General features: G+C 36.7%; 51 protein-coding genes, 1 pseudogene and 1 riboswitch (2 of these 53 running past the window's edge). Of the genes and pseudogenes, 16 read left to right on the top strand and 36 right to left on the bottom strand.

The genetic code is table 11. The features are described from left to right. The 3 genes from QUF91_RS16950 to QUF91_RS16960 all read right to left on the bottom strand — a co-directional run. On the bottom strand, positions 1-926 hold the 5' portion of the coding sequence (locus QUF91_RS16950) for a beta-carotene 15,15'-monooxygenase (protein WP_289418679.1). Its footprint begins 112 nt before the window's first position; 926 of the gene's 1,038 nt are visible here — the first part of the coding sequence; it begins with the start codon at positions 924-926; its stop codon lies beyond the left edge, outside the window. Position 927: 1 nt separating this feature from the next. Further along, positions 928-1,422, bottom strand: a complete 495-nt coding sequence (locus QUF91_RS16955; protein WP_285398264.1) for a MarR family winged helix-turn-helix transcriptional regulator — start codon at positions 1,420-1,422, stop codon at positions 928-930. Positions 1,423-1,691: 269 nt separating this feature from the next. Further along, entirely contained in the window at positions 1,692-2,579 is an 888-nt protein-coding gene (locus tag QUF91_RS16960; protein WP_285398263.1) for an AraC family transcriptional regulator, read from the bottom strand. Positions 2,580-2,688: 109 nt separating this feature from the next. On the opposite strand from QUF91_RS16960, the gene QUF91_RS16965 reads away from it, so the two are divergent. Together QUF91_RS16965 and QUF91_RS16970 are read left to right on the top strand one after the other, a co-directional pair. Next, a complete protein-coding gene (locus QUF91_RS16965) occupies positions 2,689-3,606 on the top strand; it encodes a DMT family transporter (protein ID WP_285398262.1) in 918 nt (305 codons plus the stop codon). Between the two features lie 169 nt (positions 3,607-3,775). After that, the gene (locus QUF91_RS16970; protein ID WP_285398261.1) at positions 3,776-4,822 is read left to right on the top strand and encodes a Cj0069 family protein; all 1,047 of its coding nucleotides are present in this window, start codon (positions 3,776-3,778) and stop codon (positions 4,820-4,822) included. 35 nt (positions 4,823-4,857) lie between these two features. Here QUF91_RS16970 and QUF91_RS16975 read toward each other — a convergent pair whose 3' ends face one another. The 3 genes from QUF91_RS16975 to QUF91_RS16985 form a co-directional block, all read right to left on the bottom strand. Beyond that, positions 4,858-5,490, bottom strand: a complete 633-nt coding sequence (locus QUF91_RS16975) for a LysE family transporter (protein WP_285398260.1) — start codon at positions 5,488-5,490, stop codon at positions 4,858-4,860. 597 nt (positions 5,491-6,087) lie between these two features. Next, positions 6,088-6,351 (bottom strand): LysM peptidoglycan-binding domain-containing protein, encoded by a 264-nt coding sequence (locus QUF91_RS16980; RefSeq protein WP_285398259.1) that lies wholly within the window; start codon positions 6,349-6,351, stop codon positions 6,088-6,090. Positions 6,352-6,711: 360 nt separating this feature from the next. Continuing rightward, positions 6,712-7,323 (bottom strand): polysaccharide deacetylase family protein, encoded by a 612-nt coding sequence (locus QUF91_RS16985; protein WP_289418683.1) that lies wholly within the window; start codon positions 7,321-7,323, stop codon positions 6,712-6,714. 225 nt (positions 7,324-7,548) lie between these two features. On the opposite strand from QUF91_RS16985, the gene QUF91_RS16990 reads away from it, so the two are divergent. From QUF91_RS16990 to QUF91_RS17005, 4 genes are all read left to right on the top strand, one after another. Then, positions 7,549-8,535 (top strand): polysaccharide deacetylase family protein, encoded by a 987-nt coding sequence (locus tag QUF91_RS16990; RefSeq protein WP_289418685.1) that lies wholly within the window; start codon positions 7,549-7,551, stop codon positions 8,533-8,535. 233 nt (positions 8,536-8,768) lie between these two features. Continuing rightward, positions 8,769-10,730 carry a DUF3880 domain-containing protein gene (locus QUF91_RS16995; protein WP_289418687.1) on the top strand — a complete coding sequence of 654 codons (1,962 nt, stop codon included), beginning with the start codon at positions 8,769-8,771 and terminating at the stop codon, positions 10,728-10,730. A 28-nt stretch (positions 10,731-10,758) separates the two neighbouring features. Beyond that, entirely contained in the window at positions 10,759-11,946 is a 1,188-nt protein-coding gene (locus QUF91_RS17000; RefSeq protein WP_285398255.1) for a DUF3880 domain-containing protein, read from the top strand. A gap of 42 nt (positions 11,947-11,988) precedes the next feature. Next, entirely contained in the window at positions 11,989-13,179 is a 1,191-nt protein-coding gene (locus QUF91_RS17005; protein ID WP_285398254.1) for a DUF3880 domain-containing protein, read from the top strand. Positions 13,180-13,369: 190 nt separating this feature from the next. On the opposite strand, the pseudogene QUF91_RS17010 reads toward QUF91_RS17005, so the two are convergent. Both QUF91_RS17010 and QUF91_RS17015 read right to left on the bottom strand, forming a co-directional pair. Then, positions 13,370-13,564 (bottom strand): annotated as a pseudogene (locus QUF91_RS17010) (transposase); the annotation flags it as partial. A gap of 421 nt (positions 13,565-13,985) precedes the next feature. Beyond that, on the bottom strand, positions 13,986-14,723 hold the full coding sequence (locus tag QUF91_RS17015; RefSeq protein WP_285398253.1) for a tetratricopeptide repeat protein: 738 nt from the start codon (positions 14,721-14,723) through the stop codon (positions 13,986-13,988). 1,390 nt (positions 14,724-16,113) lie between these two features. On the opposite strand from QUF91_RS17015, the gene QUF91_RS17020 reads away from it, so the two are divergent. The 4 genes from QUF91_RS17020 (at position 16,114) to QUF91_RS17035 (ending at position 20,917) form a co-directional block, all read left to right on the top strand. Next, positions 16,114-17,343 carry a saccharopine dehydrogenase family protein gene (locus QUF91_RS17020; RefSeq protein ID WP_285398107.1) on the top strand — a complete coding sequence of 410 codons (1,230 nt, stop codon included), beginning with the start codon at positions 16,114-16,116 and terminating at the stop codon, positions 17,341-17,343. Further along, the gene (gene nspC / locus QUF91_RS17025; protein ID WP_285398106.1) at positions 17,340-18,479 is read left to right on the top strand and encodes a carboxynorspermidine decarboxylase; all 1,140 of its coding nucleotides are present in this window, start codon (positions 17,340-17,342) and stop codon (positions 18,477-18,479) included. Before QUF91_RS17020 ends, nspC begins: the two co-directional genes overlap by 4 nt. 388 nt (positions 18,480-18,867) lie before the next feature. Next, a complete protein-coding gene (locus QUF91_RS17030) occupies positions 18,868-19,935 on the top strand; it encodes an IS30 family transposase (protein ID WP_289420036.1) in 1,068 nt (355 codons plus the stop codon). A gap of 286 nt (positions 19,936-20,221) precedes the next feature. After that, the gene (locus QUF91_RS17035; protein WP_289418689.1) at positions 20,222-20,917 is read left to right on the top strand and encodes a potassium channel family protein; all 696 of its coding nucleotides are present in this window, start codon (positions 20,222-20,224) and stop codon (positions 20,915-20,917) included. Positions 20,918-21,341: 424 nt separating this feature from the next. Here QUF91_RS17035 and QUF91_RS17040 read toward each other — a convergent pair whose 3' ends face one another. Then, on the bottom strand, positions 21,342-23,006 hold the full coding sequence (locus QUF91_RS17040) for a beta propeller repeat protein (protein ID WP_285397103.1): 1,665 nt from the start codon (positions 23,004-23,006) through the stop codon (positions 21,342-21,344). A gap of 292 nt (positions 23,007-23,298) precedes the next feature. On the opposite strand from QUF91_RS17040, the gene QUF91_RS17045 reads away from it, so the two are divergent. Beyond that, positions 23,299-23,601 carry a hypothetical protein gene (locus QUF91_RS17045; RefSeq protein WP_289418691.1) on the top strand — a complete coding sequence of 101 codons (303 nt, stop codon included), beginning with the start codon at positions 23,299-23,301 and terminating at the stop codon, positions 23,599-23,601. Between the two features lie 108 nt (positions 23,602-23,709). Here the strand turns inward: QUF91_RS17045 and QUF91_RS17050 are convergent, their stop codons facing one another. The 6 genes from QUF91_RS17050 to mce form a co-directional block, all read right to left on the bottom strand. Further along, the gene (locus QUF91_RS17050) at positions 23,710-24,597 is read right to left on the bottom strand and encodes an amidase (protein WP_285397105.1); all 888 of its coding nucleotides are present in this window, start codon (positions 24,595-24,597) and stop codon (positions 23,710-23,712) included. Between the two features lie 43 nt (positions 24,598-24,640). Continuing rightward, positions 24,641-24,733: riboswitch (cyclic di-GMP riboswitch) on the bottom strand. Positions 24,734-24,869: 136 nt separating this feature from the next. Next, entirely contained in the window at positions 24,870-25,358 is a 489-nt protein-coding gene (locus QUF91_RS17055; protein ID WP_285397106.1) for a chemotaxis protein CheW, read from the bottom strand. A 25-nt stretch (positions 25,359-25,383) separates the two neighbouring features. Continuing rightward, positions 25,384-26,499 (bottom strand): M20/M25/M40 family metallo-hydrolase, encoded by a 1,116-nt coding sequence (locus QUF91_RS17060; protein ID WP_285397107.1) that lies wholly within the window; start codon positions 26,497-26,499, stop codon positions 25,384-25,386. A gap of 277 nt (positions 26,500-26,776) precedes the next feature. Beyond that, entirely contained in the window at positions 26,777-27,736 is a 960-nt protein-coding gene (locus tag QUF91_RS17065; RefSeq protein WP_289418692.1) for a hypothetical protein, read from the bottom strand. Positions 27,737-27,874: 138 nt separating this feature from the next. Continuing rightward, positions 27,875-29,422 carry an acyl-CoA carboxylase subunit beta gene (locus QUF91_RS17070; protein WP_285397109.1) on the bottom strand — a complete coding sequence of 516 codons (1,548 nt, stop codon included), beginning with the start codon at positions 29,420-29,422 and terminating at the stop codon, positions 27,875-27,877. A 5-nt stretch (positions 29,423-29,427) separates the two neighbouring features. Then, a complete protein-coding gene (mce, locus tag QUF91_RS17075) occupies positions 29,428-29,841 on the bottom strand; it encodes a methylmalonyl-CoA epimerase (protein WP_285397110.1) in 414 nt (137 codons plus the stop codon). Positions 29,842-29,966: 125 nt separating this feature from the next. Here mce and prli42 point away from each other — a divergent pair, with 125 nt between their 5' ends. Then, the gene (gene prli42, locus QUF91_RS17080; protein ID WP_285397111.1) at positions 29,967-30,062 is read left to right on the top strand and encodes a stressosome-associated protein Prli42; all 96 of its coding nucleotides are present in this window, start codon (positions 29,967-29,969) and stop codon (positions 30,060-30,062) included. Between the two features lie 20 nt (positions 30,063-30,082). Here prli42 and QUF91_RS17085 read toward each other — a convergent pair whose 3' ends face one another. The 10 genes from QUF91_RS17085 to QUF91_RS17130 form a co-directional block, all read right to left on the bottom strand. Beyond that, a complete protein-coding gene (locus QUF91_RS17085) occupies positions 30,083-31,060 on the bottom strand; it encodes an aromatic acid exporter family protein (RefSeq protein WP_289418693.1) in 978 nt (325 codons plus the stop codon). Between the two features lie 230 nt (positions 31,061-31,290). Continuing rightward, positions 31,291-31,731, bottom strand: a complete 441-nt coding sequence (locus tag QUF91_RS17090) for a BrxA/BrxB family bacilliredoxin (RefSeq protein ID WP_285397113.1) — start codon at positions 31,729-31,731, stop codon at positions 31,291-31,293. A gap of 125 nt (positions 31,732-31,856) precedes the next feature. Continuing rightward, positions 31,857-32,948, bottom strand: a complete 1,092-nt coding sequence (meaB, locus tag QUF91_RS17095) for a methylmalonyl Co-A mutase-associated GTPase MeaB (protein WP_289418696.1) — start codon at positions 32,946-32,948, stop codon at positions 31,857-31,859. Beyond that, positions 32,948-35,101 (bottom strand): methylmalonyl-CoA mutase, encoded by a 2,154-nt coding sequence (gene scpA, locus QUF91_RS17100; RefSeq protein WP_289418697.1) that lies wholly within the window; start codon positions 35,099-35,101, stop codon positions 32,948-32,950. The genes meaB and scpA overlap by 1 nt, the downstream gene beginning before the upstream one ends. After that, entirely contained in the window at positions 35,098-36,789 is a 1,692-nt protein-coding gene (locus QUF91_RS17105; RefSeq protein ID WP_353957853.1) for a methylmalonyl-CoA mutase family protein, read from the bottom strand. The genes scpA and QUF91_RS17105 overlap by 4 nt, the downstream gene beginning before the upstream one ends. 132 nt (positions 36,790-36,921) lie before the next feature. Then, positions 36,922-38,268 (bottom strand): dihydrolipoamide acetyltransferase family protein, encoded by a 1,347-nt coding sequence (locus tag QUF91_RS17110; RefSeq protein ID WP_289418701.1) that lies wholly within the window; start codon positions 38,266-38,268, stop codon positions 36,922-36,924. 350 nt (positions 38,269-38,618) lie between these two features. Continuing rightward, positions 38,619-39,602, bottom strand: coding sequence for an alpha-ketoacid dehydrogenase subunit beta (locus QUF91_RS17115; RefSeq protein ID WP_285397119.1), 984 nt, complete (start codon positions 39,600-39,602; stop codon positions 38,619-38,621). Continuing rightward, positions 39,602-40,618, bottom strand: a complete 1,017-nt coding sequence (locus tag QUF91_RS17120; RefSeq protein WP_285397120.1) for a thiamine pyrophosphate-dependent dehydrogenase E1 component subunit alpha — start codon at positions 40,616-40,618, stop codon at positions 39,602-39,604. The genes QUF91_RS17115 and QUF91_RS17120 overlap by 1 nt, the downstream gene beginning before the upstream one ends. A gap of 197 nt (positions 40,619-40,815) precedes the next feature. Next, positions 40,816-42,243 (bottom strand): dihydrolipoyl dehydrogenase, encoded by a 1,428-nt coding sequence (lpdA, locus tag QUF91_RS17125; RefSeq protein ID WP_285397121.1) that lies wholly within the window; start codon positions 42,241-42,243, stop codon positions 40,816-40,818. Positions 42,244-42,412: 169 nt separating this feature from the next. Continuing rightward, positions 42,413-43,507: a Leu/Phe/Val dehydrogenase gene (locus QUF91_RS17130; RefSeq protein WP_285397122.1), complete on the bottom strand. Its 1,095-nt coding sequence runs from the start codon at positions 43,505-43,507 to the stop codon at positions 42,413-42,415. A gap of 423 nt (positions 43,508-43,930) precedes the next feature. Here QUF91_RS17130 and QUF91_RS17135 point away from each other — a divergent pair, with 423 nt between their 5' ends. Continuing rightward, complete coding sequence (locus QUF91_RS17135) at positions 43,931-44,167, top strand: DUF2627 domain-containing protein (RefSeq protein ID WP_285397123.1); 237 nt, start codon at positions 43,931-43,933, stop codon at positions 44,165-44,167. Between the two features lie 340 nt (positions 44,168-44,507). Here QUF91_RS17135 and QUF91_RS17140 read toward each other — a convergent pair whose 3' ends face one another. The 5 genes from QUF91_RS17140 to QUF91_RS17160 form a co-directional block, all read right to left on the bottom strand. Continuing rightward, positions 44,508-45,233, bottom strand: coding sequence for a glycerophosphodiester phosphodiesterase (locus QUF91_RS17140; protein ID WP_289418704.1), 726 nt, complete (start codon positions 45,231-45,233; stop codon positions 44,508-44,510). After that, positions 45,226-46,797, bottom strand: a complete 1,572-nt coding sequence (locus QUF91_RS17145; RefSeq protein ID WP_289418707.1) for a flagellar assembly protein A — start codon at positions 46,795-46,797, stop codon at positions 45,226-45,228. Before QUF91_RS17145 ends, QUF91_RS17140 begins: the two co-directional genes overlap by 8 nt. Before the next feature lie 1,171 nt (positions 46,798-47,968). Continuing rightward, positions 47,969-48,346, bottom strand: a complete 378-nt coding sequence (locus QUF91_RS17150) for a PH domain-containing protein (protein WP_285399516.1) — start codon at positions 48,344-48,346, stop codon at positions 47,969-47,971. A 481-nt stretch (positions 48,347-48,827) separates the two neighbouring features. Then, positions 48,828-49,682: an SH3 domain-containing protein gene (locus QUF91_RS17155; protein ID WP_289418709.1), complete on the bottom strand. Its 855-nt coding sequence runs from the start codon at positions 49,680-49,682 to the stop codon at positions 48,828-48,830. A 39-nt stretch (positions 49,683-49,721) separates the two neighbouring features. After that, entirely contained in the window at positions 49,722-50,342 is a 621-nt protein-coding gene (locus QUF91_RS17160) for a transglycosylase SLT domain-containing protein (protein ID WP_289418711.1), read from the bottom strand. A gap of 471 nt (positions 50,343-50,813) precedes the next feature. Here QUF91_RS17160 and QUF91_RS17165 point away from each other — a divergent pair, with 471 nt between their 5' ends. After that, positions 50,814-51,011, top strand: coding sequence for a hypothetical protein (locus QUF91_RS17165; protein WP_285399518.1), 198 nt, complete (start codon positions 50,814-50,816; stop codon positions 51,009-51,011). A 223-nt stretch (positions 51,012-51,234) separates the two neighbouring features. Here the strand turns inward: QUF91_RS17165 and QUF91_RS17170 are convergent, their stop codons facing one another. Further along, complete coding sequence (locus QUF91_RS17170; protein ID WP_285399519.1) at positions 51,235-51,447, bottom strand: hypothetical protein; 213 nt, start codon at positions 51,445-51,447, stop codon at positions 51,235-51,237. Positions 51,448-51,635: 188 nt separating this feature from the next. On the opposite strand from QUF91_RS17170, the gene QUF91_RS17175 reads away from it, so the two are divergent. Both QUF91_RS17175 and QUF91_RS17180 read left to right on the top strand, forming a co-directional pair. Further along, positions 51,636-51,911 carry a YesK family protein gene (locus QUF91_RS17175; protein ID WP_289418714.1) on the top strand — a complete coding sequence of 92 codons (276 nt, stop codon included), beginning with the start codon at positions 51,636-51,638 and terminating at the stop codon, positions 51,909-51,911. A 331-nt stretch (positions 51,912-52,242) separates the two neighbouring features. After that, positions 52,243-52,824, top strand: a complete 582-nt coding sequence (locus QUF91_RS17180) for a GNAT family N-acetyltransferase (protein WP_285399521.1) — start codon at positions 52,243-52,245, stop codon at positions 52,822-52,824. A 1,016-nt stretch (positions 52,825-53,840) separates the two neighbouring features. Here QUF91_RS17180 and QUF91_RS17185 read toward each other — a convergent pair. The 5 genes from QUF91_RS17185 to QUF91_RS17205 form a co-directional block, all read right to left on the bottom strand. Then, positions 53,841-54,722, bottom strand: coding sequence for a hypothetical protein (locus tag QUF91_RS17185; protein ID WP_289418716.1), 882 nt, complete (start codon positions 54,720-54,722; stop codon positions 53,841-53,843). A 137-nt stretch (positions 54,723-54,859) separates the two neighbouring features. Then, positions 54,860-55,468 carry a hypothetical protein gene (locus QUF91_RS17190; RefSeq protein WP_289418717.1) on the bottom strand — a complete coding sequence of 203 codons (609 nt, stop codon included), beginning with the start codon at positions 55,466-55,468 and terminating at the stop codon, positions 54,860-54,862. 12 nt (positions 55,469-55,480) lie between these two features. Beyond that, positions 55,481-55,813, bottom strand: a complete 333-nt coding sequence (locus tag QUF91_RS17195; RefSeq protein ID WP_289418719.1) for a hypothetical protein — start codon at positions 55,811-55,813, stop codon at positions 55,481-55,483. Positions 55,814-56,047: 234 nt separating this feature from the next. Continuing rightward, complete coding sequence (locus tag QUF91_RS17200) at positions 56,048-56,455, bottom strand: phage holin family protein (protein ID WP_289418722.1); 408 nt, start codon at positions 56,453-56,455, stop codon at positions 56,048-56,050. Between the two features lie 177 nt (positions 56,456-56,632). Beyond that, on the bottom strand, positions 56,633-57,671 hold the 3' portion of the coding sequence (locus QUF91_RS17205) for a phage portal protein (protein ID WP_289418724.1). The gene runs 305 nt beyond the window's last position; the window shows 1,039 of its 1,344 coding nt (coding positions 306-1,344); the start codon falls outside the window, past its right edge; it ends in the stop codon at positions 56,633-56,635.

Here is a 57,671-nt window from a genome sequence, read left to right on the forward strand (position 1 = left end):
TCCACAGGTTCTTTCATCTTTAAAATAAACTGTGGATAGGCCTCGCCAAAATCACGTGCTACAAAATCAATTGTATCCTTCGATAATTTCCCTTCCAATTGGTCCTTATCCTCAATAAGCTCTTCAATTTGTTCAAAGCGAATTTCTGCACGTTTCATCAAACCTAACGACAAATACAGCTTATCAGATGTTACATAGACGGGATTTAAACGAATTGCCTGCATATCTGCAATAAAAAATATAACAGAGTATACATTAAAAATAAGCAATAGAATTGAAAGAACCATCGATTTCTCATGTAGCCACCAATGAATCCCAATTGTTTCAATGGCTATTCCATGGATGATCATAATTTGAAAAGCAATATAGCTCGAATTTTTATGTAAGGTTAATCCCGGACGCTCTTTTCTCTTCCAGCTTGCAAAACCGTAGTAAAGAACTAAAAAGTCTGTGCAAAGCATTTGAACAATAAGATGCTTTGGGGCATGTTTATCAACTGCTTGTGGAAATGTGAACATGTCTGGTAAAGTATTTGATCGTACATCCGCTAGAATTCTCGGCATGTAGCGAACAAGAGTTGAAACTAGTAATATTTCTAATAAAATAATCGAACCTTCAATGGCAAATCCAACCCACGTTACCGCAACAAAAGGTTGCAAATATTCTATCGGAATAATAAAACGCGCTGCAATACAACCAGTCGCTGCTAATAGTACCGCTTGTTTTACAGAAAACTTTCCTTTATACAACATGAATAGAACAGGCATAACGAGAAGAAAATCAATTAAAGAGCCTATAACAACTCCATTTGTTTCAAATGGTAAAATTGATAAACCAGGCCCAGTGTTATAAAGCATGTAATTGCTGGCAAGTACCACTAACAAAAAAGCTAGCCATAAATTTTGCTTTTTCTTTAAAGCAATCATATTAAATCTCTCCCTTTTTCAAATGTTGATCGTTTAACTCATCGATAATACCTTCCTTAATTACAATCTGATTTAGTTTCTGAATAATTTTCTTTAATTCCACGACCTCACTTAAATCGAGCTTAGAATAATATTTAGAGATAATAAATCGTTTTATTTCTTCCTCTCGTTCAAAATACTTAGTGCCTAAAGTATCTAGACTTACAAATATTTCACGTCGGTTTTCAGGATTAATACGCCGAGTGACATATTGCTGTTCTTCAAGTTTACTAACCAATTGACCGACAGCACTTGAAGTAATATTCAAATAACTTGCAATCTGTCCTATCGTCACTTGGCTATTTTTTTCAATAAAATCTAATAAAATTATTTGCTTAGGCGATAAATCATCAGTCACTAAATTCTGGTGTAACTTAATGAAATGACTATCCATCGAATAAATGGCATCATTTATCTCCTGCACAAGGTTATATAGAAATTCCTCATCCTTTTTCATTAACAACCCAATCCTTTAAGTGAAATTAATAGTAAAGTTTGCTTTACTATTAATTTCACTTTACTACATTTGGTTATTGCTGTAAATAACGTAAGCATTAAAGACTCTATCCTTTCCCCAATAATTTTCAATATTTTTTCACAAATTGGGATTTGATTCTCTTTTCGCGGGTATTCACTTGCTTCGCGCGGATATTTGCTTCTCCTCCGCGGGCATTCTCTTACTTCGCGCGGATATTGATCTCTCTTCCACGGATATTCTATGCACTACTATCTTTTTTCAATAAACTTTTGTCTATAGACACGCGGCGAGTATCCCGTGTATTCCTTAAACTTCTCGATGTAATAGCTAACTGTACTAAAACCTGTTGTTGCAGCAATTGTCGTGATTGATTGCTCGCTATCACGTAATAGTTCCATGCTTTTGCGAAGGCGGTAATGTAATAAGTATGTGAATGGGGTCATACCGACCATTTTTTTAAAGAAGCGACTGCATTCTTCCCGACTTAAAAAAACATGTGTAGCTAAATTTTCTAACGATACCTTCTCTTGATAATGAGTATGTAAATAATTAAGCATATCTTTCGCTCGCTCATGTTGGACAATAATTGCTGGGTCCAGTATTTCTTCCGTTAACATCGATTGTGACAAAATCGTTTCCCAAATTACTAATAGCTCTCTCCATACTTTTAGCTCATAAAAGATGGCCTTCTCTTGTAGCAATTTTGCTATAACTTCTACTTTTTGTGCCAATTGTCCTGAAAGCTTTACATAAGGCAATCTATTGTTTGCTATGTATGGCAGTACATATTTAGTAGCAAAAATACTCCCCTCATGTCCACCTAAGAGTAATGGATTCACATTCACACAGAGGGTTTTTGCTTGAGCTATATGGTAAGGCTTTGCTTCATGTAACCCTGATGCATTGACAAATAGTCCCTCCCCCTCCTCAACTACAAAGACATCTGCTCCTATACGGTATTCCACACGCCCACTTTTCACATAGACAAATTGAATTTCCTTATGCCAATGTAACGGTATAAAATCTAAACTTTCTAATCGCAGGACAGTCTCGTATAGTGCAACTGGGAATTCCCTCGTCCCATGTAACGTCAGTTCTTGTAAATCCTTCGCAATTTTAATATGTGTTAACGCCACACTTCATCCACCTCAATATATTGATATTTTCAAACATTTAAATCGATATTACTTGTACTTAACTTTCCTTATAATCATCCTATATTGATAGTTTAGGAGATGTTTTCAGATGAATCAATCAGTACAAAAAAATCGTACTCGCGGTTTTATTCTAGTCATTCTAGGGGCAAGTTTTTGGGGGATTGGCGGAACCGTCGCGCAAAAGCTTTTTCAACAGGAAAATATTGAGGTTGGATGGCTCGTTTCTAGTCGACTTCTTTTAGCAGGCCTATTACTAATTGCTGCCTATAAATTTACACATCGTAAGGAATCTATTTTTGTGATGTGGCGTACGAGGCAAAATGCTTTTAGACAAATTTTATTTAGTTTACTCGGAATGCTTGCGGTTCAATATACTTATATGATGTCAATTTCTCTAGGCAATTCCGCAGTGGCTACATTATTACAATATTTAGCACCACTCTTCATAATGGCCTATTATTTCATAACAAAGCACAGTCAATTGACAAGGCAAGATGGCATAGCTGTAACTCTGACACTTGTTGGTACTTTTTTATTACTAACAAACGGCTCGTTATCCACACTTTCTGTTCCATCGATGGCCGTGTTTTGGGGGATTTTATCTGGTCTTTCAGCTGCTTTTTATACATTATATGCCGTATCACTATTACAACAGTTTCACTCATTACTTGTTGTAGGTTGGTCAATGCTTATTGGCGGAATTGTGATGAGCTTTTTCCATCAACCTTGGCAAATTGACATGACAAATTGGGCATTTTCAACAATCACTTATTTTCTTTTTATCGTTATTTTCGGGACAATGCTCGCATTTTGGTTTTATATTGCAAGTTTGAAGTATTTATCGCCAAAAGAAACAAGTTTACTCGGCAGCCTAGAACCCCTTACAGCTGTTATAACAAGTGTGTTTTGGCTTAAAATTGACTTTGGTGGTTTTCAGTTTATTGGAACCTTGCTTATTTTATGTATGATTTTATATCTCACTGTTTTTCAGAAAAAACACTCTTAGAAAGATTTTGTTAAATTTGGATTATTCCAAAAACAATAGTCATTAATTCCTATAACAGCTCATAAAAACTATAAATCTATACATAAAATTTACTTATTTTATATATCTTTTTTCCTTGTCTGTCCAGTATACTGAAATTATCATCAATCATTTTAAAGGGGTATTTTTTATGGATAAAAAAGTTATTTTTTTCGAGGTTCGTGGCGGCACAGATAAGGGTCCTGATGGCTATCGACAAGATACAATGCCAATGGTGAATGCGCTAAAACAACGTGGACAAGATGCAGAAGTCATTTTCTTTGATGTTACAAAAAAAGAGGAAATTTATCATTACGTCAAAGAGCATGGTATTGCCTATGTATCACGTATAAATCCAGGAAACTTACAGCATGAGGAAGAATATTTTGAGATGTTACGCGAGCTATGTAATGCGGGTATCATCGGTATGCCTCATCCAGATGCGATGATTGGCTATGGCTCTAAAGATGTATTATCAAAGCTGTCTTCTACGAATTTAGTACCCGATGATACATTTGCTTATTATACGATTGAAGCATTTAAAGCCCAATTCCCTACCTCTCTCGCTATTAACGAACGTGTTCTAAAGCAAAATCGTGGTTCAACAGGCGAAGGTATATGGCGAGTTAAATTGGTTGAACCTCTTGCTGAAGGCATCACAGAAGTGCCCCTTGATGCGGAGATTAAATGTACAGAGGCAAAAGATAATCACGTGGAATATTGGAAACTTGGGGATTTCATGACGTTCTGTGAACAGTACATTACAGGTCCAAATGGCATGCTAATTGATATGCGCTTCCTTCCTCGTATTACTGAAGGTGAAATCCGCTTATTTATGTTACGTGATAAACCAGTTCACGTAGTTCATAAAAAACCAGCAGATTCCGAGGACGCATTTAGTGCAACATTATTTTCAGGCGCTCAATACCGTTATGATACACCGGAAGACTGGGAAGAACTTGTTCAAAACTTTTTAACCCAACTACCTCTCGTAACTAGTTTACTAGGCAATTATGACTTACCACTTATATGGACAGCTGATTTCATGTTAGATACGAACGAAACTGGCGAAGATTGCTATATTTTAGGAGAAATGAATTGTTCATGTGTAGGCTTCACTTCTGAACTCTCTTTAGCACATCAAGTAGCAGAAGAAATTTTGGCTTGTCTCAATGAAAATATCGATATTTCAGCATAAAATGAAAAAGTGCGATCTTTTTGGGATCGCACTTTTTATATATAGACTTTGATGGCCTGTATAAATTCATAAATAAAATACCCTGCAAAGCCAATTAATAATACGCCCGCTACTATTGTAAACGACTTTATCACCTTACGACTCATCGCTTTGCGGGTAACTGAAACAATGGTCATCAAGCCTAGATCATGTAACAATATGCCACTCAGAACCCCTGCCGCAATTACTAAGAAGCTATCTGACTCTCCCTGCCCATATGATTTGGCTAGTACGACACCGAAAACATTTACCCAAAAAACTAGATTTCCAGGCGAAATTGCTACTAGTAAACCATTACGATAAGAAGTAAAAAACGATTTTGTCCCTTTCTCTCCTGCCAGCGTAATATCATGATCAGCATTTTTTATAGAATCCAGACCTAAAAGAAATAAGAAACCAGCCCCTATAAGCCACATAGGAATTTGAATAATAGGCATTGCTAAAATGGATGCTAGTCCCATATACAAAGCAAAAACCAATACAACATCAATTGTCATGCCACCAAGCCCTACAGCCCAACCATGCATAAAGCCATTTTTTAGTCCTTGCTTTGTCATTTCAACTGTAATGGCTCCAACAGGCATAGCAATCGCAAGTCCTACCAATACATACGCTACATATAAACTCAAACCAACACTTCTTTTCTGTAATCAGATAAGTTTCATACGTCCGTTTATAGTTGTATTATAGCATAAAAATACAAAAATAGAACATTATACTAATATTTATTCATTTCCATGCAATTACTTTATTATTCTATGATGTTATCGGGAAACCTATACCTATTGCTATTTAAGTTTTTTTGAGGCCTATCTGAGCATTTTCGTCTACTAAAAGATTTCACGTGAACATTATTCTTTTTCACTTACAGCCTTTACATAAAGATTTTTAGAGTGAGAGTGCTGTTGATGTCACAAAAGAATATGGAACTGGGTGAAGTTCGGTTTATAAGGTATTGAAGGAAAATAGTTAATCTATATTACCTATTCTATGAGGAACCGTACCAAAAATAGGTGCGGTTTTTGTGTAAAATCCTATTTCCCTTCTTCAAATGTTTATATATCTAAAATAGCAGTGGACTAAAATTAATCATAGTAAATAAATTTTGCAGGCGTGTTGATTGGGAAAAAATAGGTTCATTATTGAGCGGTAAAAGGATTTTTTTGTTACTATTTTTCAGATATATTTCCATTTTAACCAATTGGCGGTTTGTGGCAATAATTGCATTATCCAATCGCCCTGCTTTCAGCTAACATGATACCAAATAATACAGGAAAAGGAATTTCATATTTTATTGAACAATTTCTGATAGGTGTTACCCAATTTAAAATCCGTTCATCTTCTATTATATCTGGAGAGAGAATTATATCATCTATTTCAGGAATTTCTTCCTCTTTTAGTACTTGATCAATAAAAATGGTATCAGAAAAAAGTTGGTTAAGCTCTTTCAGCTGACTGAATTTGACTCCAAATCTTTCTGATATGCCCATAAAGTATCTCCTTTTTTCACAACGTAATGTTTATATTTTCGATTAGATCATTCTGCTTTGTTCCTCAGCTCTCAGGCAAAAAATAATAATCTCACTTTAAAACTGTAAATGTCAAAATAACAATGTACATTTTTGCTAGTCTAAGCATGTACACTTTCGCTGATTAACTACTTTTCTATACAAGTGCGTGAATAATTACAACTTGACACGGAGCCTCTACTCGCACGATTCGATAGCCTAGAACCCAGCTATCCGAACAAGGCTATCATGCTCGCCTCTCCCTGTAAAGTTGTAATATACAAAGGAAATCAAAAATGTACTTGGTTAAACTAGCATTTTTGTACATATTTATTTCAACGTTTATAAAAACAATAACATTTCATTAATCGTTACAATTTTATAATTCATATCCAAAGCTTTTTCAATCATATATGGAAGGGCCTTAAGGGACGATTCGGTTGGGTGCATCAAAATGATGGAGCCATTCTTAATATTAGGGACAATTTTATCAATAATCTCATTTTGGTTTTCAATTTTCCAATCCATTGTATCCAGTGACCATAAGACAGTAACCATCTCAAGACGTGTGGCTATTTCAAGAACTCTCGTATCGAAATATCCATATGGTGGAGTAAAGTATTTAGGCTTAACCCCTAATAGCTCATTGATTATTTCATTGGTTTTAGTAATCTCCATATGAATTTCATCTACTGATAGTGTTTTCATATCCTTGTGAGAATAAGAGTGATTCCCAATCTCATGATTTGAATCTTTAATCATCAGTGCCAATTCAAGATTCTGTTCAATCCACCTTCCTTCGAGAAAAAAAGTAAGGCAAATATCCCTTTTCTTTAGTAATTCTAATAATTTTATTAGATATTCATTTCCCCAAGCTACATTTACGATAAAAGTAATGTTTGGAATGATTTCGTTCCCATGATAGATAGGCATCAAGGATTTTTTATTATTCATATCGTTTTCTCCTTGCTATTGTGATTCTTTAATGTATGTAAAAACAAATAAAAAGATTGTTTATATATCCTACTATTACTCAAACAAAGTTCTAATAATGAAACCCATTTACATTGCGCTGGGCCATCATCTTATACAGCTTTCTAATTAATACATACGATATTTTTGAGGCACTTTGTTATATCAATTTTAAAAATCAGACTAACAGTTGGTGAAAAAAGAAGAATGAACGTACAGAAAATCGATATTTATGTTGACGGCCATCCGATCCAAAGCAATTACTGTGAAAGTAAAGGATATATGATGGTTCCAGCCTTATTCTTTAAGCATACGTATGCCTTAGTAGACTATGATGGAGAAAAACGATCAATAAAACTGGAAAAAAATGATATCAAAATAACCTTCTTTAAAGATCAATTTGTGGTCTTAATAGAAAAAGGAAATCAACTAAAAAATGAAACTTTGAAGATTTCGCCTATTGAGATTAATGAAGAAATCTTCATACCGTTTCAATTTGTTACTCAAATACTTAAAATGTCCATTTTGGGGTGTTCAACGGGAGGATCAATCAATTTAAGGACCAATAATTCTGTAAAAAGTAATGAAACAGTTTTTTATAAAGGTCAGAAAAATAAAAAAATGGCCGCTCTAACCTTTGATGATGGACCAGATGATATTTATACACCTCAAATATTAGATATCCTTGAAGAAAAAAAAGTCAAAGCAACCTTCTTTGTGGTTGGTCAACAAGTTAGGTGGCAACCTGAAATCTTTAAAAGAATTCTTCGAGAAGGTCATGAAATCGGTAATCATAGTTGGAGCCATCCTAACTTTATAGAGCTAACAACATCGGAGCTGGAAAATGAAATTAAATCCACCGAAACAGAAATTCGTTCACATACAGGAAAATCTACAACACTTTTTCGTCCCCCATATGGTTTTATTACGAATTCGGACATTCAAATCATTAATGAATTAGGTTATAAGATCATCATGTGGTCAGTAGATACGCTTGATTGGTCTGGTTTAACAAATGAGGAGATTATGTCGATTGTAAATAGGGATTTAACAGAGGGGGCCATTATATTACAGCATTCCTTTAAAAATATAACAGGCAGGCTCGATGGAACCGTTAAGGCTTTGCCTGAAATTATTGATAAGTTAATAAGAGAAGGTTATGAAATTGTCACGATACCAATGTTACTAGACTAATATTTTAACAGGTGTGTTGATTAACCATTTTTATACATTCGAATTAATTCGAATAGGCTGGTTTCTCTACGGGCTACTCGCTTTCCTGTGGGAGTCGAGTAGCCCTACGCTACAATCAGTTAAAATGGAAATATATCAACAAAATGGTAACAAAAAAATCCTTTTATCGCTTTTTCCTAATCAACACGCCTTATATTTTAATTATCTTTTTCCAACTAAAGAGGAGTGTACTTATGCGCATTTTATTCTTAGAAAGCCATCCAATGTGGATTCATGGATTACCAAATGGATTTATGGATGCGGGGCATGAAGTGAAAATTTCCGGTCCATTGGACGGTCTGGATATTCCTAATCTTATTTCAGAATTTCGACCAGATTTAATCATTACAATGGGATGGGGTCCTGAAAACTCAACGATAGGAAAGCAAAAAAAAATATATGAAAGCACGATAAATGTTAATATTCCTCATGTTTATTGGGCAACAGAAGATCCAACATCCACGGAAATATTTACTGTTCCTTATATTAGCAGAGCCCATCCGGATTTTGTGTTCACGATTTGCCGGGACAGGGTCGATTATTACAGAAGTTTAGGAATCCCTTCGGAGCATTTAGATTTTGGATATCACCCTAAAGTTCATTCTCCGGTAGAGTTTGATCCCCAATATTATTCACCAGTTAGTATTGTTGCGAATGGATATCCAAGAAAACTTTCTTATTTTCCAAATCATTTTCGTCACCAATCAATGAAAAATTTAATTAAACCGTTGATTGAAAATAATATTCAAATAAATTTTTACGGGAATCATTGGGATAATATGGGACCTCTTTTGGGGGTAGAAATCCCAAAAGAATGGATTCGTGGCTATATTGATTACACAATTGCAAATAAAATTTATAGTTCTTCTGATATCATCATTGGCTTGCAAAATCTGCCTACACAACTGACACAGCGAACATATGAAGTACTGGGATCAGGAGGATTTTTGTTAACAAACAGCACCCCTGAAGTCTTGCGGCTCTTTAAATCTGGAAGAGAATTAATAACATCATCATCACCTGAAGAAACAATTGAATTAGTAAATTATTTCCTTCAACACACTAAAGAAAGGGAGAAAATCCAGAAGTATGGCATTGAAACGGTAAACAAACACTCTTATAAAGCAAGAGCCCAATATATGCTAGAAGTTTTAGAGAAAAGTGGAATCTTTAACAAAAGGAAAAGTACCTACAGTTTAAGAATTGAAAGAAAAGTCTACCAACAGGGTAATTTTGAAATCTATAACATTAAAAATGGGGATACTTTTTATCAAATTTCAAAAGAGTTTGGGGTAACAATTGATCAGTTAAAGCATTTAAATGACTTAACCTCAGATATAATCGAAACCGGTCTCCCTTTGAAAATAAGATTAGCTGAAAATAAAGTGAATAAATACGATTATTATACAATTTGTCATGGAGAATCGTTGGGAAAGATCTCAAAGGAGTTTGGTATTTCAGTCGAAGAACTAATAAAAGAAAATGAATTAACATCAGATTTTATCTATGCTGGCCAACTCTTAAAGATTGATAAAAAGTATATCAAATCAAAAAAGTTACCCTCTGTTCTCCTTTCTAAAGGTTTAAAGGATGACAAAATGATTTCCTTAACATTTGATGCTGGCGATAGTGCAGAAAATACTGAAGCTATTTTAGATGTTTTAAAAAAACATAATATACAAACAACCATGTTTTTAACCGGGGCCTGGGTAGAAAAATTTCCTCATTTTGCGAAAAGAATTGTTTCAGATGGACACGAAATTGCAAATCATTCATATAGTCATCCAGATCTAACGAAGTATTCCAAAAATGAAATCCTATCAGAATTAACACGCACATCTTCGTGTATTGAAAAAGTTCTTGGGATAAAGGGTAGCCCTTTATTCCGCCCACCATTTGGTTATTGGAATAAAATCCTCCTAGAAGCTGCAGGTCAAATCGATATTCCTTTTACAATTTATTGGAGCATAGATACTCTGGATTGGCAAGAACCAACTGCAGATACGATTTTTAGTCGGATTTTTTCAAAGCTTACAGGTAATGACATTGTACTTGCACATTTAAATGGAAAACCTACAGCAGCTGCAATGGATCTCGTCATACCAGAACTAAAAAAACAAGGATATCAGTTAGTAAAAGTAAGTGAAATGCTATGAAACTAAGTTTTTACAGGAAGTGGATATTATGCGTGTATTGTTTCTAGAAAGTGATCCGATGTGGATTTACGGACTTCCAAACGGTTTTTGTGATGCTGGGCATACCGTCATGGTTTCGGGTCCTCTGACTAAAGACAGCATCATGGATATGATATCAAACTTTCAGCCGGACTTAATTTTCACGATGGGACATACAGCAGAACATACAGAAGAAAAACAAAAGATGATTCGAGAGTGTGTCCCATCCACAAATATTCCTCATGTCTATTGGTCTACAGAAGATCCAGGTTATACATTCATCTTTTCCCTGCCTCTAATTCAGACCATTGAACCCGACTTTGTGTTTACCATTTGTCCCTCCAGAGTAGATTTCTATCGAGAGAAAAACATTCCTTCGGCACACTTGGATTTTGGATATCATTCAAGTGTTCATTCCCCTGTGGAAGTTAATGAAAAACATAAGGCTCAGATTGCAATTGTTGCGAACGGTTATCCAATGCTATATAAAAAAAGCCCTGATCACTACCGGTTTAAAGCGCTTCGGTCACTTCTCAGTCCATTTCTGGATGAAAATATAAGAATTGATTTCTGGGGTCGCTACTGGGATCAAATGGAGCATATCCTTGGAAAGAAGATTCCCAATGACTGGATTCACGGGTTTCTTCCATATACCGAGGCAAATAAAGTGTACAGTTCAGCAGAAATTATTTTAGGTATACAAAATCATGATACGCAATTAACACAGCGCACGTATGAAGTGCTGGGGTCAGGTGGTTTTTTACTTACAAATGATACATCTGAAATTAGGAGATTATTTTCCACAGGTAAAGATCTTATCGTAAGTCATTCCTCTAAAGAAACGATTGAACTTGTAAAATACTATTTAAGTCATCCTGAAGAACGTAATAAAGTAAAGAAAGCAGGTATGGAAACCATAAAAAAATACTCTTATGAGCAGCGAGCTAATTATATTATTGAAACACTCATCGATGCTGGTATTCTTTCAAAAAGTGCGAAAAGCTCTGGAGAAGGAAAATTGGTTCATTATGTGGATACATTAAGAGAAAACTACGAAATTTATATTATTGAGCCAAATGATACTTTATCGAGTATATCAAGAAAGTTTGGAGTAAGCATTGAAGAAATTAAGCATTTAAATTGCCTTAAATCAGATACAATTGAGGTTAATCATTTTTTAAAAATAAAAAAGAAATAATTAAATTGTAAACTCTTTTTAGATAATAATAGAGGTGAAACAATGCGTATTCTCTTTTTAGAAAGCGGAGAAATTTGGACTAATAGTTTAGCAAGAGGGTTTCAGGCGGAAGGGCATGATATTCTTATTTCAGGGTCTATAAATAATGAAAATCTATCCAAGATGATTGAAGATTTTAATCCTGATTTTGCTATTACTATCGGTTGGGGAAAGGAGCATACAAAAGATAAGCAAGAGATAATTCGAAAACAGATGGTATCACACAAAATTCCGTTGGTTTATTGGGCTGTCGAAGACCCAGCTTATACAGATGTTTGGTCGATTCCTTTAGTAAATACTATTAAACCTGACTTTATTTTCACATTATGCCCCGATAATGTAGAAACCTATAAACAATTAGGAATACCTTCTGACCATTTAGATTTCGGTTATGAAGAAACGATACACCATCCAACTAATATTCATCCTGAATATGAATCAGATATTGCTATAGTTGCAAATGCATATCCAGATATTTTAGACAAATATCCAGAACATTACCGCCACAGATCTTTGGATATTTTAATTAAACCACTTCTTATGAAGAATATTCGTATTGATTTTTGGGGGAACAATTGGGACAAAATGGCTGATTATTTTGGCTTTGATATACCCAATGAATGGATTCATGGTTTTCTAAATTATAATGATGCAAATAAAGTGTACAGCTCCGCAAAAATTTTATTAGGTTTACAAAATTATCCTGATTTACTGACGCAGCGGACCTATGAAATTTTAGGATCCGGCGGCTTTCTAATGACAGTAGATACACCTGGAGTAAGAAAAAATTTTATACCAGGTAAAGATTTGGTTGTCTCTTTATCGCCAGAAGAAACCGTACAGAAAATTATATACTTCCTTAATCATTCCAAAAAAAGATCACAAATTCAAATACAAGGACGAAAAACTGTTCAAGGCCACTCATATAAAGCCAGAGCAAAACAAATGATAAAAACATTAATTAACAATAACATTCTAAAAACTAGTTTTTATCCAACCAAAGAAAAAGGTGAAATTTTATATTATAGGCCACTGGATGATTACGAAACCTATAAGGTTAATAAGGGAGATACTTTGTATAGAATATCCAGTGAATTTAATGTTTCAATTAAGGATTTAAAAACTTTAAATGGGTTAACATCTGATTTGATTTTTGAGGATCAGATACTAAAAATAAGAAAAAGGATTGTTTAAATCGCATTTAGAAGTCATACGATGAAGCGTATCATAAGAAACTTTAAAATTTATACAAATCGGAAGAAAACATGAATAAAAAAGCTGGGACAAAACTAGCTGTTATCCAGAAAAAAAGAGAAAGTCGTTTCGAGTTCTCTTTTTTCTTGGATTCATTGAGTTATTTCATTTTCTCTATCCTATTTCTCTGTTAATGGGCCGTGTATTTCCGAAGATTTACTGCCATTAATGCAAAGCCCATTTCGTTTTCTACCTTCGATTTTCCATGGACAGAAAATCGAGTAAAACGTAAATCAGCCTTCAAGAATCCAAAAACTGGTTCTACATCAATTTTCCGCTGAAGATAGATGGCACCTGTTTTTTCTTCTGAAAGCGCCCTCGATACATTCCGGATCCAACGAATGCACCAGAATTTGTTTCTGGTGTCCAGGAGATCTTCAATGGACGTACCTTTTGCTGAATTGCTTTACTGTAAGGCATTTCTGGGCTTTGAATAATCGAATAACAAACTAAGTCTGGTCCAGCTACTTAGTCCAGTAATGTAGTAGTATCACGTATGGTTCTAGTCTGCGCAAATTCAAATGCCAGCCTATTTAATGCCTCACTAATATAAGGTCCCATTGGCACGCGACCACGCATAGGCTTTAGGCTGACGATACCGCTGCATAATACTCTATTTCTATTGATATTCAATAATCATTTCCCCACCCATTACAGTAAATCCGTCTAACAGGCTTGAATTTTACCTTTGCATCAGAAAATTGATCTTTTAAGCATGCAATTTTTAAGACAGCTTCCCATTCCTCTTATAACATTTGTTTTCTCCATTGTGATAGCATGTCATTGGATTTCGCTATGTCCATTTTTAATGCAACCTGTTTAGCAGCGCAACGTTTTTTAGCCTTTTCCCAAGCTTCTTCTAAAGCAGGTAAATAGCTTAAATTTTTTGTCGCTGAGACAAGCTGTAAGAAAATGTTTCCTTGTATATAGTACCAGCGAGGGTTCATGCTATCTAACTGTGTAGCTTCTTCAATAAGGCGCAGTGCCAAATACGGACTGCCTTCACTACGGTTCAAATACTGCGCGAAGGCTCCCCAGTAAAGAGCTTTATTTGGCTGTAGTTTTACCGCTTCTGCATATTGCACAAGTGCTTTGTCATGCTCCTTTGCAAGAACAAAATATTCAGCCATTGTATAGTAAGCATTCGCTTGTGCCTCGACCGACCCTGCTAATAATTCATCTACTACTTTACCGAATTGCTTATCATCCTGACTTCCTATATATGCAGCAAGTACATCACGTTCCGGATAAGAGCCATCTGCCCGTTCAACACTTTGCTTCACCTTTTCAGCAGAAGGAACAGGCATATTTGCATAGCCGTTCGCTTCCAACAATTCGACGTGTTGTTGAATTGTTGCGTATGAATCATGATCTGTAAACGTACTATCAGCTAAAAGTGTTTTGGCTAATTGATAGCTTTCTTTCACTTGACCACTTAAAAATAATTCATTTATCTGTTGAACTTCATCAAATTGTTTGACCACTATTAAAATCCTCACCTTCACCAAAAGAAAAGTCTTATAGGTAGTTTACCATCTTTAGAGAGAAAAGGAGCGATTATCATGCTAAAACAAACTAAATAGCAATAATTTTTTTATAATTCTTTTAATTTAAAGTTGAATCATAGACAACGAAGTCTGTTTATTGTATTTAAATCATCCTCTATTAGGGTTCATCACCATAACGTGGGATTGATTTCCGTTTCGAATGGATGCTTTCATGGGGCCGGGATCAGTAGATGTTTTTTGTGCAAAAACGGAACGTAAGCAGCATTGTTTAGTACTGTTGGAATTACTTTTATTTAAATTCATGCGTGTTGATTAGAAAAAAATAGGTTTATTATTGATCGATGAAAGGGTTTTTCTTGTTGCTATTTAGTGTCGAGATCCAAAACAGAATCGCTAAAGCTACTTTCGTTCGTTTTATAGGAATACTTTGAAGTTTTATCGAAACAAAATCGCTCTTTATCGAAACTATTTGAGCTTATATCGAAACAAAATCTCATTTTATCGAAACTATTTGGGCTTTTATCGAAAAACAAGCTCTTTCTATCAAAGAAATCAACCACATGTAATGATGAAGAGCTTGTAGCGAGGGCTACTCGACGCTCGCTCGCAGGAAGCCTTGCTCTGTGCGAAAGCGACAGCGACAAAGCGAGTAGCCCGTAGCGGAAATCAGATCCTTCTAATTTAATTAGGGTGGATAAAAATGGTTAATCAACACACCTGATTTAAATTACGATAATAAAATGTTAAAAAACATTGGATAAAATTCAGAATTATGAGATAATTGATATGTATTTTCATTTTTGAGTACATGTAAACTATATAGGGGGGCTGGTGCTTGCTATGAATAGACGTTTTCATTTTGTATCGCTTATTACTGGAAACTTGTTAACACTAGGAGCTATTTTTATTTATGCTATGCAAAGTCAAGTGGACGTGGCCCTCAGTACTTATGCCCTTGTGATGGGATTTTTAAGTACATTGCTTATTATCTTTTTTTATTTATGGCGGGATGAAAATTTCAAATCATTTTTCTAAAATAAGTAGCTCGGTAAAAAGATATAATTTCGAAGCTTATTACTAATATTGAGATGACTTATCGTTTTTTTAACAAGCAGCAGCATGCCAGTTGAACAAAACAATTTTTTGGTAATGCTGCTCATTTTTCCCCTTTCTACAGCAGTAGTAAAGGGATTTCTTTTTCACAAAAAGCTTCTTTTTTCGTTGTATTCCCCTCTGAATACAACTGATTGTTGTAGAAAAATAAATTTTTTTGTAGAAAATTTAAAAACAATGATTGAGTAGTAAATCAATTTTCTGTATAATCAGCTTGTTTGACAATACTATTTATGAACCTGGGGGTAGACAATTGGGTAAAGCATTGATTATCGGAGCTGGCGGAGTAGCCAGTGTTGTGGTACACAAGTGTGTTCAAAATTCGGACGTATTTGAGGAGATTTGTATCGCAAGTAGAACTGTTTCAAAATGTGACGCTCTAAAAGAAAAACTAGATGGCGGAAAAACAAAGATTCAAACTGCACAGGTAGACGCAGATAATACGGAAGAGGTTATTGAGCTTATTAAAGCCTTTGGACCTGATGTTGTTATTAACGTAGCACTACCTTATCAAGACTTAACGATTATGGATGCTTGCTTAGCGACAGGTGTACACTATGTGGATACTGCAAACTACGAGCCACCTGAAACGGCAAAATTTGAATATAAATGGCAATGGGCTTATAAAGAGAAGTTCGAAAAAGCTGGCTTAACTGCTCTACTTGGTAGCGGTTTTGATCCAGGCGTAACTGGTGTTTTCACAGCTCATGCTCAAAAACATGAATTTGATGAAATCCACTACATTGATATTGTGGATGCAAATGCTGGTGATCACGGTTATCATTTCGCAACAAACTTCAACCCTGAAATTAACATTCGTGAAATTACTGCGAATGGTCGTTACTGGAAAGAAGGCAAGTGGATCGAAACTGCACCACTTGAGAAAAAAGAAGTGTATAACTTACCAGAAATTGGACCAAAAGATATTTACCTGTTATACCATGAAGAGTTAGAATCTCTTGCTAAAAACATCAAAGGCTTAAAGCAAATCCGTTTCTGGATGACATTCTCAGAAAAATACTTAACACACTTAAAAGTATTAGAAAATGTTGGTATGACTTCTATCGAGCCTATCGAGTTTGAAGGACAAATGATTCAACCAATCCACTTCCTTAAAGCTGTACTACCTGATCCAGCATCACTTGGACCACGTACAAAAGGGAAAACAAATATCGGTTGTATCGTTCGCGGTCTAAAAGATGGCAAGGAAAAAACTTATTATGTGTACAACGTATGTGACCACGAAGAATGTTATAACGAAGTTGGTTCACAGGCGATTTCTTATACAACTGGTGTGCCTGCAATGATTGGTGCAATGCTAGTGATGAACGGTGAATGGCGTAAACCAGGCGTTTGGAACGTCGAAGATTTCAATCCAGATCCATTCATGGATGCACTAAATAAATGGGGTCTACCATGGCAAGAAAGCCATAATCCAGAATTACTTGACCTTGATTTAGATGCAAAGGAATTAAGCCAATGAAACCAATTGATTTTTCAAAAGTTCCATCCCCTTCTTACGTAGTGGATGAGCGATTATTAACAAAAAATCTAGAGCTTTTAAAATCGATTCAAGATCGTACAGGCTGCCGTATTTTACTTGCTTTAAAAGGGTTTTCTATGCATTCAACATTCCCTTTAGTAGGTGAATATTTAACAGGCATTACATCAAGTTCACTTCACGAAGCACGTCTTGGCTATGAAAAAATGGGCAAAGAAGTCCATGTCTATGCACCTGCTTACGTGGAGCACGAAATGGACGAGCTTCTTGGCTATGTTGATCACATTGTGTTTAATTCATTTAACCAATGGGCTCAATATAAGGATAAAGTAAAATCTGCTGGTAAAACAATTGAATGTGGTATTCGTATCAATCCTGAGTACTCTGAAATTGAAACAGCCCTTTACGACCCTTGCTACACGAATTCTCGTCTAGGTACAACATTAGCCAACTTCGACAAGTCACAGCTTGACGGTATTGATGGCTTACACTTCCACGCAATGTGTGAGCAAAACTCAGATACGTTAGAGCGTATTATACAAGTTGTTGAAGAAAAATTTGGTGATGTTTTACATCAAATGAAATGGTTAAACTTTGGCGGTGGACACCATATTACTCGTGAGGATTATGATGTAGAAAAACTTGTAAATATCATTAATTACATTCAAGACAAGTATGACCTTCTTGTATATTTAGAGCCAGGTGAAGCTGTTGCACTAAATACCGGTTATTTAGTAGCAACTGTTCTTGATATTCAGAAAAACGGTATGGAACTAGCAATTTTAGATACATCGGCAACTTGTCATATGCCGGACGTTCTAGAAATGCCATACCGCCCTATGATTATCGGTTCTGGTAAAGCAAATGAGCTAGCATACACATATCGTCTAGGCGGACTAACATGTCTTGCTGGTGACGTAATTGGTGATTATTCATTTGAACAACCTTTACAATCTGGCGATCGTCTTGTATTTACGGATATGGCACATTACTCAATGGTGAAAAATCATATGTTTAATGGGGTAAACCTTCCATCAATCGTTTCTTATAACGATGAAGAAGGCATTAAAGTCATTCGTGAATTTAAATTTGAAGACTATAGCGGTCGACTTTCTTAATAAAAAAGCAATACGCTCCTACTTCTGTTTTACTAAAAGTTAAGATATAGGATAAAACTATTTTAAATAGTGAATTCATAAATAATGTCACACATTATTTATGTAGAAATTTAAAGGATAGAAGAGCTTGAATTAATTCGCTCTATCTATCCTTTTTTCTACCACCAATGACTACAGCAAAAAATTAAAGGCGACCGTAATAGTATGATTCTAAGTCTTAAAGATGGAAATTGGCAGGGATATAAATTTAGAAGTATAATATGAATATATATGACTGGCGAATTGTAAAATCAGATTAGACACTGTATAAAAAAATGCATCAAATCGGAAAAATCGTGTATTATTGGAGTTCCTACACAACAATATACAAAGGAGATTTTTCGATTTGATGCAAAAAAAGCTTAACATAAAAGGAACTCAAAAGAAACCCAGACTTACTGAAATTCAACGTGGAAAGTTAGAAGCTTACCTTGATGAAGGGAATTTATCAAAAGCTGAGATTGCCCGTAGATTGGGTGTTTGTCGTGCTACTATATATAACGAAATCAAGCGTGGAACTACTACACAAGTGAGGATAGTAAATAGTAAACGAATCTATACCACGAAGTACTTCGCTACAACGGGTCAAGCAATCACTGAACGAAATGTGGCTCGTTCTCGTAACCCTTTGAAGGTGAAGCGAGTATCGGCTTTTCTAGAATACGCAGATCAATTAATGAAGGAAAAGGAGTGGTCTCCAGACGCTGTTGTTGGTCGTACATTGCTTGATGGTAAGTTTCGTCGTGAAGAAATGGTTTGCGCAAAAACTCTTTATGCGTATATAGATCTTAGGTTGTTGAAAACTAGAAATTCTGACTTAGTTTCCAAGACATCGCGTAAAACAAAGACAGTACGTAGGGCTAGAAAAAATATAAAATGTTTAGGCGAAAGTATTGAAAAACGCCCACAGCACATTGAAACACGAGAGGAATTTGGTCATTTTGAAATCGATTCAGTGATCGGTAGAAAAGACAAAGAAGATGATGTTTTATTAACACTGATCGAACGGAAAACGCGTCGAGAATTTATTTTCAAAATGGACGGTAAGGATGCGGATTCCGTGAACTATGCGATTGAAACCATTCTAAAGAATTTTGGGGAGTTAGCACCTAAACTATTCAAATCCATTACAGCAGATAACGGGAGTGAGTTTTCAGAGCTTGCGGAAAAATGCCAAGAGTTGATGGGGATTTACTTCACACACCCCTACTCATCATGGGAGCGAGGAACAAATGAAAACCACAATAGAATGATTCGTAGATGGTTACCAAAAGGAACGTCCATAGAGAACTACAGTAGATCTTACATCCAATCTGTAGAAGATAAAATGAACCACTTGCCACGACGAATACATGGATTCAAAACACCGCATGAGATGTTTGAGGAAGAATTAAAGAGATTAAGAGAATCAGCGTAAGAAGACGTGAATCAACCAACTCTTACCCTAGGGTTAATGGGAGTTTATTGTCTATCGGTCTTTCCGCCAATTTAACAGGAACCTGGCTCCACTTCAAGGGGCAAGCCCTTTCCGTTACGCCAGAACCCTGTTTTAACCAATTGGCAGACCGACAGACAATAAACATGAAGGTGAAAAGGAACAGAAAATATACGGACATGAGATGTTAAAAAAAGTGTCTAACTTGATATTGCAATTTACGGAATATATATGACTATTAAACTATTTGATATAGGCGGTCGATTTAGTGAAAAAGCTTGTAATTACATATGAAATTTTTATGATTGTTTTAATCCTTATCTCAGTAACCCTTGCTCTCATGGTTGATAAACGATTTGTGATGTTTCAACAAACTATTTGGCTCATATTCGTAGTGGATTACATTGTTCGTTTTGCACGAGCAGAACACAAGTGGGACTATGTAAAGAAACATCCCTTAGAGTTAGTAGCTATAATTCCTTTCGATTCCCTTTTAAGAGCAGCTAGACTCGTCCGTATATTTAAAGTTCTTCAATTGCTTGGTATCAGTTCTCGTTATTTAAAACCTTTTTATGCGGTGTTAAAAACGAATGGATTAGACAAAGCTTTCAAGTTTGGTGTCGCAATGTTATTTGTCATACCAATACCGATTGCTATAGTTGAACCAGCGATTGAAACTTACACTGAAGCGTTGTGGTGGGGTTTGATTACAATAACTACAGTTGGATATGGAGATATTGCGCCTGTTACCGGATTAGGTCGTTTAATGGCTGCAGTATTACTAATGGTAGGGATTGGGATTATCGGTATATTCACATCTGCACTTACTAATTATTTTAGTAATAAACCTAAAGAATCTCGAGATAAGCAAGTCTTGAAAATAATTCAGTCGATTGATGAGATTGAAGACATAACAAAAGAAGATATTGAGTTTATCCAGTCATTTTTGAAAAGGAAATTATGAATATACGCTAAAGGGTTCCCCATCGGAAGCGCCCGATTAAACAACAAAGGATTGCTATAGAAGCAATCCTTTGTTGTTTAATCACTATTTTTTCACATATTATTAATGGATGATAGAGTCCATTAACTTGTAATCGCCTTGTTGTAATTGTTTAATACAATTCTCCATCATCACCTTGTACCTTTGCATCTAATTCTGATGCTATTTCTTTCATTTTTTCAATAATTTTATCCCTAGCATGCGAAACGGTAATCTGATTTTCTACCACATAATATACTTTTCAAGTGCTTAGTTTAAGCATTTTGCAAAAGCCGGTACCTTTCGTTTAAGTAGAAAAAGGCTCTACTCCTTATTGAAGTAAAGCACCTGTTAGTTTAAAGTTCCACAATATATCTTTCTCATGGATATACACTTCAAATTTTTATCATCTCTGAGGAATCGTCATTTCTTCCCACGAATAATTTGGTATAGTTGCAATCCATAACGTATCTCCCATGATATCCACATCCGAAACGATGAAATCAACCGTATCAAACACCTTTTCAGGTCTTCTTTCATCTTTTGTGTTGATGGAATAAATAGCTTCACCTCTATGTGTATATCCGAATAGTTTCTCTCCTTTTTTAATAAGTTTAACTACCTCTTCATCAACTTTAATTTTTCTCCATGGTCCCTCTTGAAGATCTCGGATCCAAATTCCACTTTGTGTGGTAATAAATAGCCTATTATTAATCACTTTCATATCTAGAGGTTCATCATTACTATTCGGCATAGTTATTTCGTTCCACTCATCATTTGTCTTTCGAAGAATTTTCCTTTCTTCTGTGAGTCCTATTAAGTCACCATTATCCGATATTTGAACCACATAAAATGGTTTAGGAACAATTGCTTTTTCCCAACTCTCCCCTTGATTGGTCGTATAGTAAACCTTTCCATTTGATAGCACAGCAATATGGTTGTTGATTGAATAATCGACGTTCTCAATTGTGTGGTCTAATGAAAGAATTTTGGTTCCTTTACTTTTTGATGTATTACCTACCCATAATTCTTTTTCCGTAGCTACATATAATTGATCATTCATATCAAACCACGCGTGTGTTACATAATTATTAGCATGGAGTTCTGTCCATGTTTCTCCATTGTTACGGCTCCATTCAATAAAAGGTTGCTTGGTTGTACTAAATTGTGTTGGCTTTTTGTCTCCCCATACCACTAAATTGTTATTTCCTGCGACAACCCCTGTAATCGCCATCCCTTTTTTTGTTATATTATCGATGCCGATACGTTTGGATATTAATCCTCCACCGTATGGTAATTTATGAATGGCACTAACCACATCTCCATTTTGGGCATTGAATGAAATTCGAGTAAAACGGTTATCTCGATCATTTCCAATCACTGTTAGAATAGGCATACCATCAATACTATCAAGTGTAAAATGATATCCTGTTGCCCAATCTTTTCCTGGTTTTAGTCCGTATTTATCTTTTGCTATTTGAAGAACATCAGAGCTATCCAACTTAATCTCATCGTAGGGTATTGTTGGATCCTGAGTTTGCTTACTCGGTCTAAACACGGTAATTTTCTTTTCTGAGATACCAATTAGTACAAAATCATCTGTACCCGGAACCACAAAAATCATAAACCAATTTAAGCGTTTACCTGTTCCTCCCCTCGAGCCTCCCATCGTTTCATCCACACTGTTTATACTTGTAAGTGTTGCTTTTACATTCCATTCTTTCGCTCTCTGGAATCCAATGTCAATCGCTTCTTTTAACGTAATTTCACCATCTGAAACGATTCCTTCACGAGCAATCAATTTTCCAAGAACCTCTTCTTTCTTACCAACCGTCATTGGAAAAGGTACTGCTGTGAATCCATTCCGTTCTGAATATACATTAGGATAATCTCCGACCACGGAAGTTTTGGGATTTAATGTTTTTAAGGCTTCTAACACTACTTTTTTATCATTTAACAGTGTTTCTTGAAGCCCATTTAACTCTGAGCATTCTTTAGGTTGTGCATAAGCTTCAAAAGAACTCAAAGCCACTAATGATATGACTAAAATCAGTACATACAGTTCTTTCAAGATAAATTCACCTCTTTTCTAATTAATTTTCCCAATTAGAAAAAAATTATCAATCCATCTTAAAGTAACCTACACCGTTTGTTTAAGTACATTTCTTCATTTTAACATAAATATCCAATAAAAAATCACTTCTTAGAAAACAACTCTAGAGGTGATTTTTATCAAACTTTATTGCAAATTATCAATCTTGATTATAAACGATCCATTTTTTGATCATCAACAAAAGTTGTGGAAGACATTTTTTAAATATATGCCCTGTATATTGTTGATCTTCGTTCCGGCTGGCGACTCCTTGGGGATCACAGATGAGACCCTGGAGCAAGCAACGCGAGTGAAGCGGTTCATCGGACACCCCCAGAAAGCTTTGCTCTGCGCGAAAGCGAAGCGGCAGCGACAAATGTTTTATCTGTGCGAAAGCGAAGCGGCAGCGACAAAAGCGCCCAGTTTGGAACGGAAATCAACCACACGTTATGGTGATGAGTCATTTTTTTTTAAAAGCTACAAATATTTTCATTTCATTATAATGATTATTGAGGTGGTCGATAGTATCATTAAAAAGTCTAATAAACAAAAAAGCACACCACTATATAAGTGATGTACCTATTATTTAATATAATGTATGACATTAAAGATAACCTAATAATATTACTGATTTATAATACATTCACTCGTCTTTAATTATACAGAGTAGAGAGAGGATTTTTTACCGCTGCATATTCATCCAACTATCAACATGGTGAATAGCCAAACCACTATAGCTTGTTTTATTGGCATAATGCTGATGAACACGTGCTAGTTGTTTATTCATATAGGCTTCTCCATTATCATAAAAGGTAATATTTTTCCCTTCATCAGAGGCACCTGTTTCTACGCCAATAACAACTGATTTGTTTACTTTTTGTGCATACTCTATTTCATTTTCCACTATTTTGATAATGTCTTTAGCTGTATCTCGATAGGCCATAATCGAGACACTATCAACTTGATCGATAACCCATTCAGCTAAAATACCATTGCCATACTGGTTGCTATAGGCAATCTCATCAAACCAAAATGGCATATCGACTTCCAAAGGTATTTGTAATTGCTCAGTCCCCTCTTTCGCTTTAGTAAGAAGCGTTTGATAGGACTCAATTGTATTTTCTTGATTCAAGCTCCAACCACTATTTAAGTAGGGCTCTACATCAAGATGGACTCCAGAAAATTGTTCTGTTGCCCCTACATTCCCATTATATGTATATAACCAATCAAACATTTGATCCTGCATTTTATAGCCATCCTCTGAAACCCAGCTTGCAGCACCATCTAACGCATATACTTTAATACCTTGTGCTGTTGCTTTTTCAATAAAGCTTTTATAATAGTCAATTGCTATATCAGTATTAATCTGCAAATATACTTTATTTACATCTTTGCTTTCTAAAAATGAGAGTACGCCTGATTCATCTTCAACAATTTTTATCGTATCCCATAACCAAGTAGCCTTATCTTGCATGGCCATTGCCTCTACCTTTCCTGCTGTTAATCCGAGCGTACTTACAATTGTTACTATAAAAGCAATGATTGCTTTTGATAGTGAACGACTTACCATATATTACATCTCCATTCTATGTGCCGAGGCTCATAGAACAGAACCTGGCAACCTGACAATCATGCACTATAAAATATAGTGTTTAGACTCATGGCTTTGCGTCCTTCCCTTTCGGTGAAGTTTGCCTTTTACAGTAGTTTTCTTACTTTACATAGTATGACGTTAAAACGAATATGTCTGTAGGTAAAATGCATAATTCTCTAGACAATTATCGAAAAAAAACAATAACAACACAGGTTATTTTTACTATAGCAGCAAAAAACGTAGAGTACTCAAGCCTCTACGTTTTCTTTTTCATTTTCAAGCATTTTGTGCAAATAATTAATAATTTCACGAATACCCTCTAATGAATTCACAAGTATTTTCGGATCTACATATGTGATCATACGATTTTCAAGATTTGCCACAGCTGTAAAGTAGCGTGTTTTTGAATAATTGACAAGCCCCATCTGCTTTAATACGGACTCATCAAAATCAAGAATTTCACGAGCTTCGGTGACAAGTAATCCGTAATTCACAACATCCGTATTCAATACAATAATCCTTGCTGTTGCAGCATTTGAAGAACGATTATAAAGAATACGCTCAAAATCAAGTACAGGTATAAGCTCGCCACGAATTCTTGTGAAGCCCATAAGATAATTAGGTAAATGAGGAATCGGTGTTACGTGCTCTAACTTTTCAATCGAAATCGCTTGTTCAACAGGCACTGCATATTCCTCTGTACCACAAGCAAAAACTACTGCCTTCACACTTTCCATGCGATCACATCCTCCGATTCTGTTATTATTTTTTTGCAGACTCTTTGACGATTTCGACAAGTAAATCTGCTAATTTTTCCAATTCTTCTACAGGAATTTTTTCATTTGTTGTATGAATATCCTCATACCCAACAGAAAGATTAACTGTAGGAATGCCAAAGCCAGCAATAACATTCGCATCAGAACCTCCGCCAGAAATACCAAGCTTTGGTGTGCGTTCAATGTTGTTTACAGCTGCCATTGCCACTTGAACAACTTTATCTTTTTCTGTTACACGGAATCCAGGGTACATTAGCTTCACTTCTACTTCAGCTCTTGCCCCTAATGAAGCAGAAACTTGTTCAAACGTCTCTTGCATATGCTTAGTTTGCGCATCTAGTTTTGTTTTGTCGATAGAACGTGCTTCTGCTAGTATTGTTACTTCATCACATACAATATTTGTTGCCTGACCACCCTCAAAGCGACCGATATTTGCTGTAGTTTCTTCATCCAAACGACCAAGTTTCATTTGCGCAATACATTTGGAAGCAACTGTAATCGCTGATACACCTTTTTCTGGAGCAACACCAGCATGTGCTGTTTTCCCAATTATTTTAGCGAAAATTTTAGCTTGGAAAGGCGCCGCTGTTACAATACCGCCTACTTTGCCATCACTGTCTACTGCAAAGCCATACTTTGCTTTAATTTTAGATGGATCTAACTCTTTAGCTCCAACAAGTCCACTTTCCTCACCTGCTGTAATAATAAACTCAATATCTCCATGCTCAATATTTTGCTCTTTTAAGCGTTTAGCCATCTCAAATAATGTGGCAAGACCAGCCTTGTCATCAGCACCTAAAATTGTAGTACCATCAGAAACGATATAGCCATCTTCACGAAGAGACGGTTTAATACCTTTACCTGGAACAACTGTATCCATATGAGAAGTAAAATAAATTGGTTCAACATCTAACGAACCTTTTAATGTAGCAAGTATATTCCCTGCACCATGCCCGTTACGAGTATGTGCATCATCTTGTTCTACTGTAAAGCCAAGTGCTGTTAATTTGTCGATTAAAATCGGCGCAATCACTTGTTCATGTTTTGTTTCTGAATCGATTTGTACGAGCTCAAAAAACTCTTCTACTAAACGACTTGTCATGTTGTAAGACTCCCTTAGTTTACGTGTTTTTCCACGTTATAGTATATGTATTATTTTAGCACAACATCTGCAGAGTTGAAATAATTCGCTTGAATAACGATAAACAAAATGCTCAAAGAAAACTTTGTGAATGTTGTATTTCTTTAAATGAGGGTTGATTAATGATTTCCGTTTCAGGCTGCTCTTTTTTCTGTGAGCTAGTGTCGAGGAGCTGCTCTTTTCTTATTGCGAAACAAAAAAAACCTGTGAAAGAAGAAGATTCTTTTCACAGGTTACTTTATATTGATGTTTGAAAAATAGCTTCTTTCTCTTTTTGTAGAGACTGCAAATAATCATCTGCCTTGTTATGTTTATCCTGTAGATGCCAAATTGTATTATGTACATCATCCTGAACACGAGATACTTGCTCTCTCGCTGTTGATATTTTGGAATGGACAGACCAAGCTGAAAAAATGTCATCAAAGAAATAGTCCGCAAATTTTACAAAGCCATCTGTTTCAACTGGTAATGATTTCGTTGACATATCTTGTACATCCAGTAGTTCGTTATGAAAGCGTTGCAAAGCAATCTGAGCATTATGAAGATAATTTTCGGACTTATCAAGTGCATCATGCTTTAAATGTGTAGCAATGACCCCTCCACCAAAGAACGTATCCCACGTTGAATAGCTATTAGCTGAATGTAACGAAGCTGCTGCTTGTCCAAGCTTTGTTAGCGCCGTTTCTCCCGCTTCTTCAGCTTCCTTAATTTCTGTAATAAGTTGTTTCGTTAGCATTTCTTCATTAGCTAATTGATCTAGCTGATTTGCCTGATCAGGATTATGTATTTGTAAATAGCCTTTCTTTTTAACATTAAGTTGTTTGAAAGCTTCTTGCAACTCTTGTTCATGTATTTGAGAAAGTCTAGTGTTTATTTGCTCCAAATCATACGTCAAATCAACATCCATCTTCTTTGCTTCCTTTATTTTTAATTCAAGCACGGCTGCCTTGTCTATTTCTTCTGCACGTAGCTCATCTTGTTGCCCTGTCCACGTACGGATCATATTCATAAAAGAAAAGCCTTCTAACTTATCGAGCTTCATACGAATTTGATTGTGTGCTGTGGAATGATTGTAAATTTCCTGTTGCGCATGCTCGATTTGCTTTTCAATTAAAAGCCTTTGTTCTCTTAACCTACTAATAGTTCTTAATTGTGCATGAATCATTTCTTGCTCTTTTTGTAATTGTTTCCATTCCATTTATCTCAACTCCTCTTACTATTTGTACGGATGAAATAAAAATATGTTTCAATTATCTGTCATTTCTTTTATCATCTAAAATTAGTTCAGTCTAAAAGAAAGCCTAGTAATCGACTGACTACTAGGCTTGTACAATTCTTATAGAGGAATGTTTCCGTGTTTTTTCTCTGGACGTGTTTCGTGTTTGTTTGATAACATATCTAGCCCTTGAATTAGCTTAATACGTGTATCACGTGGATCGATAACATCGTCTACCATACCGCGAGATGCCGCAACGTATGGATTTGCAAACTTCTCTTTATATTCTTCAATTTTCGCTGCACGTGTTGCTTCTGGATCTTCTGATTTTGCAATTTCACGCGCGAAGATGATGTTCGCTGCACCTGCCGCTCCCATAACTGCAATCTCTGCGTTAGGCCAAGCAAATACAAGGTCAGCTCCAATTGATTTAGAGTTAAGGGCAACGTATGCACCACCATATGCTTTACGCAGAATGACTGTAATTTTTGGTACAGTTGCTTCTGAATATGCATAAAGGATTTTCGCTCCGTGACGGATGATACCGCCATGCTCTTGTTTAACCCCAGGGAAGAAGCCAGAAACGTCTTCAAAAGTGATAATTGGTATATTGTAAGCATCACAAGTACGGATGAAACGAGCAGCCTTGTCCGAAGAATCAATATCTAACCCGCCAGCTAGTACTTTAGGTTGGTTACATACTAGACCAACAGATTCACCAGCAATACGTGCAAAACCAACAACTACGTTTTTAGCAAATTCTGAGTGAACTTCCATGAATGAACCTTCGTCCACTACTTGCTCCACTACTTTACGTACATCATAAGGACGTGTTGTTTCGATTGGCACCGTATCCACGATTTCTGGACGATAATCATCACCCTCTGGACGTGCTTGACGCGGAGCTTTTTCTTTATTATTTTGTGGTAAGTAGCTTAATAGCTTTTTAATTTGATTAATAGCTTCTTCTTCAGATGGTGCGCGGAAGTGTGCGTTACCACTAACTGCGTTGTTTACTTTAGAACCACCTAAATCTTCAGCAGAGATTTTTTCACCTGTTACCGTTTCGATAACTTTAGGTCCTGTAATGAACATTTGAGATGTTTTATCAACCATTAGAATGAAGTCTGTAATTGCTGGAGAATATACCGCTCCACCAGCACATGGTCCCATGATAACTGAGATTTGAGGAATTACCCCAGAGTAGATTGCATTACGATAGAAAATATGACCATAACCATCAAGTGAAAGTACACCTTCTTGAATACGAGCACCACCTGAATCATTAATACCGATGAATGGTGTACCATTTTTCGCAGCTAGGTCCATCACTGTTGCCATTTTCTTAGCATGCATTTCACCAAGCGCTCCACCAAATACTGTGAAATCTTGAGAGAATAAGTATACTGAACGACCGTTGATTTTACCGAAACCAGTTACTACACCATCACCAGGACCTTCCATTTTGTCCATACCGAAGTCTACTGTACGGTGTGTTATGAATGGGTTGATCTCAAAAAATGTATCTTCGTCAAGTAATAATTCAATACGCTCACGAGCTGTTAATTTCCCTTTTTCATGTTGCTTGTCGATACGCTCATAGCCACCACCAAGTTCAATTACCGTCTTACGGTCATACAAGTCATTAATTTTGTCGAACATATCCATACTGATCACTTATCCCCTTTTCCACTTTTATCACATAATTCATATAACACACCGAAAGATGATTTCGGATGCATGAAAGCAACCTCAGCACCACCAGCACCTGGTCCTGGTTCTTCAGATAAAAGACGTACGCCTTTGTCGCGAAGCTCTGCCATACGCTCACGAATTCCTGTCACACCGAAAGCTACATGGTGAATACCTTCTCCACGTTTTTCGATATATCCGTGAATAGTACTTTTTTCACTCATCGGTTCTAATAACTCAATTTTTACGTTACCCGCATCAATGAATGCAACACGAACCTGTTGAGATTCTACTTCTTCCACTTTCAGTAACTTTAAACCTAAAGTTTCTGTATAATATGTAATGCGTTCATCAAGATCGCGGACTGCAATCCCAATATGATCTACTTTCTCCATGGTGACATCTCCTTCTGTTATGGTACATGATCTATTTTACAGACTTTTTTGTCAAAACTCTACTACTTGAGAAATTTTTCAGATTTGCTAAACTATTTATAAGAAAAGAAGGAGCGAACGAGCATATGAGTAATAAAAAATTTCAAAAAATCGTTGTTTATACTATGATTGTGATTATGTTAATCTCATCTCTAGCATTTGGTTTATCAATGATAATCTAAAGAAAGGCGAGGCGTCTGCATTACTGCGGACGCTCTTTCTTTACCTTTAAACCTTTAAAAGACTGTTTAATTTCTAAATAGCGATCCATTTCCTCTATAAATTGATAAAGTGCCGCTTGTGCTAGAAATTGCTCATGGTTATTCGGTAAAGGTAATTGGGCGAAATCTCGCTTTACTTGCTCTAACTTTTCTCTAAAATGACTAGCTGTATTTCCTGAATGAACGTGCTCACCGAGGTCTTGCAAAAAATCTGCAACGATAATCGCCTCTTGTACTATAACAGGAAGTGCCGTTATTTTCGGTAGTACCCTATCAATAATTTCTAACTGCTGTTCACGCATATCAAAATACATGTAATAGTCATTTTTTCGTCTCGTAAAATGATTTTCAACATCTTTAAACGCTAGGGATTTCGCACTATTCAACGCTTTAATCGCTTCAATAATTTCCTGACCATCCCACAATGTATCGCCTTCTCTTAAATAGTTGGCAATTTCTAAAAAAATCTTACTGTAAAGTTCTTCAATTTTAACCCGATAGTAATTTAATTCCTTTTGAATGTCTGGCATATACATATTTATAGCTATTCCCGTCCCATAACCAATTGCCATTAATGCGAATTCATTATAAACAAGTCCCAATGAAAAACTTTTTGCAGCGTAAATATGCATGATAATAACCGCACTAGAAACAAAGCCATCCGCTACTTTTAATGACACGATTGTTGGTATAAAAATGATAAGCATACCTGCTAATGTAAGCGGATGATAGGAAAATAGCTCAAAGCTCAAAAATGCATAAAGCATACCGATTATACTTGCGACAAATCGTGTATAGGCTGCATGAATGGATTTTTTCTTCGTTGGCTGTACACATAATATTGTTAGAATACCAGCTGATGCATAAGAAGCTAAATCAAAATATTGGGCAATGGCAATAGCGATTGCTGCACCAAATGCCGTTTTTAAAGTACGATAGCCGATTGAAAATTTCTTCAAGTCGACTGCCTCCCATCCTTCAGTATTCTATTTATTTTACTCATTTCAAAGAAAACTATCAGCCGTTCATTTAGCCAATATTACAAAAATTATAAACGCACTTTAATTACGTCTAAAGATACCAAAGCTACCAACGGAGAATGTGGTTAGTAAGAAGTCTCCGCAGACGCTTTATAGCCTGCGGAGCTTTCTACTAAAGAATAACTTCACTTTTAATTCAATGATTGAAATTAAAGTTCGTCGCAGTATTCCTCAAAGTTTGCTTGTAGGTTTGTCACTACTGACATTGGGTCATGACCCTCAATTTCATAGCGTCCAACTTCTGCTACTACTTGTCCATCCTTTAATAACACAAATGATGGGGAAGATGGTAAATGATCTTCACCGAAGTGATAACGAGCAGCTGCAGTTGCTTCTTTATCTTGACCAGCAAATACCGTTACAAGATGGTCTGGACGTTTATCATAATGTACGCATTGTGCTGCTGCTGGACGTGCGATACCCCCTGCACAGCCGCATACTGAGTTTACCATGACTAATGTTGTACCTGGACGAGCAAACGCCTCTTCAACAGCTTCTGGTGTGCGTAGCTGTTCATAACCAGCTGCCTCAATTTCCGCACGAGCTGTTTTTAAAATTTCTTGCATAAATAAATCGTAATCCATATTCATATAGCGATTAGCCCCTTTCAAGTTCGCGTCAACCTAGACGATATTAGACGCTCATACATCTCCTATCATAGCAGTTAGTGACGAATTTGTGCACCTACTTGCTCATATAAATGAACATATTGTAGCTATGATTGTTCCTCGCCAAATAAACGATCTACACCTTGTGTTACTGTCAACTGTCCATTTAAAATTTGACGTTCGAGAAGTTGCACTTGTGCTTTACGCTCCGGATTGCCATAAAACGAATCAATTAACTGGTCAATAATCATCGATTGGAACCAATCTTTCGTCTGATTTTGGCGTCTGATCAACCAGTAATTATTTTCTTCCACGATTTGTCTGAATTCCCCTATTGTACTCCATACTTTGTCAAGGCCACGTTTTTCCCACGAACTTACTGGCATTGCTGTCGACATCCATCCTGGAGTTGCAGGCTGTAAGAAATGTAAGATTTGCTTATATTCGGATACCGTTTTTTTCGCTAGACGAACATTATCGCCATCAGCCTTATGGACAACGATGGCATCCGCTAACTCCATAATGCCCTTTTTCATGCCTTGGAGCTCGTCTCCAGCACCTGTTAAAACTAACAGTAAGAAGAAATCAACCATACCACGGACATACGTTTCACTTTGTCCAACACCGACTGTTTCTATTAAAATGACATCATAGCCGGCTGCTTCACAAACAAGCATCGTTTCACGTGTCTTTTTATGAACACCCCCCAGGGTACCAGCTGAAGGAGAGGGACGGACAAATGCATTAGGCTTCTTCACGAGCTCTTCCATTCGAGTTTTATCGCCTAAAATGCTTCCTCCAGATAAAGAAGAGCTTGGATCAATCGCAAGGACTGCCACTTTTTTTCCCATCTCACAAAGCATCGTTCCGAAAGCCTCAATGAACGAACTCTTTCCCGCACCAGGAACGCCTGTAATCCCAATACGGACACTGTTTCCTGTATGTGGTAGAAGCTCTTGTAGAAGTTCTTGTGCTTGCACTTTATGCGTTACATTTGAACTTTCAATGAGTGTAATAGCTTTTGACAAGTGTGTACGAGAGCCTGCACGTACTTCTCGTGCAAGCTCCTGTAAGTTTAGTTTGTCTGCTTTTTTCTTGCGGAATTTTTTCGGTGTACTATATTGCATTCCGTCGTGAGTTGCCTCTACTCCGTCCATAACAAATAGCGCACTTTCTGGCATTCCTTTGTTTTTGTCCATTATTCAGACACTTCCTCGTAGCCTAAACGTTTGTAAATCTCTTCAATAATCTTTTGTGCTGATACAGGAATAACTGTACCAGGTCCAAAAATCGCTACTGCGCCAGCGTTATAAAGGAAATCATAATCTTGTGCTGGAATTACACCACCAACAATAATAATGATATCTTCGCGGCCTAGTTTTTCTAGCTCTGCTACTAATTCAGGAACTAAAGTTTTATGACCAGCTGCTAATGAAGATACGCCAATCACATGAACATCGTTTTCCACTGCCATTTGAGCTGCCTCAGCCGGTGTCATAAATAACGGTGAAATATCTACGTCAAATCCTAAGTCAGCATAACCCGTTGCCACGACCTTCGCACCACGGTCATGTCCATCTTGTCCCATTTTCGCTACTAAAATACGTGGACGACGACCTTCATTTTCAAGGAACTCCTCTGTCATTTGTTTCACTTCAGTAATTTGCTCTTCATCTGAGAAGTTTGCAGAGTACACGCCAGAGATTGAACGGATTACCGCTTTATGACGACCAGAAACAACTTCAATTGCATCGGAAATTTCGCCTAATGAAGCACGAGCACGAGCAGCATCTACTGCTATTGCTAATAAGTTTTCTTCACCATCTTGCGCCGCTTTCGTTAATCGCGCTAGATGTTTTTGTACTTCAGCTTCATCACGAGCTGCCTTCATCGCTTCTAAACGTTCAATTTGCTTTTGACGAACTAGTGTATTATCAATGTCAAGAATGTCGATCGGTTCTTCTTTTTCTAAACGATATTTGTTGACACCAACGATTGTTTCAGTTTTAGAGTCGATTTTCGCTTGACGTTTTGCCGCAGCTTCCTCGACTTTCATTTTTGGAAGACCTGTTTCAATCGCTTTCGCCATACCGCCAAGCTCTTCGATTTCTTCAATTAATGCCCACGCAGATTTTGTAATCTCGTTTGTCAATTTTTCCACATAGTATGAACCGCCCCATGGATCAATTACTTTCGTCATTGCCGTTTCTTCTTGTAAGAATAGCTGTGTATTACGTGCAATACGTGCAGAGAAATCCGTTGGTAGAGCAATCGCTTCATCAAGTGCATTTGTATGAAGAGATTGCGTATGCCCCATTGATGACGCATTCGCTTCGATTAATGTACGTGTCACATTGTTAAATGGATCTTGCTCTGTTAAAGACCAGCCAGATGTTTGTGAGTGTGTACGAAGTGCTAATGTCTTAGGATTTTTTGGATTAAACGTTGACATCATTTGTGCCCAAATTCGGCGTGCTGCACGCATTTTTGCAACTTCCATATAATAGTTCATACCGATTGCCCAGAAGAATGATAAACGCGGTGCAAAGGCATCAATATCGATTCCAGCTTTAAGCCCTGTACGAACATATTCAAGACCATCTGCTAATGTGTAAGCAAGCTCGATGTCATTTGTTGCCCCCGCTTCTTGAATATGGTAACCAGAGATCGAAATTGAGTTAAATTTTGGCATATATTTCGCCGTAAATTCAAAAATATCTGCAATAATTTTCATAGACATTGCTGGCGGATAAATATATGTGTTACGAACCATGTATTCTTTTAAAATATCGTTTTGAATCGTACCAGCAAGCTTGTCTGGTGTAACTCCCTGCTCTTCAGCTGCAACGATATAGAATGCAAGAACTGGTAATACAGCACCATTCATTGTCATAGAAACCGACATTTGATCTAAAGGAATTTGGTCAAATAAGATTTTCATATCTTCTACTGAGTCAATCGCAACCCCAGCTTTACCAACATCCCCTGTTACACGTGGATGGTCTGAGTCATAGCCACGGTGAGTTGCTAAGTCAAAGGCAACAGAAAGACCTTTTTGACCCATTGCTAAGTTACGTTTGTAGAATGCATTTGATTCTTCAGCTGTTGAGAAACCAGCATATTGACGAACTGTCCAAGGACGAGCTACATACATAGTAGGGTATGGACCACGTGTATTTGGCGCAATACCTGCAACATCATTTAAATGTTTTGCATCTTTAATATCTTCTTTTGAATAAATATCTTTAATTTCGATACCTTCATTTGTCATGAATTTTTCTTCTGACGCTTGAGGTGCTTCAGCTGCTAATACTTTTTCGATTTCAACTGCACTAAAATTTGGCTTGCTCATCGTTGGACCTCCTTCATGCTAGCGAACACTGAATTAAATTTTTCAATGATGTTCTGTCCTGCGAAAATAAAGCCGTTTAAGCCATTTGCTAACCAAGCTTCTTCTTCGTCTTTAAATTTACCTGCAACGTCAACAATTACGTTAGCTGGTTTACCTGCTAAAATTGCCGGTACTAATTCTTTTGTATCATCATCATTACCTGCGATCACCACATATGTAGCTTCAGTAGAGTTTATCCAAGCTAGTGCTTCTTCAGCTGTAGCAACTGGTTCACTTTTTTCTGGTACTAGACCTACAGTGTTTAAGAAACCTGACACGAAATCGGCACGTGGTTTTGAGCTTTTTAGTGTACCTAATGCTAAAATCCCTGTTTTCACATTTGCCGCTGTCATTTCAGCACGTAATTGCTCGAAAGGTATAGCAATTCGCTTAATCTCTGCAAACGCTGGATTTGTTGCGCTTTCAAACACATCTGCTGGGTTGGCATAAATATTTGTACCGATTAATGATTGCTTACGCGTTTGTGCCGCCTTAATACGAGCTTGATAAGATTTTTCCAGTTCCTCAGCAAGCTGTCCTGATGCAGTGTAAGCGTCGATGCCTCCAGCTGCTTCAATTTCTAAGAACAATGCCCAAGCTTCTTTCACAAAATCTGCTGTTAATGACTCAATAAAGTAAGAGCCACCAGCTGGGTCTATAACTTTTAAAACATTTGTTTCTTCTTTTAAGATTAAAGATACATTCCGTGCAATACGAACCGATTGATCTGTTGGTGTCGTTAATGCATCATGAGGGTGAACTGTAAAGACATCCGCACCACCGATTAAGCCCGAAAGCGCTTCATTTGCTACACGTAATAAGTTTACATAAACATCCAGCTTCGAGAAGCTTCTTAATGACGTCTCAGCAATAGTTGGAACTTTCACGCTGTCAGATACTCCATAAGCGGATGAGAACGCTTTCCAAAGTACTTTAAAAGCACGAAGTTTGGCAATCTCTGTAAAGAACTGTGTATCCACTGCAAATGATACATAAAACTTCTTCGCGAACGCTTCAAAGCTTTCTTCTTGATTTGCGTATTTTGCGGCTAATGCAAGTGCATAGGCTAATTCTTGCACAGCGTTAGCTCCTTCATTATGATAAACCGTTGTGTCCGCGCCGACTGAGCGCACGCTCGGGAAATCAGTTAAAGAGATTAGGTTTTTCGATACGATGAAACCTTTTACAGTTTCTCGCTGATCAACTGTTATTTTGTCGAATACTGCTAATAATGGGTCATTTGAATTTTCAACCGACATTTTAAACGAATATTCTGTGAAATAATTCGCTAATTGTGCCAATACTTCTTCAGTCCATTCAAAATTTACACGGCTATCAATTGTTACTACTTCATTGCCTCGAGCTAAGCTATCATCAAGCTTTGCAAAAAATGCTTCGCTTGTATCAGCGTATATTTGTTGTGCCACTCGATATGCTTGATTATTTTGTAGGGAACGGATTGTGGCAACTTGTTTATCAAGTTCTTCACCAAGTTTTGCTACTAAACTTTCTTGAGTGTAAAGTGGTTCTAGTGTAACACCTTCACTTGTTTTCGTTAAAAGAGACTCGAATGGTTTCCCTTTTAAAGCCTTGATTGCTGCATCTTGCCATTCTGAATAGGACGGCTTTTCAAATTCAATATTTTTCATGTTGTTTGACATGCGGACGCTTAATCAGCTTCCCCCCTTAGTAGTTTCTACTTGTTATTCTACATGACAAATTGCAACTGGAAAAGCAAAAAAAATTCGGAAACCGTTATACAACAGGTTTCCGACAAGTCATCAGTAGACTGACGTTGAAGATTTATTTGTATTTTCGAGTATTTCTTTCACCCTATTTAGGAATTTACCACAAACAAGTCCATCAAGAACACGATGATCTAAAGATAAACATAAATTCACAATATCTCGTGCAGCGAACATTCCACCAGGTAAAACAACCGGTTTTTTTACAATACTTTCCACTTGAAGAATTGCTGCTTGTGGATAATTAATGATGCCCATCGACTGAACAGAGCCGAATGCACCCGTATTATTTACCGTAAATGTACCACCTTTTATATCATCCATCGTCAGTTTCCCAGCACGAACTTTCATTGCAAGCTCATGAATTTCTTTAGCAATACCTTTAATCGATTTTTCATCAGCGTGTTTTATAACAGGGACAAATAAGGCATCCTCTGTCGCGACTGCAATGGAAATATTTATGTCATGCTTTTGAATGATTTTGTCCTCTGCCCACATAGAATTCATCATCGGGAATTCCTTAAGAGCTTGCGAGACAGCTTTTACAAAGAAAGCAAAATACGTAATATTAAAGCCTTCTTTTTGCTTAAACTCTGTCTTTATGCTATCACGATATGCTACTAAATCAGTAACATCTACTTCCATCATCATCCATGCATGTGGCACTTCCTGAGCACTTCGTACCATATTATTAGCGATAGCACGACGCACCTTCGTTACTGGAATTTCAACATCACCTGCTTGAATAGATTGTACTGGTGTAGCAGGTTGAGTATCATTGTCCTGTGATGCAGGTGCTACAATAGGTGCTGACTGTTGAACGGCTGTATTGACAGCAGACGGTGTTTCAACCTGAGAAGTTGGCACATTTCCTGTTTCAATCAATTTCATAAGGTCTTTTCTTGTAATGCGTCCCCCTTCACCAGTTCCTGTGACTTGGTCAAGTGCAATATCATGCTCTTGTGCAAGTCGAAGAACCGCTGGAGAATAACGGACTTTATCCTGTCGAACCGTTTTTTGTGATGCTATTATAGCTGTAGTTGGCTGCGGAATCTCCTGTTTCTTTTGTACACCTGCATTTAAAATAGCTGTACTTACCGCTGATTTTTTCGGTGGAGGCGGAGGAGGTAATTCGCTGTCACCTGCTATTTCAACGCAACAAACGACTGCTCCAACGGGTAATGTTTGCCCTTCCTCTGCTAGTAGCTCTGTAATGACTCCTTCAAAAGAAGACGGGATTTCTGCATTTACTTTATCTGTTACAACTTCTGCTAGTGGATCATATTTTTTTACCGTATCACCTGGCTTGACAAGCCATTTTTCAATCGTACCTTCTGTTACACTTTCGCCGAGCTGTGGCATTGTAATATTTTGAATAGCCATCATCTATTCCTCCCATCAAGTATGCCTAGGTGTAATTGTATCTATCGAATTACTATCATATTCATAATAAACTCATTACCAAAAAGGGGTTGGTTTTTCGTTCCGACTGAGCGCTTTACTAGGGACGTCCAATCTTCACTCCAATCAACTTATATACATGACATAACGTTGTAACAAATGTCATCCCTATCTTTTGATGATGAGCCTTAAAATAACTGTGACACTATGAAGCATCAGGCTTTGACGCGTTGATAAACAATCACACATATTTTAACTTTCGCCACAATTACATTAGCTGAAAGAAGTTAATATCTGTTGATCTGTCCGAGGGTTTAACTTTTTTCAACAAATTAGAATGCAGCTAGTTCTCGCATCGCACGTTCTACTTTTTCAGGGTTGATCATAAAATACTTTTCCATCGTCGGTGCATACGGCATTGCCGGAACATCTGGTCCTGCTAGGCGTTGGATTGGTGCATCGAGTTCAAATAAGCAATGCTCTGCAATGATTGCTGCTACCTCACTCATGATGCTTCCCTCTTTATTATCCTCAGTAACTAGTAAAACTTTTCCTGTTTTACTCGCCGCCTCAATGATTGCCTCTTTATCGAGTGGATATACCGTGCGTAGGTCAAGAATATGAGCGGAAATACCGTCTGCTGCAAGGCGCTCAGCTGCTTGTAATGCAAAATGGACAGCTAATCCATACGTAATGACAGTAACGTCTTCCCCTTCACGCTTAACATCTGCCTTCCCAATCGGTAATGTGTAGTCGTCCGTTGGCACTTCACCTTTTATGAGTCGATAAGCACGTTTATGTTCGAAAAATAGTACTGGATCCTCATCACGGATTGCTGCTTTTAACAAGCCTTTTGCATCATATGGCGTGGACGGAATAACAATTTTCAATCCAGGTGTTCCTGCAAAAAGTGCCTCTACAGATTGCGAATGATAAAGTGCTCCGTGTATACCTCCGCCAAAAGGTGCACGTATAACCATTGGGCAAGACCAGTCATTATTCGAACGATAGCGGATTTTTGCAGCCTCAGAAACGATTTGGTTAACAGCAGGCATGATGAAATCAGCGAATTGCATCTCGGCAATTGGACGCATACCATACATCGCAGCACCAATACCAACACCTGCAATGGCACTCTCTGCAAGAGGCGTATCAAGTACCCGATGTTCACCAAATTGTTCATAAAGACCTGTTGTTGCTTTGAAAACCCCGCCTTTGCGACCAACGTCCTCTCCTAAAATGAAAACACGCTCATCACGTTCCATCTCTTCCTTCATCGCTAATGTAATCGCATCAATATAAGACATCACTGCCATTACACGTCACCTCCGTCCACTGGTGCATATACGTATTTCAAAGCATGCTCTGGCATTGCATACGGAGCAGCTTCTGCATAATCTGTTGCTTCATTCACCTCTGCCATGACACGCTCTTCAATTTCAGCACGTAGGTTTTCTGTCATCACGCCAGCATCCATTAGATACTTTTCAAATAACAGCACAGGATCCTTTGCCTTACCTTCCGCTATATCCTCAGCAGTTCGATATTGACGATCATCATCATCCGAAGAATGAGCTGTTAAGCGATAAGTCACTGTTTCTATTAGACTTGGACCTTCACCACTACGTGCACGATCAGCTGCTTCTTTCACAACCTTATAGACCTGTAACGGACATTTTCCATCAACTGTAACACCTGGCATACCATAGCCAATACCGCGATCTGACACTTTCGCACAGCCTAATTGACGTTCAACTGGCACAGAAATTGCGTATTGATTGTTTTCTACCATTATAATGACTGGAAGCTTATGAACTCCTGCAAAATTCGCACCTTCATGAAAATCACCCTGGTTAGATGAACCTTCACCGAGCGTAACAAAAGTAATAAAATCCTCTTTTTGTAGACGCCCTGCAAGAGCTACCCCCACCGCGTGCGGAACTTGTGTAGTAACTGGCGAAGAGCCTGTTAAAATACGATTTTTCTTTTGTCCAAAATGACCTGGCATTTGTCGCCCACCTGAGTTTGGATCCTCTGCTTTGGCAAACGCGGATAACATCAATTCTCTTGGTGTCATTCCAAAATGTAAAACAACACCCATATCACGATAGTAAGGTGCAATATAATCTTTGTTATGATCAAGAGCAAATGCCGCTCCCACTTGTGCTGCCTCCTGTCCCTGACAAGAAATAACAAATGGAATTTTACCAGAACGGTTTAATAACCACATACGTTCATCTAGTCTTCTTGCCATTAACATCGTTTCGAACATTGCAAGGACATCTTCATTTGATAAACCTAAATCTTCATGCTTAATTTGAACATCTTGCATACGAACACTCCTTTCGTATTGTGGAGAAATAGCTAAAGCATTTTATAGCTCTTCAGCAAAATATGTGTATTAGACTGCATATTGCACGCCGGGAGGACGCTTTTTCGTAGGCATAGCTCGAGCCTCCATGCGCTTTCATTCCAACCTACTTTATTAATCACGAACAGATTTTAAGTATTGACCTACTTTATATTTCCTTAAAAATGAATGGCGCGCTTATCGACTGCTAGAGCTGATTCCATAAGCACCTCATTAAGTGACGGATGTGGATGAATGGCCTGACTAATTTCCCACGGGGTTGCATCAAGTAATTTAGCAAGTGATGCTTCTCCAATTAAATCTGTCACATGTGGTCCTACCATATGAATACCCAAAATATCATTCGTCTCTTCATCAGCAACAATTTTTACAAAGCCATCTGTCTCTCCATTAACTAACGCTTTTCCAATCGCCTTGAATGGAACCTTACCGACCTTCAATGTATAACCTTGCTCACGTGCAGCACTTTCAGTTAAGCCAATACTTGCAACCTCAGGGTAAGAATAAACGCATTTTGGAACCTTTAGAACATCAAGTGGCTCTGTTTTACCCATTGCAATATGCTCAATTGCAGATAACCCTTCATGTGAAGCAACATGCGCTAATTGTAAGCCACCGATTACATCGCCAATGGCATACATATGTGATTCCTTTGTTTGATACGAATCTTTGACTTTAATAAACCCATTTTCAACTTCTATTTCTGTATTCTCCAAGCCAATACCTTGTGTATTTGCCTCACGCCCTACACAAAGCAATAATTTATCAGCCTCAAATAATTCTTCCTTATCATTGACATTCGCAGAAATGAAAACGTTATCATTTTCAATTTTGAAGGTACTAGCATCTATGCGGGCATTTGTTACAATACGAACACCTCTTTTTTCCAGCTGCTTTGTCACTTCTTTGACAATATCCGTATCCTCTGCAGGTAAAATAGATGGTCCATATTCTAATACAGTTACATAAACTCCAAAATCACAAAGCATAGAAGCCCATTCAATTCCAATAACTCCTCCACCTACAATTAACAGTGACTTTGGCAGTTCTTCCATTTGTAGTGCATGATCAGAGTTCATCACATATTTACCGTCAACTGTTAGGCCTGCCATTCCTCTTGGCTTAGATCCGGTTGCAATCACAACATTTGTTGGTACAAGCATTTCATTTTCATCGCCGTTAGTCATTTCAACTGAAATAGTGCCAGGCATTGGTGAGAAAATGGACGGTCCTAAAATTCGCCCTATTCCCTGATAAACGTCTATCTTGCCTTTTTTCATCAGTGTATTCACACCTTGGCTCAATTGCTCAACAATAGCTTGTTTCCTAGCCTGCACTTTGTCGAATTGCAATGTAACCCCTTCAATATCTACGCCATATTCAGCGGCTGTTTTATTTGCTGTACGATACACTTCTGCACTTCGAAGTAAGGCCTTACTTGGTATACAGCCTTTATGCAAGCATGTTCCACCTAGACGTTCACGTTCGACTATGGCTGTTTTCAAGCCCAACTGTGCAGCTCGAATCGCTGCAACATAGCCTCCTGTACCTCCACCTAAAATGACAACATCATAATTTTGAGCCATATCGATTCCCCCTTATGAGAAAAATGCTAATGCATCCTATTCGCTTCAATCACTAAGGTAATTTTCAAATGAGCTGTCCTTTAGCTTAAACTCATTTAAAACTATTCATTTACTATTTTAAAGGTAGAAGAAGTCGACAATGCGACTTCTTCCAACTAATATGCGGTTCTTAACGACCGTGTAAAATATTTTTTTCATTTTTTAAGAATTGGCTACGAGATTTTGATACTCGAGCAATACGTTCTTCTGCTAAACGATTAGCCGCTACATATGTCGGGATTCCGTCACGTTTAGAAATAGTGAAGATTTTTTCGATACTATCATAAATGCCTTCAACTCGTTTCATCGCACGCTCATGGTTATATCCATACAATTCATCAGCTACGTTAATTACACCACCTGCATTGATAACATAATCAGGTGCGTAAACTATTCCTAATTCATGTAAATAATCACCATGACGAGAATCTTGTAATTGGTTATTGGCAGAACCAGCGATAACCTTTGCTTTTAGTTGCGGGATCGTTTCATCATTTAAAATCGCTCCTAATGCGCAAGGTGAGAAAATATCAACTTCCTGTGAATAGATTTCCTCTGGTGCCACAGCAGTCGCATCAAAATCATTCACAACTCGATCAATTGCCGCTTGATTAATATCTGTAACAACAAGTTTTGCCCCCTCATTATGTAAGTACTCGCAAAGCTTGTAAGCGACATTTCCTAGTCCTTGTACTGAAATTGTACGTCCCTCTAGTGAATCAGATCCAAATGCTTCTTTTGCCGCTGCTTTCATACCACGGTAAACTCCATAAGCAGTTACTGGAGATGGGTTTCCTGATGATCCAAAAGCCGGGGAAATTCCCGTTACATAATTTGTTTCCTCATGAATTAAATCCATATCTGACACTGTTGTACCAACGTCTTCTGCTGTAATATAGCGACCGTTAAGCCCTTGAATGAACCGCCCTAGTGCACGGAACATTTCTTCATTTTTATCTTTAAATGGGTCACCGATAATGACCGTTTTTCCACCGCCAAGGTTTAAACCAGCTGCAGCATTTTTATAGGTCATCCCTCGTGCTAAACGCAATGCATCCTCAATCGCATTTTCTTCTGATGCATATGTCCACATACGTGCCCCACCTAGTGCTGGTCCAAGTGTTGTGTCATGGATAGCGATAATCGCTTTTAACCCTGATGCCTCGTCTTGGCAAAATACCAATTGTTCATAATCATACTTTTCCATATACTTGAAGATTTCCATGAAAACTCGCCCCTTTGCTTTGGAAAGTGCATCCCCAAATGCCCATCCCAATTAAGTAATAATTAGTGTATCAATTATGCCTCGGCATAATTGCGTCCGGAATCGGCTTTGTGCTTGCACAAAGAATTCCTTTCCGATTCCGTGACATCCGCCGGAGGCTTTAAATTCTTTTAGCAGGTGTTTGGACACCTGCTGAAAGAATTTAAAATTGTTTAACAATGGATAATATTGCTCCATTTAATTTTACAATACTGACAATTTCACAATTTCGCAACTATTATTACACATTCTTGTTTAAGAAAGAATTTTCTAAACATTCAGTTATGGAAAGTGGTTTATTTTTTACTTATTGCGAGGTTCAAGCTTCCTTGACATTCCAATATCCACAGGTACAATTAAACTTAGGTATAAGGAGGGACATGCATGGCTCGTTTTGCTGCATTTATTGTAATGCTTATTCCAGGTCTTATGGCTGCAGGTGGCATTAAATTCATGCGTGATACATTATTTGGTAAGCTCATCTCACCTTTCCCATTTTTATGGCTCCAATTCGTCGTTGGCGTTATTTTCTTTGTTATTGGCTTTGGCTTTTTCGCAGGATTTTTACTTCATCGCGATCGAAAAAATGGAAAAGTGGCACCGCGCTTCCAAAAAAAATAAAAATAGCTATCCAAATAAGTCTCAACAGACTTACTGGATAGCTATTTTTATTTTCATTCAGCTCATGTTTCTGTAGCGAAAGCCAGCGGCAGCTACAGTTTTTTGTCTGTGCGAAAGCGCAGTGCTAACGTAGCGTCAGCAACAATTGTTTTCTGTGCGAAAGCGAAGTGTTAACGTAGCGTCAGCAACAATTGTTTTCTGTGCGAAAGCGAAGTGTTAACGTAGCGTCAGCAACAATTGTTTTCTGTGCGAAAGCGAAGTGTTAACGTAGCGTCAGCAACATTTGTTTTCTGTAGCGAAAGCGCAGTGGCAGCTACAATAACGCCAAGTCAAAAATTGATTAACGTTGCTGTTTCGCTATTACTTTATCAGGATAATCAGTAATCCAACCTATTACAGAAGGATGTGGATTCGATAAAAATGTTTCATTACCATCAATCGCATAAAAACGACATGCTTTACCACTCGCTACACATGCCTCTAAATATCTTGGTTTATAATATCTCTTATGCATATGCACGCTGTCAATAGCTTTATAATCACTGAGCAAATCCCATTTTACCTTCTTTGTTGCGATAAGTGCTGTTTCGTATTCCGGTTTATATTGCTTCACAATCTCCATTAGCTCGTAGTGAAACGATGAAAAATGACTACCAACAGGTAAAGTAAGATCCTTAAGTATTTGAATAAGTGCGTTTTTATTATCAAGAACTGTCGATTTCAATTCGATATTAAGCGGTAGCTGTTGTGAATTTGCCCATGCTAAAACTACATCAAACGTTGGAATTTTATACGTTGAAAATAATCGTCTCCACGGCTTCCCAAGTTTAAAGCTTAGTAGCTCTTCTAACGTACATTCATTCACTAGTTTATTGATGCCAACCAATCTTGATAGCTGTGGATCATGATATACAACTGGAATTCCTTCTTTTGAAAATTGGATATCTAATTCAATCCCATCTGCCCCTAACTCTAATGCCTTTTCAAAAGCTCTGAAGCTATTTTCAAGTGCATACGCTGAAGCCCCACGATGTGCAAATACAGGAATGAAAGACTCACTAGACATTCAACTCACCAAATTCGATAAGGAATTTACCATTTGTCATTTTACTTAATAAGGATGATTTTTTGCCAATTTGAATATTGGTACCAGGATGAGCTTCCTTTGTCACAATAATTTCTTCTTTTCCAGCATGACGCATTTCATCCATCATTAGTTTAATTTCACGATCAATTGTCGCTGCCTCAGCTTTCAATTTGTTTAACCCTTGTTTTGTTTCTTCAAATGTAGCTATTTGTTCCTTAGACATTTGGCTAAGGAATGGTAGTAAGCTTTTAATTTTCTCCTCGTGCTCTGAAATTTGTGATTGCAGCTGCTTAAGCTGCGTTGCCTTTTCTTGTATAATGGAATAGTTTTCCTGTTTGTTGACACTTTCGATGATTAAATCAGTTCGACGCTCTAAACGATTTCCTGTGATGGCAGTGACGATTGTATTCTTGGCGACGGCACGACCTCCAATTATTTTCCCTTTTCGTTCGTCCACAAAGATAGAATGTGCAGAGAGCTGTGATCCCAATGCATAAGATCCTATATGAATACTGTCAGCCGCTAGTAAATTCGCCTCATTAACATGCTTGACGAAAATATTGCCGCCTGCCTCTACAAGAGTTGATCCTAGGCCAAAAATTCCTCCTCGAATGTAGACATCCCCTTCAATGGATTTAATTAGTTTGGCACCGCTTACACCTTCAGCACCTTCGATGGAAATATCACCAGTAGCAATGACTGTATAGCCAGATGTAACTGTTCCTTTAATGCTTAGAGAGCCATCAAATTCGAGATTCCCTGTTTCAACGCCAACATCTCCATTAATTGGTAAATGTCTATTAACACCAATCAGGCCCTTGACATCATCTAATACACCAGCTATTTTTGAACGGATGACAACTATTCCTTCCTCTTCCACTTCATAAGCTGATTTTTTATCGTATCGTATAGGAAAATCACGACCTGGTACAGCAGCCATAATTTCGCCTAGTACATTTTTTCCTGGTTTACCTAATGTCGCAGGGATTTTCTCGCCTAGCCACGAACCCTCAGAAATTTCAGAAATAAAGTTCATGTCGTAATAATCCGCTTTCCCATCTTCGCGAATTACTGGCTTTCTCTCCGGTTTAGGTAAATATGTAATTTGTGCATCTGTTCCTGTTACAGGCGGTGTTCCTTGTGCAATTAAAAATGCTTTTCCTGGTTCAACTTCGGAAATATTGAAATCTAAAATCCCTTGAACAATTCCTTCGTTTTCGAGTGTTTCCAAAATTTGTTGCGTTAATTTTTCTTTATTCTTTTGAATATAATCATGTGTTTCATATATAAATATAGAGGCAGACATTTTATCTCGTGCAATTTCTGCTTCAACATTTGGAAGCCAACGACCAATTTCAACAGGGCTTGTGCTTTCTGTTGCTAAAACATTCTTTAATATAGAAAAATTAGACAATTTAAGTCGGGGATGACTTCTTAAAATATGATCAAATTCTTTTAATGGAAAACCAGCACTGTAAGTAAGCATAAATACCTTGCCATTTTCTTCTGATATTTCGAAGTTATCATTTCGAACTAGTATCAAGCTATTTCCTCCTTCCCTCTAACTGTAAGTATATACAATCTATTTACATTTGTTTAGAGACAATTGTCACTACTGACAAAGAAAATACAACTACTTTATCAGTAAAACATCCACCTACACATTCCATTTTTCACATATACATTGGTCAATATTAACTATAACAAAGGAATGTTTTTACATGATATTCAAATTTTTTCCTAAACAACTATTTGAATCAACTGTGAATAATAGGGAGATTTACTAAATCTTTAATTAATTTATACGATATGTAATATTTCTATCATAATTTTTATAAGCCTGTATAAGCCTTCAATACTACAAATACGCCTGTATAGACAGTTTACGAACTGCTTATACAGGCGTATTGAATAAAACCACTAGCGTATATCGCCGGTAAATAAAGTCTCTATGCGAATATGACCACCTAGTTGTTCGACATTTAGGAGTTGATCTCGCGTCATATAGTAAATGTTCATGCTTCCATTAATTCCTAGTCGAACTTCAAATAAATTGTCTTCTATCTGCGTTATCTCTAACGAATTGTTTTCGTCAAGTTGAAAGTTTACGCTTTTCATATGTGATCACCCGTTTAAATTATAACGGATTATCAGGCGTGTTGATTAACCATTTTTATACATTCAAAGAGGCTGATTTCCGCTACGGGCTACTCGCTTTGCCGCTGACGCTTCGCTTTCGCGCAGAGCAAGGCTTCCTGCGGGCGAGCGTCGAGCCGCTTCCTCCGCTCTGCTCCGTGCAGGGTCTCGTCTGTCTCGCTTTCCCGCGGGAGTCGAGTAGCCCTACGCTACAATCAGTTAAAATGGAAATATATTGGCAAAGCGGTAACAAAAAAATCCTTTTACCACTCAATAATAAACCTATTTTTTTCCTAATCAACACGCTTGACGGATTATTAATTCCTATGTATTAAAAATTGGAGAGCCTGATAAGTACCAATATTTAGCCAAATAAAGGGGGTTTCTCCATGCTACTGATTATTAGTCTTCACCAACCGGGCTTTTACGGGCAGTTCATCTCCCTCTTTACTTTCGCTGTAGGTAGAAGTCTTGTTCCTGACACCTCGCTTTCCGTAACAGATATATTACTGTCCATTAATGCGAGACAAAAACGATCAACAGCTTATATGTAAACAGTTGACCGCTATTATTTATAACTAGCCTAATACATATTCTGCTAATACACTTTGAACTTTATAGATGTTAGTCGATTTATTAAAGTTTTTCTGTATTGGTAACTGACTACTTGAAACCCAAATTTTTAATTCAGCATCTAAATCAAATGTTCCCGCAGTTTCAACTGAAAAATGAAGAATATTCTTATATGGAATTGAATGATATTCCGTTTTCTTGCCAGTTACTCCTTGTTTATCGATTAAGATAAGTCTTTTATCCGTAAAAACAAAGATATCCCTTATAATTTTATATGCATTCTTAATAGTTTCATTGGGTATTAATAAATCTTTAACTTCTTCCTGTAATTTTTCAAAATTTACTTCGCTTGCATTACCAATTAATCCATCAAATAACCCCATTCCATCCCCCCAATTTTTCATCCTTTATTATATATATACGACTATTTTTTTCTACAAATTCAACAATTAAATAAAAAAAATACGCCCCCTCAAACAGTCGGCATAAAACTGTCTAAAAAGGCGTTACATAATAGTAGTAGTATAAGTGCAATAATTATTAAGTTTAACGATCATTCTAAGTTAATCTGACTTTCATAAATTCATTTAAATCAACGTTTAGCTCGCCTTCATGGATGGCTAACGGGGGCTTTCCTTCAATAAGAAAAGGACTTGTGTTTATGATTGAATCTCATATATGCAAGTCCTTTTGTTATGCTTTCTCAATCACTCCAGTAGCTTAACACAAGACTTTGTAGCTCCCAAGCAATCTGTGTCAATGAATTTAGTTATGAAAGGTTCGAGGAGTGTCAAGAAAGGATTTATTAAACATAAAAAAGAAAAGATGACTTTTATAGTCACCTTTTCAGTTGTAAGTAGCAATTTAGTTATTGAATATTTGTTCGTAACGGTGGAAGAATGCCACTGTGTGCGCTCTTGCTAGAGAATCATTTGGTTTAAACTCTTCATTTGTTTTAGTAGTTGTTAAACCATTATCACGAAGGAATTTAATAGCTTCTGACTGAGATACAGTCTTACCATAATGCATTGAAGCTAAGATACGAGCGAAGTTACCCCGTGTGATATCCTTACCTGCAATGGCTTGTTTGGATGCTGTGTTTGCACCTAGAACTGGTAGAGAGTATTTTGTAGCCAGTTGGTAGTTTACGTCTCCATACCATGAAGTATTAGCTATCGTTGAAGCTAGTTCATCAGGTTTGAAGTATCTAAATAATATAGACAGCATTTGGTTTTCTGTTAAGTTTGTGTATGGTTTCAGCAAGTTTTCGTATTTACCTGTTGCAGGGTTTTTCACGTTTGGGTATCCACTGATGATACCGATGTTGACTGCCCACTTAAAATCCTCAGCCCAGTATTGGTTTGCATTGTAATCAGCAAACTTTGATACATCAACGTTTCCCGTTGTTGGCGGTGTTACTGGAGGTGTTGGCGTTGGTGTTGAAGCTGAGTAGTTTAAATAACTTGATGCTACATACCCCTCTGTCCCGTCACTTCTTTTCACAGGATACCAAACAAAATGGTTTTTCTTCGTTGATACTGCTTCATATTCAAAAGGACCCGTAATGGTAACAATTTCGCCTTTACGTAAAGTACCCATAGAAGGACTATCCTTAGTAGGTCTTGTCCTAACTGTTACATTAGTTGTTGCACTAACTTTTTGAGTTGTTTTAAAAAAATATTTTGATTTTGTTAATGGTAAATCAAAATCATAGTTCATCGCTGAAAATTTAATATTTTCCCTGCTGTTAGAGTCATATTAAAAATGTTCGTGTGTAAAAGGCAGCTCTGTTAAGTCTATTAATTCCAAATTCTCAATAATTCTGAGAATTCTTTCTTGATAGGCTTTTGCATTTCTTTCACCAGTTGCTTGGACAAATGGACTATTTACTGGCTTAGTACCGTTATAAGCCATGATAGCGAAGTACCAATGTTCCAATATATCTCTTTCCCCACCGTTGATGCTAGGCAAATCCTTCCGCTTAAACATATCATCTAGAGTCTTTACACCAGCTTGAATATTATAGACAATATCGCTTTTTAGTCTATCTTGATTGTAGCCAGCTTGATTTGTAAGTTGCATAATGCCAATTCCATTATCAGCTGTCACAATCGCTTCCCCATTAATATCGAAATGACGCCAATTTCCACTTTCACCTTCCGCTATTGCCTTCACAATTTCAGGAGGAACATTATAACTCAGTGCTGTTTCGGTTAACAAACAGTTCATTGTGGAATTGTCAGGATTGACCTTCGATGCCGCATCATATTTACATGTATTTGCAATATCATTAGCTAATACATTTTTATCTATATTTATAGTTAGAGAGAGGGCACCTACGACAATAACACTAATCAATGGTTTAAATATCTTTTTCATATCTGATTATTACACTTCCTTTCATATTTTCCAAAGTTAAAAGATTCAGATATATGTTATCATAAACCCAATATTTGAGATAGGGGTAATAGTAAATTTTTCCTCCATTTAACATTTTTGAGCGATAAATGATAGCTCCAACATATATTGTTTAATTTTAATTCGGTGAAAAGTTTGTAAATAGTGATTGTTGGATTTTTACTTTTTTGTGAAATAGGTAAGCTTCCTAAAGTCCATTGAAACAAGCCCAAGCAAAATCTATCAACTCTTACAAGCTCGTTAAATGGCTCTGTAAGCTTGCTATTGTTGTTGTAATCTAACTCAAACTTAAAATGGTTTAGACCTAATCGTCTCGCTATGAGTGACGCTCAAACGATTAAGTTGCACAAATCCTACTAATATCAAAAATCCATTAATGCTATCACTTGCTTCTTCATTTACAATTACATGTAAAGAAGGTGGAAATAGAGAATGGATTTTTTTATAGATAATTCAGTTATAAATAACATGGCAATTCAATTAGCTCTTATTCTAATAATCATGCTTGTAGCAGGTGTTGCTATAGGGACGGTTTTGAAAATTATTAAAGCCCCACAGTGGGTTTTCAAACCTTTTATTACATTAGCTATCCTAATTGGAATGTACTTTGCGTTCAATGTCATAACTTAACTTCACAAACCATCAAACGAATGGTCAGCATGGCTTTCATGATGTTCCATTAAGGCGGTCAAATCTTTTATGGCATTGTGAAAGCCTCATGTGCTGAACTTGCGTATGTGTGGCTTGGCTCTATCTGCTGTCATCCAAGTTCTGAACAGTACTCTTAGGCGAATCGAGAAATGAACATATGAATAGTTAGTCACTCGATTACGCTGTGCGCTGTTCAATCTCCTTAGAAGTAAGCAATTCTACAAACTTCTTCAGGAATATGTTTATACAAACAATTGTCCTCAGCTACGAAAATATCATACGAATGGTAATCATGTTCAAACGAACCGCCAAAGTCTGCAATTTCAACTATTCCAACCAGTTCATTGCCATTGAATGTGAATAGGACTTTTTCACCCAAATTAAATTTCATTGGGAGTAAATTCTTTTTCGACATATTAATCACTCCTCCTTATTAAAAACTTCAACAACCTGAGCGAATTTCATTACTTTCACACCGTTAGCTTAAAGTCCTTTTTGTTTCTTCGAATGTTAAATGTGGTACACTTTAACAAACAACTGATTGTTCAGTTATTCAATTAACGATGCAAATAATAAGACAAAGTGATTAAGGAGTTGAAAAAATTGAATGCATTTATGCTAGATGGATGGACACCCATATTACTTCTGGGGGCTATATTTCTTGTTGGGATTTACTTCATATCTCGTAAGGTATCACGAAAAACCTTATATACAGTTTCGTTAGTATTTAGCTTCATTTGTTTCGGCTTAGTCTTATACAGTATTTTTGTTGTTGGTGGATGGGAAGGTATGGGACTGGGATTCGTTGCGATTAGCGTCCTATTAGGAACATGGATAGGTACTATAATTGGAATTTCTAGTAAAAAAATAAATGTGTAATTTATACCACAATCGGATGCTTTGGTTTTAATAAGAACAGGACTTGCGTTTATGATTAAATCCCATATACGCAAGTCCTTTTGCATGCTTCCTCAATCGCTCCCGTAGCTTCATAGATTGCGTGACAGCAACGATTACACAACCTGTGTGAATGATTTCCCCGCTTCACTCTCAACGCTCACAGGTGTTATAGTCGCTTTTAACACTTCTCTAAGATTTCGCATTTACCATTTATCTACCAACTTAACCTTCAATATGTTATGATTTCTTTATAGATAGAATTTTCAGTCACTTAGGAAACGTGCAGATTTAAATGGAGGTAAGTTGTAAAGTGTTAATTAGAAACTATAAAAATGAAGATGAGCAAGGTTGGTTACGCTGTAGAGTTCTTGCTTTTCTAAATACGGCTTATTATGACAATGTGCTAAATAAAAAAGAAGTCTATGAACACCCTTCCATTGAGTTAGTAGCTGAAATAGATGGAATAATTGTTGGTTTAATTGATGTTGAATACGAAGTAGAAGAAGGTACAGTTTGTTCAAGAGGAAATGGTTTAGGTGGTATGATTTGGCATATAGCTGTACATCCCGATTATGCACGAAAAGGTATAGGTGAAAATTTATTAAAAGTTGCTGAAAAACGAGCGATTGAAATAAGTCTAAATCGCTTTGAAGCATGGACTCGTGATGATAATTGGGTACAAAAATGGTATAAAAAAATGGAGTTCAATCAAGTCGAATCATATTATCATCTTTATTTTGAAGGAAATGAAATGAATAATAGAATCTCAACGAAAGTTTCAAATTTATTTCCTGTTTCGACATTCGCTCATTATGTTGGCAATGATATTGAACAATTCAATGATATCACCCGCAAACATCAGTGTGTCTGTTATGAAAAATATTTCAAATAATCGATATAAGAGGGACTATTTTAACATCTCATAATCTATAACATTTTTAATACATTCATCAAGATAGGACTTGTGCGTATGAGGACAACTCAATACATACAAGTCCTTTTGCTATGCTCCCTTTAACCTCTCTAAAGCTTCACACTTAGCTATATAGCTCCATTTAGACAACCTGTGTAAATATGCTTCCTCTGCTTCAATATCAGCACTCACAGGCTCGTTTTTCTTCTTGAAAAGATTTATAAAAAAACTATATTTAAAGGTCAATCCAAACAAGGCCTATCATCTTGAAAAGATGCTAATTATCACTTGTAATACAAACCAAACAAAAACCCTGAAGCAAAGCATCCAGAATAAAAATCATTTATTTCTTACACGCCCATCGCTGCGCTAATGGCTCTCCAGAAAATAAATAAAGGTGTTTTACAATTAAATTTGGCTAAATATATTTATGCAGGTGTTACCTTGCAAAACTATGACAGATGGGTTAATGAAACTAATGGCTATATAAAGGAAAGTTAAAAATCAACTTAATCATAAAAAACAATCAAGCATAAAACGGTCTATTTCAATATCGAAATCAGTCATAAAAAAAAACACCTCCATGAACGGGATTTTCCCCCTAAATGAATGTGTTTCATAGTTTAATTCAATTAATTGACATTAGTTATATGAATGCTGTAGTTAGTCGGTATAAATTCTATGAATTCTCTCTAAATAAGTCCTGTAATCCCTTGTGGCTCTAACGTTTAACTAGCCATCATGTCGATGCGAATCTTGTCTGCAATCATAGCGATAAATTCACTATTTGTCTTAAGGGATAATAAAAAATTAAGATCAGAATGTTGATATATATAGGTTTTTGAACACTTTATTTAACTAAAGTTTCATTTATTTATTGGTCTACACTTGTAAATTTATTGGTAGTTAAATTTACTTTCTTCTATTATATGGTGAAGTGTGAGAAATTGCAAATAAAAAAAGAGGTAATAGCCATTGCCCTACCTCTTCACTCCTTAAAATGGTAATGAGTTTACAAATCTTTCTTTTTGTATATCTTCTAAAATATCTCTAATATAAGATTGAATAGTATATCTCGATAAATCGTTACCAAGAACCCCAATATTTGCAACAACATAGTCGTTTAAATCAGAAATGTTCGCACTAAGAACATCCTGATGTGAATTAAATTCAAACAATATCTCACTAATTTCTCTTCTTATATGCTGTTCATTTATCTTTACAGGTTGAATTTCAGTAGTATTTTTTAGAGAAGATTTCAGCTCGTTAACCATCTTGTTCATATATGTTCCAATATCAGTTTCTCTTTCATCAATCTTTTTCGGCACCAAATTTCCATATTCCTCAAGATACAAACTCTTGTTAGGATTTTCCTCTTTATATTTTAGCGTACTAATAACCTTATGCCTTAACTTACGTTTAAACTCTTCAATTTTCGTATATCTTAAGTCTCTTGGATATTCTAAATGCTGTATGTTCCCTGTATCAAAAATAAATGGAGTTGCGTCATCTTTAATAACTACAAAAGGCATATCAAATGCTAACCTCATACCAAACTCAAACATTACATTTGGATTTTTTGCACTAACATCAATAATAACTATTTCATCTGAGTATATATTACGAACAATATTACTTTGAATTACTCTAACCTCATCAGAATCACTTACTAATCTAATATCCACTTCATATTCAGCAATATCCTTTAATGCTTCACGAATAATCCTTCTTACATCTTCCCAATGATGTTCATTTAGCCCCGCAATTTCAGCAATAGGCATTATTAGCCCTACTTTTATTGCTTTTTTAGTGTCTTGGCTCGAATTATTATTTTCAGTTGCTTCATCAGGTTGAACTACTGCTGTCGTTTCACTCATTTAAGACACTCCTCTATCCATTGTTTCATTTCTTATCATTTCCACATTTAATTAAACATGAATATTATACCATTTTTTCTGTTCGTGTGAAAATTGATATGGTTTTAATAGAAGAAACTCGATTGGGGTAACATTATCTAATCATCAAGCAATGGTAGTAACACATTTTCTGACTCAGCCTTTAACTCTATTAGACCAACCTTAACAATCTCAGCGTTAATCACTTTATATGTTCGCCCATGAATTGCTAGTGTACTATTCACTTGGAAGCCTACTCGGTTCTTAGCGTTATCCTGCACATTGATAACAAGCGTCTTAGTAGCCGTTACAATGGAATCTTCATCCACTGTCATTTCCTTATACCTAATCACAGCAGGCTCTGAACGGTCTACAACAGTTTTTTCCTTGTATATAGGTCTACCTAAAGCGTCAGTTCCTACTTTGATTTTCACAGTGGTAGTTGGCTCAATGATATAGTTGCAGTATTCCACTAGAGCTTTATATTTAAATCCTCTTTGAGCCACTACATCACCTGTCACAAGATAGTAACTACCATTAATAGTAAAGTAATCGCCACGCTTGAATTCACTCAAGGAATGGAAGTGAAACGTGCTGTTGGCTGACAGGGTAGCATTTGTCACAAAGCCATCTACGGTGCTTGGTGTAGCAGTCAACTCATTCTTCATGTAAGGCTCAACAAGCCCCGAGAACGTGTCAACGAGCGCCTGAGCATCAAATAATTCCATCTGCTTCACTCCCTACACGTACAGCATAAAAACATCTGAGTTACTGTTATCAGTTCTCATTGTCCGTACCTTATAAGTTAATTGGTCAATGCGTTTCATTAGGTTCTCATGGAACTCACTGACCGTCATATCATCAATCTTAATGGCTTTCATTGTTGTCGGATTGTTAGCCACCGATTCGAGCATACTAAGTGCAGTTGAATAGATTGCCTTTTTGTCTTTCATAGATTGCGGATTATACTCGGCATGAGCATCAAGACCATTTTCAGCAAGATACACAATCAACTCGTTCTGCTCAAGGTCAATCCCTTTTGTTTCCAACTGCAAGCGTTGTAAATTGTTCATTTTTAGTTATCACTCCAATTAATTCTATTTGTATAAATATTCATACACAGCTTCCCATAAGCTGAATTATGTAAACTAGAAGTAGTTGCTAATAGTTGATATATCAACACCATTCGATTTTATCCAAATAATGGTTATACATTTTCTATACATCGTTGATATATCAAGGTTTCTTCCGTCTACATATCTGTAAGGCTATTGAAAATACTGCATAAAAAACAGCGATTTTATACATTAATATTTTTGTTGATTTTCCTCATTTGCTAACTGTAATAGTCGTTCCTTTACCCCTTTAGGCAACGGAACACCTATCCTAGCTAGATTCTCAGTGATAGACAACCCTTCCATGCCGATGTAGAAGTAAATAGCCATTGTCCTAAAGACAGGCACACCTGACGCTGTTAGTACGTCTAATAGGTTCGCTAAGACTATCACAATCATAATAGTGGTTTTCTTTAAGAAGCCGACAAAAGCAATCTTTGAGGATAGACGCTTTTGCACAAGTGACACAATTACACCTGTCACAATATCAATGACCATAAACGCAACTAGAACAGTCAATGATACATGCCATCCTCCAACAAGGAAGGACAATGATGTTCCTGTCAATGCTAGGATAGTGAATAAACTCATTTTCTCCATTATTTATTCACCTCCAATACATGTGTAACAGGCGTGAAAAATTGAACATAATCACTCCAACCTCTCACACCTCAAAAATCACCAATTCATACCAAAAATAAAAAGCCTACGTTCAACCAAAATCCCTATGATTTCAGCAAACAATAGACTTATCTTATATCCCAATGTTATCCATCTTTATGATACCTTTTCAGCAAGGTTACTAGAGCCACTAAAATTACTGTGTTCTTCCTGCTCAAATGGTTTCACATCTTGTATGCGATTCATCTCAAGCGTAACATCATTCACATATGGCGACTGCTCAAGGATTGTTTCAACACTTAAAGCTCCCATCGAATGTTGCTTACTCATGTTGTCAATAATCTCAGCGTGGTTAGATGGTGTGTTGTATTGGAAATTAAACTCAAGTGTCATAAAATCATCTTCTGAAATCTGAACACCTTTGTATCTCAACAGTTCACAAACCTTCTCCCAACGCTCATAGAAGCCCTGTTTTAAGTATGTTTCATTCAGACCTGCTTTTGTATCTGCTAGTGAGAACAACAGCTTAATACTAACTTCTGATAAATTGCTAACATCAGTTTTATTCATTGATACAGCAGGTGTTGAACTTACATCTAATAAAGCCTGTTGTAGCGTCTTGTAGACTAGTTCAAATGACTTTGAATCTAATTGGTTAGTTACCATTTTGAAATCAGCACCATCATCAAGGTTCAAGCCCCCTCCAACAATATCAGCAGGCAACGAATCTTTGAGTTGCTGACCAACTGCAACAGGGATAGGATTCATAAACTTATACATGCTGTCAACATACTTGGATAACACATCTTCCATGTTATCTAAGATTCCTGTGTAATCATCTAATTCTGAGCGCCCTTCTGTATCACTAAACTCATTATCAGTCTTGTATAGGACAGGTAAGCCACTTAAATTTGCGTGTTGAGCAGCGAGTTTTAATTCTCCACCTTCATTTGACCACTCTTGAACTAGCTTATCAGTATAAACCGTGTAATAAGCAATTCCATCAAAGACATAATGCTCAATAAAGGCAATCATCTCATTATGATGATTGAACACAGGTGTTCCATCCTCTGCGTCAATAATTTTTGAATCAATTCTTCCTTTTGCATTAATGAAAAGGTATTCAGCCACCTGACCAAATTTCATCAGCTTGCTTAGGATAATAACATTTTTATCATCAAAGCGACCTAGCTTA

It is taken from the genome of Lysinibacillus sp. G4S2 (assembly GCF_030348505.1).
Lineage (GTDB): Bacteria > Bacillota > Bacilli > Bacillales_A > Planococcaceae > Lysinibacillus.

Bases quoted from the DNA above. Each gene is read 5' to 3' on its own strand.
- QUF91_RS16955 (WP_285398264.1), bottom strand. From the start codon at position 1,422: ATGAAAAAGGATGAGGAATTTCTATATAACCTTGTGCAGGAGATAAAT.
- QUF91_RS16965 (WP_285398262.1), top strand. From the start codon at position 2,689: ATGAATCAATCAGTACAAAAAAATCGTACTCGCGGTTTTATTCTAGTC.
- QUF91_RS16970 (WP_285398261.1), top strand. From the start codon at position 3,776: ATGGATAAAAAAGTTATTTTTTTCGAGGTTCGTGGCGGCACAGATAAG.
- QUF91_RS16980 (WP_285398259.1), bottom strand. From the start codon at position 6,351: ATGGGCATATCAGAAAGATTTGGAGTCAAATTCAGTCAGCTGAAAGAG.
- QUF91_RS16985 (WP_289418683.1), bottom strand. From the start codon at position 7,323: ATGAATAATAAAAAATCCTTGATGCCTATCTATCATGGGAACGAAATC.
- QUF91_RS16990 (WP_289418685.1), top strand. From the start codon at position 7,549: ATGAACGTACAGAAAATCGATATTTATGTTGACGGCCATCCGATCCAA.
- QUF91_RS16995 (WP_289418687.1), top strand. From the start codon at position 8,769: ATGCGCATTTTATTCTTAGAAAGCCATCCAATGTGGATTCATGGATTA.
- QUF91_RS17000 (WP_285398255.1), top strand. From the start codon at position 10,759: ATGCGTGTATTGTTTCTAGAAAGTGATCCGATGTGGATTTACGGACTT.
- QUF91_RS17005 (WP_285398254.1), top strand. From the start codon at position 11,989: ATGCGTATTCTCTTTTTAGAAAGCGGAGAAATTTGGACTAATAGTTTA.
- nspC (WP_285398106.1), top strand. From the start codon at position 17,340: ATGAAACCAATTGATTTTTCAAAAGTTCCATCCCCTTCTTACGTAGTG.
- QUF91_RS17030 (WP_289420036.1), top strand. From the start codon at position 18,868: ATGCAAAAAAAGCTTAACATAAAAGGAACTCAAAAGAAACCCAGACTT.
- QUF91_RS17050 (WP_285397105.1), bottom strand. From the start codon at position 24,597: ATGGTAAGTCGTTCACTATCAAAAGCAATCATTGCTTTTATAGTAACA.
- QUF91_RS17055 (WP_285397106.1), bottom strand. From the start codon at position 25,358: ATGGAAAGTGTGAAGGCAGTAGTTTTTGCTTGTGGTACAGAGGAATAT.
- QUF91_RS17060 (WP_285397107.1), bottom strand. From the start codon at position 26,499: ATGACAAGTCGTTTAGTAGAAGAGTTTTTTGAGCTCGTACAAATCGAT.
- QUF91_RS17065 (WP_289418692.1), bottom strand. From the start codon at position 27,736: ATGGAATGGAAACAATTACAAAAAGAGCAAGAAATGATTCATGCACAA.
- QUF91_RS17070 (WP_285397109.1), bottom strand. From the start codon at position 29,422: ATGGATATGTTCGACAAAATTAATGACTTGTATGACCGTAAGACGGTA.
- mce (WP_285397110.1), bottom strand. From the start codon at position 29,841: ATGGAGAAAGTAGATCATATTGGGATTGCAGTCCGCGATCTTGATGAA.
- prli42 (WP_285397111.1), top strand. From the start codon at position 29,967: ATGAGTAATAAAAAATTTCAAAAAATCGTTGTTTATACTATGATTGTG.
- QUF91_RS17090 (WP_285397113.1), bottom strand. From the start codon at position 31,731: ATGAATATGGATTACGATTTATTTATGCAAGAAATTTTAAAAACAGCT.
- meaB (WP_289418696.1), bottom strand. From the start codon at position 32,948: ATGGACAAAAACAAAGGAATGCCAGAAAGTGCGCTATTTGTTATGGAC.
- scpA (WP_289418697.1), bottom strand. From the start codon at position 35,101: ATGAGCAAGCCAAATTTTAGTGCAGTTGAAATCGAAAAAGTATTAGCA.
- QUF91_RS17105 (WP_353957853.1), bottom strand. From the start codon at position 36,789: ATGAAAAATATTGAATTTGAAAAGCCGTCCTATTCAGAATGGCAAGAT.
- QUF91_RS17110 (WP_289418701.1), bottom strand. From the start codon at position 38,268: ATGGCTATTCAAAATATTACAATGCCACAGCTCGGCGAAAGTGTAACA.
- QUF91_RS17115 (WP_285397119.1), bottom strand. From the start codon at position 39,602: ATGGCAGTGATGTCTTATATTGATGCGATTACATTAGCGATGAAGGAA.
- QUF91_RS17120 (WP_285397120.1), bottom strand. From the start codon at position 40,618: ATGCAAGATGTTCAAATTAAGCATGAAGATTTAGGTTTATCAAATGAA.
- lpdA (WP_285397121.1), bottom strand. From the start codon at position 42,243: ATGGCTCAAAATTATGATGTTGTCATTTTAGGTGGAGGTACAGGAGGC.
- QUF91_RS17130 (WP_285397122.1), bottom strand. From the start codon at position 43,507: ATGGAAATCTTCAAGTATATGGAAAAGTATGATTATGAACAATTGGTA.
- QUF91_RS17135 (WP_285397123.1), top strand. From the start codon at position 43,931: ATGGCTCGTTTTGCTGCATTTATTGTAATGCTTATTCCAGGTCTTATG.
- QUF91_RS17140 (WP_289418704.1), bottom strand. From the start codon at position 45,233: ATGTCTAGTGAGTCTTTCATTCCTGTATTTGCACATCGTGGGGCTTCA.
- QUF91_RS17150 (WP_285399516.1), bottom strand. From the start codon at position 48,346: ATGGGGTTATTTGATGGATTAATTGGTAATGCAAGCGAAGTAAATTTT.
- QUF91_RS17155 (WP_289418709.1), bottom strand. From the start codon at position 49,682: ATGAACTATGATTTTGATTTACCATTAACAAAATCAAAATATTTTTTT.
- QUF91_RS17160 (WP_289418711.1), bottom strand. From the start codon at position 50,342: ATGAAAAAGATATTTAAACCATTGATTAGTGTTATTGTCGTAGGTGCC.
- QUF91_RS17165 (WP_285399518.1), top strand. From the start codon at position 50,814: ATGGATTTTTTTATAGATAATTCAGTTATAAATAACATGGCAATTCAA.
- QUF91_RS17170 (WP_285399519.1), bottom strand. From the start codon at position 51,447: ATGTCGAAAAAGAATTTACTCCCAATGAAATTTAATTTGGGTGAAAAA.
- QUF91_RS17185 (WP_289418716.1), bottom strand. From the start codon at position 54,722: ATGAGTGAAACGACAGCAGTAGTTCAACCTGATGAAGCAACTGAAAAT.
- QUF91_RS17190 (WP_289418717.1), bottom strand. From the start codon at position 55,468: ATGGAATTATTTGATGCTCAGGCGCTCGTTGACACGTTCTCGGGGCTT.
- QUF91_RS17195 (WP_289418719.1), bottom strand. From the start codon at position 55,813: ATGAACAATTTACAACGCTTGCAGTTGGAAACAAAAGGGATTGACCTT.
- QUF91_RS17200 (WP_289418722.1), bottom strand. From the start codon at position 56,455: ATGGAGAAAATGAGTTTATTCACTATCCTAGCATTGACAGGAACATCA.